This is a genomic window from uncultured Campylobacter sp. (genome assembly GCF_937996225.1).
Taxonomy (GTDB): Bacteria; Campylobacterota; Campylobacteria; order Campylobacterales; family Campylobacteraceae; genus Campylobacter_B.
On record NZ_CALKTC010000015.1, the window covers coordinates 1 to 43,181 of the forward strand.

Here is a 43,181-nt window from a genome sequence, read left to right on the forward strand (position 1 = left end):
TATAAATTTGAAAAAGAGTGGCTAAAGAGGGTGCAAAATCAGCGCGATGAGGAATAAAATGCTAAATTACAAAAATATCGGTTCTATTTATGAGCTTAACTCTTTGTCCAAAAGCGGCTCGGACATATATTTGCTTATCGGATCGCACTTTATGGATAAGGTAGATATCTTTAGTAATATCACAACGGATTTTCTTATAGGCGTAAAGTGGATATTCTTCTACGCAGAGAAAGCGTCGCGATTAGAAGATATCTTTGATAGTTTTATAGAACGGCACAATTTATTGGATATAGTTACATTGTCATACGGAATCGATGAAAAAACAGAGCTTGTAAATCTATTTTTATCTAAGATAACTCCAGCAACTATGGGCATATCAATATTAGATGAGAAAAATGCCGCCGAAAACGAGCTATTGCATGAAATTCTAAAAAGTATAAATAATAAAAATAGCGATGAAATTTAAAATAAGGTGAAATATGCAGCAAAATGAGCAATTGTATTATTTAATAGCTGGATTTCTATCCGATTGGTGCGATATAGAGCTGTTTTGCGATGAATTTTATAAGATGTATGATTTGGAATCTCTATATTTTGTAGCCAATAAAGCAGAAGAGCAGGCATTAAAAGAATTGGATATGATGGCGGGTAGATTTTCTGAGTTTGATGAAGATTTTAAAAAGGCTCCTAACGTATTTTTTAAAGAAGGCGAGATAAGGCAAAAGGCAGAAGAAATTTTTAGATTATTTTCTAATATCAAAATTTCGAAAGAGGAATTTTTTAGATTTTTGAAAGAGCAGAGAGGGCTAAATTTTCCGATTGGCGTTGATTTGGGCGAAGGCTATGTAATGTGCCCGAATTGTTCCAACGCAATGAAAGTAGATAAGCGTCAAAGCGTGATTACATGCGATAATAAATATTGTATCGCTAAGTTTATCAATCCTTTAGCGAAATTAACGCTTGCAAATATCGAGAGTGCGAAATACAATAGCCAAGAAGCCGATTAAAAGGCTCAAGCGGACAAATTCTTTGTTAAACTGCAAAAAGGAGTGCGATGCTAAGCGGAAGAGAAATTTACGAGAATTTTTTGTTAAGATTTTCGGACAACGAACGCGATATTATGAAAAATTTGGCGAGAAATATATATGAACTAAACAAAAGAGAGTTTATCATTGAGCTTGATGAAAACAATATATACAAAGTCAGATTTTATGATGATTTTGAAGGATGCTGCGATCCAGGTCTCGAAGAAGGAGAAGAGGGGTGGGATGAGCTATTTTTTGGATTTGAATTTGTAGTTTTAGAGGTTTTATCAACGCAAGCTGCAAAATTTAAAAAAGGCGACTATATCGAAATAAACTATAAAAACTATCCCAAAATATTTGATATGGATAGAAATTTGATTTAGATGCGATAAGCTTAATAGAAAAATTTATGGAGAAAAATAGATGCTTAATTTAAAAGGGCAGGAATTCCGCATAAAAAGTATAGCTCAAGATGTCATAAAAGAATGGGGTAAATATGATTTAGGCTCGAATGATAGAACATTCAAATTAAATTAGGTAGTAAAAAACAAAAAATAGGATTTTAATATGATAAAAAATGAATTTGAATTTTTAATTGCCTCCGTGCCGGATAGAGAAAAAGTAGTAGCCGAGATTTGGCATATGGACAGAGAGCCTTTAATACAGATCAACCATGAAACAAATAAGCTTTTAGTCGCTGCTACCGAGACTCGGCATAATATCAATTTTTACGAGCTTATATGGGCGCTATATGCCGGGGGATTATGGCTAAAAGATGGGAATCAAAGACCGAATTTTGCGGAGCAATTTGAGAAATTTTCAAAAAGAAACGGAAGATGTTCGAAAAATATCTTTAAATTTACAAGATATGAGAATAAAGTGAGTATAGAACATAAAGGCAATCTAATAGCGCATGTCATAAAAGAAGGTGGCGCCCTATTGGTAGGTTTGTTAAATTTTGGATTTGAATTAAAAGACTGCGTAGAGCTCGAAAATTTCGTATGGGCTTTGCAAAATTCTAGGAAACTGCTAGATGGCGCAGTTGTCTAAGTATCGCGGCAAAAACATATATAAAGGATAATAAAATGACCGATTATTTCGCAAGAAAAGAAAGTGCGATAAAATTAAATAAGCTTTTGGGGTTAGATTCGACGGGAGATGAGCAGGATTGGGAGCTAGAATTAGCAGACATCGGCAAAATTACGTCAATGCTAAATTTACTAGAAGACAAGACATTAAATTTCCAAGACAAGATTGCTCTGTCGCATTTAATTGTCGCTTCGTTTAAGAAAGAGGATGAAGAGCTAGACACAGTAGACAAAGATAGGATTAAAATATTTGCAGACTTTCTGGACGATAACTTACAAATCAAAAATATCATACAAGAATATTGGATAGTTGCGTATGGGAATTTGAGTAAAAATTTAGCCTATTTGATATTTGGGGATAAATAAAGATATTAAATTTGTGAAATTCTAAATATAAAATTAAGTATAAAGAAAAGATGGCTAAAATTTTGTCGAGATCGTCGATATAGGTAGAAATAAAGGATAAAATAATGCAGCCCAAAATTAGGAATTTGTGTTTATCGTTAGAAAATAGAATTTTAAATCTACATCCTTTTAATCCCGAGCAAGTATGCTGCTGCATAGCGACATAGTTTATTGAAAATAAAATTTTGTTTCTTATGAAAGAATACGACGGTTGCGGTTTGGACGAGCTGTTAAAGTTAAATTTTAAAGATTATCCTACCGAGCTATCAATTTACGGCGACGGAAAAGCGAAGGATCTCTTTGGCGCAAAGATCATCAAATCGGACAGATACCGCTTGATAAATAAAATTAAAGCGCTGAAAGATCAAAAGAGCTTAAGACTGGTCTACGAGGAATTAAACTCGATTGTATTTGATAGCTTGGTAGTTAGCGTGGATTTGGACTTGGCGTGCGAATGCCCGCAATGGTCGCCTAGCGATTATAGAGTTATGTTAAACGAAGCGACGGACAAAATCGTTTTTGCCTGTATAAACTGCGAGAAGAAATTTTATCCGTATACTCTTACCGAGTGCCAAATAGATTGTAATCTTACTATTCCTAAACGCGGATATTTTATCAATTAACTATTTCAATCATTTCTTTTATAGCCAACTTTGGTATCCAAGAAAGAAGCGGACGACAAGGGTTTAAATTATTTAACCCAGTCTAAATTTAACTCGCCTCGGCGCATTAAATTTCACGATCAATTTGTTCCGGGCGCTTGGGGTAGGACATTGCCTAGCTAGGGCGCCCATGCATCGCTAAGCCCGAGCGCCGTTAAATTTCAAATTTAAAACTGTCCGAAAAGATCGTTCAGCGCCTCGCTAATGCTAGGATGCGTAAAAATTTGGTTTTTGAAAAAGTCTGCCTTCGCGCCCAGCGCCATGGCGATCGCCAGCTCATTAACGATCTCGTGCGCGTTTACGCAGTGAAGCGCCGCGCCTAAAATTTCGCCGCTAGCTGCGCCCACGACCGCTTTCATCATTCCCTCGTCGTGCGCTACGACTTTGGCGCCGGGCACCGCCGCCATCGAAAGCTTCAGTACCTTGATCTCGCGTCCGCTTGCTCTTGCCTGCCGCTCGCTAAGGCCGATGCGAGCTAGCGGCGTACGGGTAAACAGCACGCTTGCATGCGGCGTGCGGTTTTTCGTAGTGCGCGCGCCGTCTCCGAAAAGCGCGCTAAAAATGATCCTAAAATCGTCTAAGCTCGTGTAGGTAAACATCTCGCCGCCGCGCACGTCGCCTGCTGCGTAGATGCTCGCAACTGAGCTTTGCAGATGCTCATTCGTGATGATATTGCCGTGCGCGTCCGTCTGCACTCCCGCAGCGGCTAAATTTAGCTCGCTCGTATTCGCGCGACGCCCAAGGGCGTATAAAAACGCATCCGCCGCGACTACCCTGCTCTCGCCCGCGAGGTTAAATTTTAGCTCTCTATCGTTTAAACTCAAAAACTCGCAGCCCTCGATAATCTCCACGCCTTGGGCCTGCAGAGCGGATTTGACGCTGGCAGCCACGTCCTCATCTTCGTTTTTCATAAATTTCGATCGCATCAGCACGCTTACTTTCGAGCCAAATCCCGCAAACATCGAGGCAAACTCAAGCCCGATAAATCCGCCGCCGACGATTACTAGATGCTTCGGTAGGATCTTTAAATTTAAAATTTCTTCGCTACTATAAGCGATCTGCGAGCTTACCTCAAAGCTAGGCTCGACCTCCCTCGAGCCCGTATTTACGACGATCGTTCCTGCTGAAATTTCACGCGTTTGTCCGTCAGGACTTAGCACGCGCACGGAATTTGCGCTCGTAAATGAGCCTTCGCCGTCGATTACGTCGATATTCGGGTTACCTTTTAGCATGGCTAAATTTTTCGCCCTCAGCGCCTCTACGAGCTCGTCCTTTTTCTGCATGCTCAGCACGAAATACTCTCCGAGCACGCTGAAATTTACGAAGCCTGCTTCCTTGCTCGCCGTAACTAGCCGCTTGGTCGGGATGCAGCCTACGTTGATGCAGGTGCCGCCGTACATCTGCGGCGAGCGCTCGATGAGAGCGACCTTTTTGCCCAGCGCGGCGGATTTTGCGGCAAGGGTTTTGCCCGCCTTGCCAAAGCCTATTACGATGATATCATAATCCATTTTTTATCCTTTTGATCTAAAATTTCGCGGGATTATAAGAGGTTTTATTAAATTTAAAATCTGCGTGGCGCAAATTTAAAGGCGCAGGCAAGAGGCGCGAAATTTAACGGCAAAATTCTAACTTCGGCACAGAATTTAATACAGAAAATAAAAATTTCAGCTCTAATCGTTTCAAAAATTTTGCATCGATAGAATTAAAATTTTAAGCGCGGGATACGTGGCATTTTATAGCGCTTGGTAACGGATAGAATCCAAGCTACAAAATCCAAGTCCCAAACCGCTCATAAAATTTAAAGGTGCAAAAAGCGCGGAATTTACGCCGTAAAATTCCGCCACTAGCGCTTTTTTACGCCTAGCAAAAACATATCGATGCGGTCCTTGATTAGCTCGCTCGCTTTAAAATTTAGCTTTTCGTCGAAAAACAGCAACCTACTAAAATGCGGCTCTCTAAGCAAAAAGCAAAAATATAGCGCTAGGCTTTTTGCCGTGCGTCCGGGCGCAAACTCGTCCGCATGCGCCGCCAAATACTCATCTAGCGCATTCGGTGAACCTAGCACGCCGCTTTTTAAAAAGATTTTTGGGCTCTCGCTGAGCGCGCCGTTAAAGCCGCTGAAAAGTATCAATCGATAGAATTTTATTGCCTCCGGAGCGAAAAGAAACTCCAGATAAATCCCTGCAAACTCCTGCAGATACTCACGCAATTTTAGGTCTTTGTTGATTCGCATGCGCTCGTTCATTCGCTCGTCGAGCTTTTTACTTTGCAGTTCGATGATGCGCAAAAATAGGCTTTCTTTGTTATCAAAATACTTATAAACCGACGATAGCGAGCCGCCGCTAAGCTCGATAATATCGCTTAAGCTCGTAGCCTCGTAACCTTTGGCTAAAAACAGCTCCAGCGCCGCATCTAAAATGAGCTTACAGCGAATTTCGGATTTTTTATATTTAGGCGATTCGGGCATTTCGCCTCCTTTGAAATACTAAAATTTTTTGTAAGTGTATAAAAAATATACTTAATTAAGCAACATTATTGGGCTAAAATTTTAAAACCTCAGCAAAAAAATAATTTTACGCGGCTTTTGCAAGCGAGCGGAATTTATCGCGCACCAGCTGCGGTAAAGCGGAATCTATCTTCGTAAACGAAGCGTTTAATGCCTATTTTAGGCAAATTTAGCAATAATTACCTAAAACGCTAAAAGGCATCTTTGTATGAAAAAAGTCTCGATCGGCGAAGCAGCCGAAATTTTAGGTATTTCAAAAGAAGCCGTCTACAACCGCATCCGTAGAAATTCCTTGCGCGCCGAGGAAAGCGGAGGCGTACGCTACGTGCTTTTAGATGATGAAATGCAACAAAGCGAGCCCGCTTTGCAAAGCTCTGCGAAAAGCTCGCGCGCCAGCGGCGCAGCTGGTACCCAAAGCTTCATCGACTATCTCATCAAAGAAATCTCCGAGCTAAAAGGTAAAATCGAAGCACTGCAAAGCGATAAGGACAGGCTTCACAAAGAAAAAGAGGAAATTTTAATCGCCTCGAAAGATGAAATCAAGCTGATGTATAAGGAACGCGACGAGAAGCTCAGGTATTTTTTGTCGTTTTTCGACAAACCGTTGCTTTCGAGCAAAAGCCGCGAGGCCAAACCCTACGATGTCGAAATCAAAGAAAAAACCTTCGATCGTAGCGAATGGACGAGCCTTGCAAAATTCGTAAAATCGCTCAAACGCAAAAAGCGCCTCAAAGCGCAAAGCCTAATCATCGAAAACATCGGCAAGAGCGAGTTTATCCGCGTCGAGGGAAACGAGCTTTTGATAAATCAAAGCTTAGATATAAAATCATTGAAAGGAAAAAAATGAAACTACGCAAAATCGCGGCATACGCGCTAGCAGGAGGCTTCGGCCTCGTTACGGCGGGCTCGCTAGCGGGCTGCGACGATAAGGAGCAGGAGCAAAACGTCCGCTTGCAAGAGGGCGCGCTCGTCAGGCTCGAAGAGATCGCGCCGGGAAAATATAAAATTTTAGAGGAATTTCCGAGCGAAAAGACCCAGATCATCCTAAAATCGCTCGACGGCACGGAGAGAATTTTAAGCGATGAGGAAACCAAAGCCCTTCTAGCCGAAGAAAACGCAAAAATCGACGCCGGCACTTCAAATTTAACCAATCAAAACGCGCAGCTTAGCAGCGGCGGTATGAGCCTGGGCGAAGCGATCTTGGCAAGCGCCGCGGGCGCCATCATCGGCTCGTGGATCGGCGGCAAGCTGTTTAACAACCCCGCCTATCAAAGCCAGCGCCAAACCGCCTACAAAAGCCCGAGCGCCTACTCCAGAAGCGTCGATAGCTTCAATCAAGCAAAGCAGCAAAACGCCAAGGCGCGAAGCGGCAAGAGCGGGTTTTTCGGCGGAAGCAAGAGCGGCAAGAGCGGCGGATTTTTCGGCGGCTAAGCGCGCTTTGAAATATACGGCGACTCTGTGCGACGAGTTAAATTTAGCGCGTAGAATTTTAAAATTTGCGCCAAATTTAGCATTGATTTGACGCAGGTTTTTCAAAAACGCGCTGTAAAGCTCGGCTAAATTTTATCGCTTCTGCCGCGCATGATCCGCGTCGTCTGCGTGCCGTTTAAATTTAGCCTCGAGCATCTTTTCGTGCGGCTAAAATTTACGCGCGACCGCCGCATATGATCTACGCTGATTAAATTTTGCCGTGCGCCTTGCGCGCTTTAAATTTACGCGAAGGTATGCGTATCAAAACTAGCAAAAGCCGCAAAAATCGCGGCGCAGATGAGTTAAAATTTTAAAAAAAGGATAAAAATGCAACTAAAAAAGATAACGCCGTTAAGCAACGAATATCTCGAAAAGCTCGGCTTTTACTGGCACACGGACGCAGACGAGACGCCTTACGTCAGCGACGAGATCGTGCGCGTGAGCGCTGCGGAGGCGGATGCGTATTACGAAGCGGCGAACGAGCTATACGAGATGTTTGTCGCGGCCGCGCAGCACGTCATCGACAACAACCTTTTCCACGAGCTCGGCATCCCCTTCAACCTCGTAGATCTAATCAAACAAAGCTGGGAAAACGAGGTGCACTGGCATCTATACGGGCGCTTCGATTTCGCGGGCGGGCTGGACGGCAAGCCGATCAAGCTGATAGAATTTAACGCCGACACGCCCACGGCGGTGTTTGAGACGGCGATCATCCAGTGGGCGATGCTGAAAGAAAACGGCATGGACGAGGCGAGCCAGTTCAACGACCTTTACGACGCGCTGCGCGATAATTTTAAGCGGCTCGTGGTGCTTGACGGCGAGCTCGAGGACTTTTCTAAATTTTACGAAGGGTGGAAAATTCTATTTAGCAGCGTCGCGGGCAACGTCGAGGACGAAAAGACGACGAAGCTTTTGCAGCAGACCGCGGAGGATGCGGGCTTTAAGACGCGCTTTGCCTACGTGGATGAGGTGGAATTTAACGACGAAGAGGGCGTGTTTTTTGACGGCGAAAACTACGAGTATTGGTTCAAGCTGATCCCTTGGGAGGCGATCGCGATCGAGGAGGGCGAGCTCGCGCTCATCTTAAAAAACATCGTGCAAAATCAAAAGGCGATCATTCTAAACCCCGCATACACGCTGCTTTTCCAAAGCAAGGGGATTATGAAAATCCTGTGGGATCTGTATCCGAACCACCCGCTGCTGCTGCAAAGCTCCTTTTCGCCGATCATCGGCAAAAAGATGATCAAAAAGCCGTTTTTGGCGCGCGAGGGGGCGAACGTGGCGATCTTTGACGCGGACGGCAAAAAAATAGAGGAAAACGGCGGCGAGTATGAAAATCAGAAATTTTTATATCAGGAATTTTACGAGCTGAACAAAGACGAGCGCGCCCAGAGCTACCAAGCGGGGGTGTTTTTCGCATACGAAGGCTGTGCGCTGGGCTTCCGCAAGGGCGGCGAGATACTCAATAATCTCTCAAAATTTGTGGGGCACTACATCGAGGACGCGAAGTAGCGGCGTGGCAAATTTTATAAAATTTGAGAAATTTTAAGGCGGCGGCTCTTGGCGATAAATTTGGCGGTAAGGCTATCGCGGCGGTAAATTTTATCGCTCGGCGGCGGCGAAATTTAACGTAGCGGCGCGACCAAAATTCTGCGCGGATAAAATTTTGAGTAGATCAAATTCACGTGAACTAAAATTCCGCGTAGAGCAAGTTTTGCGCGAGCTAAATTTTAAAATTTAAACGCGAACGGCAGCAGCGATTAAATTTGTCTCTCGCTTCGGCGCAAATATTTAGACGCAGGTTTCAGCGGCGGTAAAATTTACCGCCTGCTTCGGCATGAAATTAGAATTTTAAAATTTAACGCCGCGCGCGCTGCGAGCATTAAATTTTGCGAGGGCAGGATTCACGATAGTTAAATTTTGCGAGAGTAAAATTTTGCAGGTTAAAATTTACCGTTTAAGCGCCGTGCTCCGAATCGCGCAATGGAATTTAGCGGCTAAATTTAGCCGCGCTGCTACGACTTAAAATTTTTAAACGCAAAGGGGAAAATATGAAAATCGTATGTTTGGATGCCGCGACGCTGGGAGGCGATGCCGATCTTAGCGAGATCGCGAGCTTAGGCGAGTTTGAAAGCTACGAGATGACCGAGCCTGCGCAAACCGCGCAGCGCCTAGCCGGTGCCGATGTCGTCATCACCAACAAAGTCCTAATCACGGACGAGATCATGGCGCAAACCGCGCTTAAGCTGATCTGCGTAAGCGCCACGGGCACGAATAATATCGACATGCAGGCAGCGCAGACTCGCGGCATCGCGGTGAAAAACGTGGCCGGCTATTCGACGAACAGCGTCGTGCAGCAGACATTCGCGTCGCTGTTTGCGCTAACCAACGCGCTCGGATACTACGCGGATTACGGTAGCAGCGGCAAATGGTGCGAGAGCGAAATTTTTACTCACATTGACGCGCCGATCAGCGAAATTTACGGCAAAGAATTCGGCGTCATCGGGCTTGGACAGATCGGCGCAAAGGTTGCCCGCATCGCCGCCGCGTTCGGCGCAAACGTGAGATACTACTCCACTAGCGGCGCGAATGATAGCGGCGAGTTTGCCAGAGTGGGCCTGGACACGCTTTTAAGAGCATGCGACATAGTCTCGATCCACGCCCCGCTAAATGAAAAAACGGCGGGATTGATCGGCGAGACGGAGCTTGCGAAGATGAAAGAGGGGGCGATCTTGATGAATTTCGGCCGCGGCGGCATCGTAGATGAGGAGGCGCTGGCTCGCGCCGTGGACGAACGAGGCTTGCGCACGGCGCTTGACGTGCTGCAAACAGAGCCGATGAGGGCAAATCATCCGCTTTTGCGTGTGAAAAATCGCCGCAATGTCGTCATCACGCCTCACATCGCATGGGCGAGCATCGAGGCTCGCAAACGGCTGATAAAAATGATCGCGCAAAATATCAGGGATTTTATGAGCGGTAAATGAATGCAGTTAAAACGCCGAAGCAAATTTAACAAAATCAAGATGCGGCACAAGGCCCACAAAGACTCTGCACGCAGTATTTCAAAGCGCTGTATATAAAATTTTATTAACTGAAAAGAAGCGATACCACTTCGGATAAAATTTTAAATTTACGCCGCGGATAAGCTATCTCTCCGCTTTGAATTCGTAGATTTATCTTTTCTTATAAATTCTTTTTATGCTCATCCAAAATCCCGTAACTATAAAAAATAACACTGAAATCGCCGCTACGCAAAATAAGAACTTACCCGCCTCGCCGAAGATATAGCCCGAATGCACGCTCAAAACGGCTTTATGTATAGCAAACGGGCGCGGCATGGTGCTTTTCGCATCATCATAGCGAGCATGCCGCAAGATGCCCTTTTTAACGTTTACACTCATCGTATTCATATGCTCTTCGCCCTCCTCGCCTTTATCGAAATAAAAGATCATAAAATTTTCTCCATCTTTTTGGGCGATAATATTGAAGAATTCGTAGTTTTCACCGCATTCACGCTTAAAAATATCAAATGCCGTCTGAAAATTTAAAATTTTATCTTCATCCTCGAGCGAAAATCCTCGCACTTCAGTAAAGCTCGTTTTTCTAAAAATTTCCTTTTCCCCTAGCGCTCTGTTGGTGATTTTGGCTATCCAATCATACGACCAATAAAGCCCACTAGCGCTTATCGTAAGCAAAACGGGCAGCAGCAAAACTCCGACCGCGCCGTGCAAGCTATATAAAAACGTGTAACCTCTCGCTTTAAAATTTATCCTAAATGCGCGTAAAATCTTTCCTCTAAAGCTAGGATAATAGATCACCACGCCTGAAATTAAGACTAAAATAAACATAACCGTGCTAAGCGCCACAATATTTTTGCCTATTAGCCGCAGAGCTTCGTTTTTGCTTAGCCCAAATCCCAGATTGGTATGTAGGTTTAGTATTACGCCGATAAACGTATCGCCTATGTTTTCCGAAGTAATTTCGCCGCTATAAGGATCTATAAAATATGATTTAAACTCGCCGCTAGAATCTGTGCCGGAAAGCCTAATCGCCTCATTTTTATTGTGAGGAATTCTATAATAACTGAGCGTAAAACCGGGCTTGGCTTTTCTGAAAATATTTAAAATTTTGGCGGGCTTAAGAGCGTCTTTTTCGCTTGGGCTCACGAAAGATTTGCTTTGATTTAACGCATCTATAATCTCGTCGTGATACGAGATAATAGCGCCGCTAAGGGCTACGATCAAGATCGGCACGCAGCATATAAGCGTCAAAACAAGATGGACGTTGAACCAAAATTTTTTCCTTTTTAGAATCGCCATTAATTTCCTTAAATTTTAAATCCGCGGACGAAATTTATGCGCCGCGAATTTAAAAGTTCACGTTAAATCCAACCTGCGCCTTCATCCCGTCTACGACCATCATTTGGTAATTTCCCGAGCGCGTTAGTACAAATTCGTTGAATATGTTATAAAGCGTAAAATTTAAACTTGCGTCTTTTGTAACTTTATAGCTCGCGCCCAGATCAAAAAGCGTGTATGAGCGGATATCCTCATCGTAGCTTAGGCTATCGCGCGTCCTACTATAATAATTTATTTGCGACCATAAGTTTAGCTTGGAGCTTACGTCGTAATCAAATCCTAGCTTTACCGAATGGATTGGAAAATTATTTAAGGTTTTGCCCTTCTCGCTACCCGTTTTTTGCTCGGATTTCGTATAGGCGTAGTTTGCATGCAGCTTCAAATTATCTAAAATTTGATAATCGCTACTTAGCTCTAGACCCCTAACCTCGGCTTCTCCAATGTTTATAGTATCCCAAATTCCGCGTCTGTAAGTTTTGCCGTTATGTACGCAAGGATTTCCCGGTCTTGGACGGCAAATTAATTTAGTAGAAATTCCATCTTTGATTTCGGTATAAAACGCAGTAGCGCTAAAGTTAAATTTATCGTTATCGTCATAAGAAAACCCGCCTTCGTAGCTTATGCTGCTTTCAGGCTTTAAAGAGCTTCTGCCGATCTGCGCTCCCTGGCCTCCTGCAAATGGCAGGGCAAGGCCCTCGCTACGCTGCTTAATATCCGGAGTTGAATATCCCGTCGAAACGCCGCCTTTAATAGAAAAACTTTCGTTTAAACGATAAACGGCATAAGCGCGCGGCGATATATGGCCGCCATAGTCCTTATCGCGGTTATATCTGATTCCGCCGGTTAGTGTTAAATCGTCAGTTAGATAAAAATCATCCTCGCCGTAGATCGAATAATCCCATCTTTTGACATTTGCCTCATCTGCGGTAGTGGCGGCTTCGTTTAATCTCTCGCTTCGGTATTGCACGCCCAAACTCAAAGCATTTGAATCGAAAAAATATGAGCCTTTAGAATTTAGCGTAGTCGTTCTAAGACGCAGATCCTGGGCGCCGCTTTCTTTCATGCTATCGTAGTTTGCATAGCTATCTATCATAAACTTATCGTATTTTCCCTGGTGAGACAGGCTTGCGGTGTAGCCTTTCATATCCTCTTTCGCAATATCGTTATTGCCTCCCGAGGTTGTTCGCGTACGCCCATATGTACGCCTAAATTTATTATTTACTTTACGATAATCAAGCGTTACCTCATCATTTTGCGTTACGTTATACATCAGTTTTGCGCCTATATTCGTCTCTTCATTATTTCTATTCGCATAAGGCTCTTTATCCTCTATCTTTTCAAAAAATCTGCCGTAAAGTGCGATACCTAGCACGTCCGGGACGATAGCTCCGTTTAGATAAAAACCCGTTTGATAATCACCTTTTATTTGCGATTTTTTAGCGAAAGTATAGTATCCGTTTACATTGCCGCTAGGCTCATTTGAAAAGCCCTTGGTGATGATATTTATTACTCCGCCCATAGCGTCGCTGCCGTAAAGCGAGCTCATAGGACCGCGGATGACCTCTATGCGCTCTATCGCATTTGCGGGAGGCAAGAAATTCTGGCTACTGCCAATACTTCTTAATCCTTTATAAGCACTATCGCTGGTCGCGGGCTTGCCGTCGATTAAAATTTTCGTATATTTTTGAGACAGACCTCTTAGGCTTATGCCTTTTCTCGATGCAGCGCCTAGCGTTGCGGTAAAGGCACTCGGCAAGTCCTCTACCATTGCGGAGATATCTTGGTAGTTGCGCTTTTGTATCTCTTTTTGCGTAAGAACGGAGATAGAAGCGGGTGCGTCTTGAATATTTTGCCGATAGCCCGTAGCACTGACTACGGTAATTTCACCCAAATTTACGCTTTTGTCCTGTTTTTCTATCTCACTCGATATCCCGGCTGTCGCTATAGCAGCAATCAGCGATAATTTATATATTACGTGCACAAACGCCCCTTTTCTTATTAAAATTTAAACTCATTTTACTATAATAAGATACGCATTATCAAGAAATACTAAACGGTAGAGGGATTTTTTTAAACGCTAAAGGGATAAGATGAGTAAAGAGATAAGTTTAGATGATTTTTTACAAAAAATATCTAACGACATTGAGCCGTCCAAGCAATGCAGGTATAACAAAACCGAGCTTGAAAGCGAAAGCATAAAATTTGGCTTTAGCTCTTTTTATACGGGCGGAGAGATAGGATATTATAGCAGCGATATAATTTGCAGAGATTTCCTTTTGCATCGCCACGAACGGGGCAGCCGCTATTCATTTTTATTTTTCAATACGGGCGAAAATCCTATCTGCTTCAGATCGGATAAAGATCAGTTCGTCTTGAATAAAGGTGAGTTTTGGCTCGGAACTATGCAAAGCAAATTGCGTGGCGTTCACGAGCTTGAAAATAAACACTATAAAAGCTCCTGCATAGCGCTTAGCACCGTTTTTGCAAATGAGCTGGGAATTTTAAAAAATTTGAATTTAGATCAGGCCGTTTGTATGAAGAAATTTAAAACGAGCGCCGTGCAAAATATCATCCTTAAAGAAATCGAAAATGCCGCGATATACGACGGCAAAATGCGCGAAATTTTTATGGAAAGTAAAATTTTAGAGATGCTTTATAGAAGTTTTCATAAATTTAATGAGCCCCAAAATGCGCTTAGCCTTGATGAAAATCGCATAAAAACAGTTCAAAAAGCAAAGAAAATATTACTTGAAAATATGCAAAACCCACCTAGCATTAAGGAGCTCGCTCGTCTTTGTGCCACGAATGAATTTGCACTAAAAAGGGATTTTAAAGCATATTTTGGCACGACCATTTATGCGATGCTGACAAATGAGCGGCTTGGAATTGCAAAAGAGCTATTAAGTCTAGATCAAATCAGCGTAAACGAAGCCGCTAAAATGGTCGGATACAATAATTTATCGCATTTTTCTAAAATTTTTAGGGCTAAATTTAATATACTGCCGACGCAACTGAAAAAGGATATAAAATTTTACTACTCGGATTAGAATTTCTTGCGACCGGCTATCTTTTATAAGCCGCGCCCTTTCACAACCGCATATCAAAACATCATAAAATTTTATATCGCAACCGGGATCCGTAAAAATACGGAATTTAAATTATAAATGCCGCCGAAATCTTGGCAGCAAAAGCGAGCTGCGATCAAATATCGCAGCTGCGGGTATGTTTAGACGCCAAGGGGCACCTTAAAATTTTAGATGCATCTAAATTAAAACAGGCTATAAACCTCATCGAGTGTGAAGTGCTTTTTATCGATCTTACCGCTGTAGTATGGCTTGATATCCTCGTCAAAAGCCTTATGGAAAAATTTCGCTTTATACATTTTTACCAGGCTGCTATTGACCGCATCAAGCAGCTCGGTATTGCCCTTAGATAGGGCGACGGCGATATAATCTACCTTGCCAAGGTTGATGATTTTTGCATCCAACGCGGCATCGTTTCTAGCGTATCCGAGTACGACCGTATTATCGTCGGCAAAGCCTATGCCCTCGCCAGCCTTTAACCTAGCGACGCACTCATTCGCGTCGGTACATGTCGCAATCTCATAGCCCGCGTTTTTGAAGTGCTCCTCGGCAGTTGTGCCTTTAACGCTTAGAATTTTTTTATGCGCGATCTGATCGATTCTTGAAATATTATCATCCTTACGGCTTAGCACGCCGATCTGCACTGAATAATACGGGTAGGAAAAATCAACTTTCTGAACGCGATCTTTTGTGACGGTGAGCTTGGATATGATGAGATCGACTTTATTTTGCTCCAGTGAGGGAACGCGATCTTTAGATGCTACGGCGATAAAGTCGATTTTGATCTTTTTATTGCCGAATAGATTTTTGACTAGCTCGTTTGCCAAATCAACTTCAAAGCCCTTCAGCGTGCCGTTATCATCGAAGCTAAACGGAGGCTGGGAATCTTGCAAGCCTATGCGAATTTCGCCTGCTTGCTTGATATCTGCTAGGGAATTAGCGCAAAGCGCACCAGCACCCAGCAAAATACTTAGTAGAATTTTTTTCATATTTCGTCCTTTGAATTAAAACATTTTATAAAGATCATCTAACAAGAAATATTTTTTCTCAGCCTTGCCCTTGTAAAAAGGATCAATGCTGTCGTTGAAAATTTTCTTGAAAAAGCCGTTTTTGCTGAGCTTGACAAGCCCGTCGTTTAAGGCGTTTAGCAAGTCATCGTTGCCTTTTTGCACCGCGATAGCTAAAAAGTCCGTCGTGCCTAAATTCTTGATATTTACCTCTACCTTGCGATCTACAACCGAATAACCCAAAACTACCATATTATCGTCTGCATAGCCGCTGCCGCGACCGGATTTTAGCGCTCGGAAACATTCACTAGAACTAGCGCATGAGATAACTTTAAAGCCTTCCTTATTAAAATAATCAAACGCCGTAGTGCCGGGCTCTGCTAAAATTTCTTTATCCTGCAGGTCGTTTATTGTCTTGATATTGTCATCGCTACGGGTTAGCACGCCGATATTTACGCTAAAGTAAGGATTTGAAAAATCCACTAGTTTCTCGCGCTCTTTCGTAACCGTGATGGCTGCGATATCCAAATCGACCTTGTTATCTTGCACGGCTGTGATACGATCATTGCCCAGAGTTACGACATATTCGATTTTACCACCCTTATCGCCGAAAATTTCTTTCACGAGCTCTTCGATAAGCGAAATTTCAAAACCGCTATATCTTCCATCTTCAGAGACGCTAAGCGGCGGCAGTGAGCCGTCCACTCCGATACGAATGAGCCCTTTTTCTTTGATCTGCGCTAAAGAGTGAGCAAATAACGAACACGAAGCGATTAACAACGCAAATATAATCTTTTTCATAAAATTCCTTTAAATTTTACTAAAATTTCGCAAGCGAATAGAATTTCCCATCCATCGCCACTTTAAATTAAAACAAGCTGTAAAGATCGTCCAGCAAGAAATACTTTTTATCAATGGTGCCTTTATAAAAAGGCTCAATACTCTCATCAAAAATTTTTGTAAAAAAACCCTTTTTACTTAGCTCGATTAGTCCCGCATTTACCGCGTTAAGCAGCTCGGTATTGCCCTTTTGCACTGCGATGGCCAGGAAGTCCGTCGAGCCTAAATTCTTGATATTTACTTCGACTTTGCGATCGACTACGGCGTAAGCGAACACAAGCAGATTATCGTCTGCGTATCCATCGCCCTTGCCCGATTTTAGAGCGTTAAAGCATTCGCTTGCACTATCGCACGGCGCTACGTTATAGCCCTGTTTCGTAAAGTAATCAAACACGGTGGTGCCGGGCTGCGCCAGTATAGTCTTTCCATTTAGATCGGAGACCTTTCTGATATTATCGTCGCTACGAGTTAGCACACCGATATTTACGCTAAAGTATGGATCGGAGAAATCTACCAGCTTCTCACGCTCTTTCGTAACCGAGATAAGCGCGATATCTAAATCGACTCTGTTGTCCTGCACCGCTTTTATACGATCATCGCCCAAAGTTACGACATATTCTATCTTGCCGCCTTTATCGCCAAAAATTTCTTTAACAAGCCCTTCGATTAAGAGTATCTCAAAGCCGCTATATCCGCCATCTTTAGCGACGCTAAACGGCGGAGACGAGCCATCTATGCCGATTCGAATAACCCCTTTTTCTTTGATTTGAGTCAAAGTATTGCTAAGAAGCGAACACGCAGCCAGCATCAATGCTAAGATTATCTTTTTCATAGCGTCCCCCTTTTTAAAAATTACAGCAAGCTATAAAGATCGTCTAGCAAGAAATACTTTTTCTCTGCAGTTCCTTTGTAGTAAGGCTCGATGAAATTATCGAACGAATTTTTGAAAAAGCCCTCTTTGCTTAGCTTGATTAGCTCGCCGTTTAGAAAATCTAAAAGCTCCGAATTGCCCTTTTTCACGCCGATGGCTAAGAAATCCGAAGTGCCTAAATTCTTGATATTTACTTCAACCTTTTTATCTAATACCGGATAAGCCAGCACGACTAAGTTATCATCGGCATACCCGTCGCCCTGTCCAGCTTTTAGCGCCTTGTAGCAAGCGTTTGCGTTATCGCATCTAGCGATATTATAGCCTTGCTTTTCAAAGTATGTTTCTGCGGTACCGCCGCTAAGAACCAAAATAGTTTTATCTTGCAATTCGTTTAAAGATTTAATCTTATCTTCGACGCGGGTTAAAATGCCTATATTGACGCTAAAATACGGGGTCGTAAAATCGATCTGCTTCTCGCGCTCCGGAGTTACGGTAAAAGTTGCGATAACTGCGTCCACCTTATCTTCTTGTAGGAATTTTATACGCTGATTTGCAAGCACGGAGGTAAACTCCACCTTCCCGCCTGATGGAAGCATATCTTTGGCGATGGCATTTGCCATATCGACCTCAAAGCCCTGATGCACGCCGTCTTCTATCTTGCTAAACGGCGGCTGCGCGTCATAAACGCCTATTCTAAGTACTCCGCTGTTTTTGATCTCGGAGAGCGATCTGGCGCAAAGCGCACTACTAGCTAAAGCTGCGACAAGCAGACTTAAGAGAAATTTCTTCATCCTTTTTCCTTTCTCATAAATAATTTCAAAACCATTGCCACGGCTACGGGAAACCTTAAAATCCCGCCCGAATGGCAAGCAGACATTAAATTCGCCCGCAGGCAAAAAGCAATTTTAGCTTTTTATATCTTTAATGATTATTAAATAGTAAGTAAAGTCGTCAAATAAATTCGCTTTTTCATTGTTTGCTTCGATTTTGCGCGAGCTTTTTTAGAATTTTCATCCGCATCCTAGCGGTAAAATTTAAAATTTTACAAAATTTTAAAGCCACAGAATTTTACAAAATTTTCAGCGTAGGATTGGGCGAGAAATTTTACGAGCACTTTAAAGCTTGCGATGAAATTTTAAAATTTTATGAGATTAAATTTTGCAGATTGCATTTGACAAAACAGCACAAGAAAGGAGTGAAATTTTAAAATTTCGCGCTTTAGTGCAGACATAGTGGAATTTAAAATTCTTAAATTTCTACTCCCGCCCAGCAAAGTGGAATTTTAAAATTTTTAGCAAGCGTCGTATTTTAAAAGCAAGCAAAATTAAATCTTTGCCGCGCTATAGAATTCCACGATAAAAGTGCGCGGCCAGCGCTAAATTTTGCGCCCTAAATCATACTACAAACATCAGCTTGGCGCAAAGCACGATGATGAAGCCGAATACAAAAGCGATCTTGTGGATGTTAGCTCGCAAAAACTGAGGCGCGGGTCTTCCCATCGCGCGGCAACTTAAATTTATCGCTACGCACACGGCGATGATGAGCGCGAGCGTGACTTTTAGTATAAAGATTTTTTGAAGCGGCGTGCCGAAATACCCGCCGTTAGCGCTTCCGACCCAGCGGCTCATCATCATTCCGCCGGTAATTATCAATGTAAAAAGGCAAACCGGCATAATCTTAATAGCGCGCGAGCCGATCGCCTTTTTAACGCGCTCAAAATCCGCGCCTAGCGTGCCTTTAAGCCGCGAAAAAATCACGACGTCGAAAAATATGTAGCCCAAAAAGATAATGGCGCAGATGAGGTGGACGATCTGCACGTAAGGATAAATTTGCTCCACCACCGCTCCTTGCTATGAAATTTCGCCCATTTTATGCGAAATTTCAAATTTTAGCAATGATTTTCATCAACACGCCGCGAGCGGTTAAATTTAAGTAGATTGCGCGAGCGACGCAAATAAATTTGGCAAAATCGCGCGGGTAAATTTAAAAGTAAAGCCGCACGGGCGAAATTCTAAAATTCCGCCCGCGAAACCCGCGTAAATTCTGCAATCTATAACATCATCGAAAAGATTATGCCGAATATGATTAGCGGGATATTAAAGAAAATAAAGGTCGGCACGCAGGTATCCCACATATGGCTATGTCCGCCGTCGATATTCAGCCCCACGGTAGGCCCAAGCGTGCTATCGCTCGCAGGCGAGCCCGCATCGCCGATACCCGCAGCCACGCCGATGATAAAGATCGTCGCCGCCGTACTAAAGCCCAACTGCGCGGCTAGCGGGCAGTATATCGTAGCGATGATAGGGATTGTGCCGAAGCTCGAGCCGATACCCATCGTCACGAGCAGTCCGATGCCGATCATCAGCAGCGCGCCGCCGAGCTTGCCGCCGCTTAAAGTGCTCGCTACGTGCACCAGCTCGTTCACGCCGCCGGTTTCTTTTAAGATCGTGCCGTATCCTGCAGCGATCAGCATCAAAAACGCGATATAGCCCATCATATGCACGCCCTCGTCAAATACATTATCGAGCTTCTTCCACTCGATGCCTTTGCTCGCAAGCATCACTAAAATTCCGCTAAGCGCGGCAAACGGAAGGGATTTGATCCAAATTTGCACCGCGAAGCACACCGCAATGCCCGCTAGAGCGCCCCATTCGCGCATGCCCATCTTAAGTTCGCTAAAATGCGCATCCAGGCTCTGTTTGGTTTCGGCGTAGTCTCTCGGCTTGCGGTAGTAGATCACGGCCAGCACTAGCCCCACGAGCATCGGCACGGCGCTTAGCCACATCACGCTCGATATGTCGCTTAGGCTTACTGCGATGCCGTTTGCGTTCATATTTTTTTCGATTAGCCCCATAAAGATAAGTCCGAATCCCAGCGGCAGCGCCATATACGGCGTCTGCAAGCCGAACGTCAGCGCGCACGCTACGGCGCGGCGATCGATCTTTAGCGAGTTCATGATCTTAACTAACGGCGGGATCAAAATCGGGATAAAGGCGATATGCACGGGGATTAAATTTTGTGAAAAGCACGCAAAAAAGGCAATCGAAAAGATAAAGATATATTTTTTATCGCTGATTAAATTTGCCACCGCGCGCACCAAGATCGCCGTTAGGTTAGTCTTTGAGATCGCGCTTGCGATGACGCCTAACAGCAGATATGAGAGCGCGGTTTCTAAATTTCCGCCCATACCGAGGCTGCCGGCGTTTTCGGGGTTGCCGTTTATGAATAAATTTATGGCATCGCCCAGCGGAATATTGCTTGAGAGCACGGCGCATATCGTGCCGATTAGGATCGCAAGCATTACGTTGCACCTCAGCAAACATAGCGCGCACATCACACAGATACTGATAAATACGGGATTGGTAAGCATCTTTTGCCTTTTTTGGAATTTTTGCAATTATATAGAATTTAGGGCTAAATTTTGCTAAAATAGCGCAAAAAATCGGCTAGGACAGCGATGAAATATTTTTACTCCTCTTTTGTAGTAAGCCTAATTGCGCTTGCTATCGCGTTTTATATCGGCGGCGCGGGTGCCGCTTATATCTGTGCGCTTTTGTGCGCACTCGAAATCAGCCTCAGCTTCGACAACGCCATAGTCAATGCCAAGGTGCTAAAAGATATGGCGCCGGTGTGGCAGAGCAGATTTATCCTCTGGGGCATTCCAATCGCGGTTTTTGGAATGAGGTTTTTATTTCCCGTACTCATCGTCGCCGCAAGCGCGCATCTGGGTCTTTGGGAAACCCTCGTGCTGGCGCTTAAGCAGCCGCAGCGCTACCATGAAATTTTAAGCAAAAACGAAGCGCAAATTTACGTTTTTGGGGGCGCGTTTTTGCTGATGGTCTTTTGCGATTTTTTCTTCGATGCGCAGCGCGAGCTACACTGGCTGGGCATAATCGAAAATAATGGGCTCGTGCGATTTTTAAAGCGCATTCCAAACGCGCCCACGCTGATCGCTCTAGCCGCGGGGCTTGTGCTACTTACTAAAACGGACTCGGCGACGCTCGGTGCGGCGTATTTCGGCGCGATCTTACTCTATCTACTCATCTCCTGCTTCGACCGCCTTTTCGGCACGAACGGCGTAAAAAACGGCCTTGCGGGCTTTTTATACTTAGAAACCCTGGACGCGAGCTTTAGCTTCGACGGCGTGATCGGCGCGTTTGCGCTAAGCGATAATATCTTCATCATTATGCTGGGGCTAGGTGCCGGCGCGATGTTCGTGCGCTCCATCACGCTATATCTCGTCGCGCACGGCACGCTGTCGCACTTCGCGTATCTGGAGCACGGCGCGCACTACGCCATCGCGTGTTTGGCGTTTATAATGTTTGCCAAGCTGAAATTTGAAGTAAGCGAGATCATAACCGGCACCGTGGGGATCTTATTCATCGCGCTATCGCTCCTTTCGTCGGTGCTTTACAACCGCCGCAACAAGCGCAAACTCATCGAAACGATCGCGGGAAACAACGAGTGAAATTTCATAGCGAGCTTTGCGCTGCGCAGGCTAAATTTTAAAATTTCAAGCTACCGCCACAAGCGATAAAATTTACCCGCTTGCGCCGCGTTAAATTTCAAGAGGCGCCGAATTTCAAGAAACGCCAAATTCCAAAAAGTGCTAAATTTAAAGACGCGAACGGCGCGATTAAAATTTCATCCGTTAAGCGGGTTTAAGATTTTTTATGCTATTTTTGCGACCTTATTTCGATCAAAAGGCGAGAGATGATAAATTTACCGAAAAATTGTGTAGTTTTTACCTACCCAAAAATGGGCAGCAGCGGCAAATTTTTGCCGGAAGAGTTGCACGGCGTGGCGGGGCTTACGGGCTGCACGCTTCAATGCAAGGCCTACGAGAGCGCGCTTGCGCAGATAAAAGCCCTAGGCTTCGAGCTTATCGCCGTAGGCAGTATGGGCGAGGCGGGCACGAGCGAGTTTAAGCGCGCTACGGGCGCCTCGTTTGAGTTCATAAACGACGAAAAATTCGAGCTTGAAGTGCCGCTTGGGCTCGAAACCTTCACTACCGGCGACGGGAAGAAATTTTACCACCGCCAAACCCTGATTTTTAAAGACGGCAAGGAGATAAAGCGCTTTAGCCGCATCGCTGAACCCGAGCAGGACGCGCAAAATGTACTCGCGGCACTAAAAAGCCTGTGATCGATCGCTTTGGCGCCGCGCTTTAAATTTCGCGCTTTAAACACATTGCGACACAAAGCTGAAATTTAGGGCAGAGGCGCATTTTCATTAAATTCAGCATTTTTAATTAAAATGGCGCTAAATTTAACGGAGGCGGGTATGAAAAAAATTCTATTTTTGGCGCTATTTTGCGCTATTGCGGCAAACTGCGACGAGAGCGGGCGGACAGATAAAATTTCTGCGGCGGACAAAACAGACAAAATAACGAGTATCGGCGAGACTGCCACGCAAAACGCGCGCTTTATAAAGAGCGACGAAGCAAGCGCCGACTCGCAAAGCAGCGCCGATGCGGTCATCCAAACGGACGGAATTTCGCGGGCGGATCTGCAAAGCTGCATCGTAAAAAGCGACGAAGGCTCCTGCGAGCGCGTCGCGCACGGTCTGAAAAGCGGCTGCGAGCGCAAAGATCAGCTATCGTGCTTTTTCTACGCAGATGCACTAGGGCGGGGCTTGGGCGTGGAGAAGGACGTCGTGGCGTCGTTTGAGCTTTTTCGCGAGCAGTGCGAGACCGGCAGCAGCGAGGCGTGCTACGAGCTGTCGGTCAAATATCTCCAAGGAATCGGCACCCCTCAAAGCTTTGAGCTCTCGGGGCAAGCGCTAGATAGGGCATGCAAAATGCACAACAAGCGCGCCTGCGCAGTGCTCGATCTGCTGCCGAAAAATTAGCACGACAAAAGCAGCAAAATTTCTGGCTTCGAGCGCAAACAGAGCGCGCGAGCCTTTAAAATTTTAGCGGGCTGTGCGAGTGCAGTGTGCGATGAGGCGGTAAATCGAAGCGTGCGAGCGGATAAACAAAAAAGGGGCAAAGATGAAAGCTTTAAAGCTTGCGCTGGCGGCGGCGCTGGCGCTTAGTTTGGCAAACGCAGACGGCAAAGCCAAAGAGTTTAAATTTAGCGGCGCAAAAACTGGCGCGCTTTTAGCAAAATGCAGCAAAAAGGACGCCGCCGCATGCTACGAAATGGCGATGAGATACGAGCTGGGCAGTCGCGGCGTCGTGCGAAACCGCTTCAAAGCACAGGGCTTTTTCGCAGACGCATGCGAGCTCGCCGCCCTCGCCGAGCGGAAGCAGGGAGGCAAAACGGGTAGCGCAGGCGGGCGCGCGATGAGCGATCTGCGCGAGCGAGCCTGCTTAGGCAACGCCGCGACACTGGAGAGCTTCGCGAGCGGGCAGTGCCGCAGCCTCGTGATATACGACGAGCTTTGCGAGGGCGGCTCGCAGGAGGCGTGCGACAATCTGGCGCGGATGAAGCGCGAAGGCTGGGCGCCTAAGGAAAGCTGCAGCGAGGAGATAGTCGCAAAATTCGGCGACGGCAAGCCGCAGAAATAAAATTTTACTGGCTTTTACGGCGATAAAATTTTAAAATTCCACGAGTATAAAATTTGCCGAAATTTTATAGAGTTCGACCGAAAATGGTAACAAGGCGGGCTAAATTTTGAATTCTAAAACGCGTTTAAATTCATGTATTAAGCGGCGTCAATTTTTGGGCTCAGAGAGATTAGAATTTACGCGGCAAGGCTCTTTGAATTGCAAATCGTGCGTGACGGTCAGGCTAAAATTTTAAGAACTAGAATTTAAACAAAATCTGCAATCTATCCGTGACGATGATATAATTTTTAGAATTTTGCAAGCGTAAAATATCAAAATTTTGCGTATCTACGTCGAGCCGCTCCAAAAAAAGCGCGAAATTGGAATTTTAAACTGCCGTCTTGTGCGTGGTGGCAAGAATTTCAGGCAGCTAGAATTTCAATTAATGCGGATTAAAATATAGGTGCGGCGGGCAAATGCGTGCACCGCAAGCGATGGAATTTCAAATATGAGTTCAAGGCTCGCTAGACGCAGAATTTAAACGCCACGAGCGATAAATTTCAAAACACCCATTTTAAAATTGCGAAGCGGAGATTTAAATTTAAGTGTGGCGAGCGATTAAATTGTAAGGGGTGCTTAAATTCAAATATCGCAGCTCACAAATTATGCGATGAAATTTTGCGCCTAAATTCCGCAAGATTTGGTGCGAGATAAGCGTTTAATGATATCGTAGCTAGATCATTAAACCAAGCTTCAATCACGCTAAAACCCTATTTACCGAGCGCTTGTGCAAGCGCGTATTTCAAACCGCCGAAGCAAAAAAAGCCTGATCGGAAGCGTTTGGCGGCGTATATCTCAACCGACCGCGCCTCATATTTTGCTCTATAGCCTAGCTCGCGCACGAAATTTTAGATTTTGAAATTTAGCGCAAAAATATTATAATTTCTCCCAAATCACGGCTAGGACGGAAAATGAACTCACGCGTGCAAAACGAATATCTAAAATCAAAAATTATGAGCGCCGAGAAAGCCTGCGAACTGATCCCAAATGGCGCATCGGTGGGCTTTAGCGGCTTTGTTGGGGCGGGCTGCGCGCTAGCTCTGCCGCAAGCTCTGGCGCAACGAGCGACGGCGCTGCACGAAAAAGGCGAGCCCTATCAAATCGAAATTTTTACGGGCGCATCGACCGATCCGCTTTTAGACGGAGTTTTGGCAAAAGCAGGTGCTGTGAGCTTTCGTGCGCCGTTTTTTACGGATGCCGATATGCGCCGTGCGATAAATAGCGGCGCCGTGCGATACACGGACGTGCATCTATCAAGCCTTGCCGCGCAGCTTAAGGCGGGTTTTTTTCCGCATCTAAACTTTGCCGTGATCGAAGTAGTGGCGATTAAAGAAAGCGGCGAGCTCGTGCCGTCCACATCGCTAGGCAACAACCAAGCCTGGCTCGATATCGCCGATCGCGTGATTTTAGAAGTGAATTACTATCAGCCGCTTGAGCTGGAGGGCATTCACGACGTTACGGATCTGCGCCTGCCGCCGCATGCTGAGGATCTGCCGATCAAGCACGTAGGCGATCGCGTAGGCAGCCCCTATATGCATGTAGATCCTGCCAAAGTAGTCGCTGTCATAGAGACTAGGACGCATGATCGCGTCAATAATTTCACCGCCGTGGATGAAATTTCAAGTGCGATCGGCTGCAATGTCGTAAAATTCTTAAAAAACGAGGAGGCTTGTGGCAGACTTCCCGCAAAGAAGTTACTGCCGCTGCAATCGGGCATCGGCAATGTCGCTAACGCCGTGCTTAGCTCGCTACAAAATGCTGGCTACCAAGGGCTGCAATGCTACTCCGAGGTGATCCAAGACGGCATGCTAGATCTCATCAAAAGAGGCGTCGTAGGCACTGCAAGTGCCACAGCGCTATCGCTTAGCCCCGCAGGTGTCAAGGAATTTCAAAAAAACATCGATTTCTACCGCAAGCACATCATACTACGTTCACAAGATGTCTCCAACTCGCCAGCGCTTATCAGAAAGCTCGGCGTCGTGTCGATGAATGGCATGCTCGAGGCAGATATCTACGGCAACGTAAACTCCACCAACGTCATGGGTTCGCAGATGAAAAATGGTATTGGCGGTAGTGGCGACTTCGCTCGCAACGGATATTTGTCGCTATTTTTGAGCCCATCGCTCGCTAAAGGCGGCGCGATCAGCGCTATCGTGCCGTTCGTGAGCCACGTCGATCATACCGAGCACGACACTCAAGTCATCATAACCGAATACGGCATCGCCGATCTGCGCGGTAAATGTCCTCGTGAGCGTGCTCGCGCGATGATAAGCATCGCACATCCCACTTACCAAGACGCGCTGAGAGATTATTTCGAGCGGGCATGTGCGCAGCCCTGTGCGGGGCATACTCCACACATCCTAAGCGAGGCGCTGTCGTGGCATCAAAGATTTAAGGATACGGGGAGTATGAAGGCTTAGAGCGAATTTGCTTGAGCTAATGCGCTAAAACCTAAAATTTAAGCTCATTCTCGCTGAAAGCAAGAAAGTTTGCACTTAAAAATTCCGCCTGCATTTGAAAGCGCTATCGCTACTTAGAGCAAAGCTCGTTAAAATTTTTATTTTTGAAAAGCTCGCGCGAAATGTTTACTATATGAATGAATTGAAAATTTGCGCCATAAAATTTTAAAATTTGCAGGCGGGTTTGGGATTCGGAATTTTAAAATTTAGCCCTAAATTTGCAGCTAGCACATTTCAAATTTTAAAATTTTACGGCTTGAAATTTTAAAATTTTGAACTTCGCAAAATTTTATCTATAAATACGCTATTAAATTTTAAATTTAGCTTCCACTTCATTTGCCATGCGTAAGCTTTTACGGCAATCTTAGCTACAAGGCGCACCATAAGTTCGTAATAAATTTCGCGCAGTATTTGTCAAGATAAATTCCGTATTAAAGCAGCGGCTTGCTAAATCAGAATTTATCGCCTTACGAAGGCGATCTTTGGGCTATAAATTTAAAGAGGCGGGCTATAAAGTCGCGGCGAGATGAGATTAGAATTTTATCCTCGAGGGCTCCATCGGTTTGCTGTAGAAGTAGCCCTGCATATATTTAATCCCCATCTCTTCTAAGATGATTGAAATTTCATGGTTTTCTACGTATTCGGCGATGAGCTCGTAGCCCTGCTTGCGCGCGAAGTTAGCGATGGTTTCGACGATAGCGCGCGAGTTTTTATCGTTTGCGATGTTTTTGATGAGCGCTCCGTCGATTTTTATGTAATCCACGTCGAGCGTTAAAATTCTATAGTAGTTGGAGTATCCGCTGCCAAAATCGTCTATCGCGACCTTGCAGCCGTAGTTTTTGGCTATGGCGATGAAGCTGCGTAGGCTCTCGTAATCGTCGAATTCCTCGCTTTCTAAAATTTCAATAAATAAATTTGAAGCGTTTGGGCTGGATGCGAGCTTGCGCTCTAAAAGTTCCTTGATACCTTCGTTTGCGATGTCAAAATATGAAAGATTTATGCTAAAGCAAGTCCCTGCGAAGCGGTCTAGCAAGCGAAAGGCTTCGTTTATTACGACCTGAGTTAGCGGGATGTAGAGCGAGGTTTGCTTTGCGATGTCGATAAACTCACCCGGGCAGCGCGTCTTGCCTGAGCGGTCGATTAGGCGGATTAGAATTTCATATACTAAGGGAACATAGTCGCCACCCTCGGTGCCGTATGTGTTACCACTAGGATCGCGGTGGGTGATATCAAATATCGGCTGAACGAGCACAAAGACTTGATTTTTCTTGATCGCGTTTTGAATGGTGTTGATCATAATCTGGTTTTGAAGATATTTTTCCTCAATAGCATTTGGGCGCGAATAAAAGCCCACGTGCTCGTTTTTGCTCTGCGCCTCATACATCGCCATGACCGCCTGAAAGACCCTATTTGCGCCGCCCGCTACGTCTGCACGCTCGCTCACGCCCATCGTGATATTTAAAGGCGCGGAGGCAAAGCCCTCGGTCGTATGGAGATTAAAAACCTTGTCGGTGAAGTATTTATTTATGATCTCCACGTCGCGCGCGACATTTAGTCCCTCGTAAAATAGGCAAAACTCATCCGATTGGATGCGAAAGATACTGGCTTTGATCTCGTGCGATTCGATACACATCGCAAGCGTACGCGCAAAGGAGCGCAGAATTTCATTCGTCGTCTCCGCCTTGTAAAAAAGCCGTAAATTTGCAAAATTTACGATAGTGATGTAGATCGCTACGCCCGTTTTTTCGGCGTTTATTAGCTCATATAGCGCTGCTTCGTTGCCCTGGCCCGTAAGATGATCGATATAGACTTGATTGTTTAAGCTCTCCTTCGCGCTCGCAAGAGCTAGCTTCATAACCTCGCGCTCGCCGATGTCATGAGCGTAAAGCGCATATAGCGGCGGCTTGGATGCGGTGGCGATATTTGCTAGCCTTAGGCTCACATCGGCTAGTTCGCCGTTTTTACGAAGCAGGCGCGTATCTTTGGCGCTTTTATTTACCATCGCAGGAAGTTCGATCCCTTTATCTTTGGGCATCAAAACTCCAAGATCGCTTCCTTCCAGCTCGCTTTGTTCGTAGCCGCTTAAGTTAAGCACGCTTTTATTAGCGTATAAAATTTTAAAGTTTTGATCTGCTAAAACTATCGCTTCGCCTGCTTGTTCGCATAGTGCGTGATAGGGCGCGAGGGCGCGTTTACTACGCAAAGCATCGGAATTTATGATGTAAGTAAGCAGTAAAAACGACAAAAACACCGCCGTGTAAAGCATCGTCATTTGCATAAACGAGCCGTAAAATTCCTCGCTAGCGTAAGAAAATCGCTCGCGCAGGCTTGCGAAGCGCTCGTTGAGCAACGAGAGATTATCGCTTACAATGATATTTTGCCGCTCGAAATTCCTTAAAATTTGCCGTGCGATTCCCATAAACGCAGCTTCGTCGGGGCTTGACGCATCTGCGCTTTCTAACGCGCTTTTTAAAGCAGAGATCTCGGAGCGATTTTTATAGTTAAGTCCTAAAATTTGAGAGTAGAGATTTGCTCTTTGCGCATTTGCGCCACTGGATAAAAATTTTTGCTGCAGACTTTGAAAAAGGATTAAATTCTGCGAATTTAAAGCCCCAAGCTCGTCCAAAAGTGAAATTTTATCGCTAAAAGCGCTTCCGATCGCGCGCACATCGCTGCTAAGTCCGATTTTATCGATGATTTTGTCTTTTTGTAGAGCTTGCAGTACCTGATAGATGCCGCGCATATCGGCATTTGCAATCGAAAAGTCCCTTCTTGCGATCTTTGCATCAAATAATATATTTAAGCGGTTATCGGCGTTATCGATCAAAGCTAGCTCGCGCGAAATCGTGCTAAATCTCGCTACATCTCTTAGCGACGAGAAATAATTCCCGGCGATGATTATGCCTAATATCATAATCCCCACCATCAAAGTCCACATTATCTTATCTTTCATCCTGCGCCTCCGTCATCTCACCCTTAAGTGTAGCTAAAAAGCTCATCAAAGCATCAAGTTCCCCATCGCTAAGATCGTATTTTAACAGATCCTTTGCGATCTGCCGCACCGCAAGACGCAAATCCGTCTGCCCGTTTACGTAAGGTGCGGTTTGCGTGATATTGCGCAAGCTAGGCACGCGGCGCAACTCAAATCCGTCGGAGGTAAACCTATGCCTAGGCGCATCCTCCTCTTCCGCGCTTGGGCGAATTTTAGTAAAGCTGCCGGTGCCAAGGCTAACGCCGTTATGACATGCCGAGCACAGCCGCACAAAAAGCACATATCCGTTATATTCGGCATCATTTAGCTTAACCTCGCCGCGCAAAAATCGGTCAAATTTGGAATTTATCGCCGTTTTGGATTTTAAAAATTCCTTTAGCGCATCAATGAAGTTTGCCGTATTCGCCTCGCCGTAAGCACTTTTAAAAGCCTGCTTGTAGGCTAAATTCTTCCTAATAAGCTTTAAAATTCTATCTTCGCTCGCATCAAGCTCGTTCGTGCCAAAGACCGACGCTGCGATCCGCGCTTCAAAGCCCGCGAAATTATAATCGCCCAAATAGCGGTCAAAATAATAAGAATTTATGAGCGTAGGCACGCGTCCATCGCGCACTGAAGCGCCTGAGTCGTTTAGATAGAAGTTATGGCAGCTCTCGCAGGAGCGGCCTTTGCCGCTAAATCTTACATCGGTAAAAATTTTTGCGCCCAGCCGCGCCTTTTGCGGATCGTATTTAGGCATCTCAAGCGGCGAGAAAAGATTGCCGCAAAGCCCCAAAACCGGCGCCAGACTAAATATAAAACAGCTTAAAGCTCGCTTCGATCTCATCGCTTATCACCCCGCCTTTAGCTCGCTTTTTCAAAATCTCCTCGATCTCGCGCTCGCTAGCCTCCGCGCCGTCCATATGCAGGTGCCACGCGGCGTTTTGCACAGCTTCTTGTAGGCTGCGTTTTTGCTCGCGCTTTTCAGTTAAAATTTCGCTTTTAAATTTGATGTCGCGCGCGCCAAGCAGCGCCTCAAATTTTTCGGCGGCGGTAGCAAGTCTTTTAGCTCCTGCGCCGAAGCGCTCAAACAGCGGCGCTAGCATCGATGAATTGCGCTCGCTCGCCCAGTTTAGATAAATTTTTCGCTCGCCCAAAGCCAAAAACGCCCCAAAATCCTCCGTGCTTTTTAGCGCGGGGCTCATAGTAAGAAACGCGATGTCAAAAACTGCGGGAATTTTAAAATTTTCGCTCTCGCGGCTTTTGCTCACAGCGTCTTTTAAATTTAAAGCCTGCGCTTCTTGATCTTGCGCGTTTGAAATTTCGTCTTGCGAGTGCGGATAAATTTTAAAATTTTTACTCGCCCCGTCCGCAAAGCCGCCCGAGCCAAGCAGCTCGCAAAACTCCGCAAAGCTTAAATTTAATACGTTTTGCAAGCTGATGCCAAACTCCCCCGCGCTGCGCCTTAGCTCGCGCAGCATCCCCTCCGAGCTATCGATCGCCGTGACCTTGGCGCCCAGCGACGCGAGATACAGCGAGTAAACCCCCGTACCGGCGCCCACGTCAAGCACGCTTTTACCCGCAAAGCTCACCCCCCAGCCGCGCAGTATCTCAAACACCCGCTTGCCGAAATCTCCTAACTCGCCGCTAAATTTAGCGTAACTTTCGGACTTTTTATCCCAGCTATTTTCATGTGTTTTTTCGCCGATTTTCTCCACCGCTTGCCTTTAAATTTTTTGTAATAATAGCAAAATTTGGCAATTTTTCCGAATTTGGGCTATAATAAATGCTTTCAAAATCTAGGCGAAAGGGCGTTCATGGCGGACGTGACGATAAAAAATTTAAACTTTGCTTACGAAAAACGCGAAATTTTAAAAGATATAAACTTAAGCTACGAGCTGCGCGATTTTTTGGCGATTTTCGGGCCCAACGGCGGCGGCAAAAGCACCCTTTTGAAGCTGCTTTTGGGGCTGCTGCGACCAAGCTCGGGCACGATCGAAATTTTAGGCAGATCGCCCGCGCTTGCCAGAGCGCAAATGGGCTACGTGCCGCAGTTCATCGCGATAAACAAAAGCTTTCCCATAAGCGTGCTCGAAGTCGTTTTAATGGGGCTGATAGATAAGAAAATTTTCGGCTTTTACTCTAAATCCGAGCGCGAGCAAGCCATGCAAGCCCTGGGGCGCGTAGGCATGCAAGACCTTGCAGGGTGCCGTATCAGCGAACTTAGCGGCGGGCAGAGACAGCGCGTTTACATCGCGCGGGCGCTGTGCGCGAAGGCTAAAATTTTACTTCTTGACGAGCCGCTAGCGAGCATAGATACGATGGGGCAGGTTCAAATTTACGAGCTTTTAAAATCCCTAAACGAGGGCGGCTGCGGCATAATTTTAATCAGCCACGACGTGCAACTCGCGCTAAACTACGCAAACCGCGCGCTTTACGTCGCAAACGGCTCGGCGCACACCCACGAGATCGATCCGGGGGGCAGAGCGGAATTTTTAGATCACCTGCGACGCGAGCACGGGCACTTTTGCGCCGTCGATCTCGCGCTTAACGAATGCTGCTGCAAGGAGTGCAAAAATGGCTGAAATTCTATCCTATGATTTCATGCAAAACGCCCTACTCGGCGGGCTTTTGGTCAGTATAGTCTGCGGCGTCGTGGGCTCTTTAGTCGTGATAAATCGCATGAGCTTCATAGCAGGCGGCATCGCGCACGGCGCATACGGCGGCATCGGCATCGCGCTATTTTTAGGCATCTCGCCCGTACTGGGAGCTAGCGTATTTGCGCTGTTTTTGGGGCTGCTCATCGCCTACGTCACGCTGCGAAATACCGAGCGCTTCGATGCCGTAATCGGCGCGATATGGGCGTTTGGAATGGCGCTGGGGATAATATTCGCCGATCTCACGCCTGGGTACAAATCCGATCTGATGAGCTTTTTATTCGGCTCGATCTTAGCGATAAATCACGAAAATTTAATCTTCATCGGCATTTGCGACGCGACGTTTGCGGCGCTTACGGCGTGCTTTTACAGGCAGTTTTTAGCGATCAGCTTCGATAAGGAATTTGCCCTGCTGCGCGGAGTAAATACGAGTGTTTTTTACTACGTCCTCGTAGTGATGGCGAGCCTTGCGGTGGTCGCGTCGATTCAGATCGTGGGGCTAATCTTGGTGATCTCGCTGATGACGATCCCGCCCTTCATCGCCGAAAAAATCTCAAAAAGCCTAGGCTCGATGATGGCGATAAGCTGCGCGCTATCGGCGCTTTTCTGCGCGACGGGACTTGTTTTGAGCTTTAAGCTCAATCTAACCAGCGGCGCTTCGATAATCCTAGTCGCCTCGGTCTGCTTTTTCGCAAGCTCGATCTTTAGCAAACTTCGCGCCTAAAAGCCCGCCCAGCTCGCTAAGCAGGATACCTGCTAGTATCAGCGCCGCGCCTAAAATTTGAAGCGCACTTAGCTTCTCGCCGAAAGCATACCCCATCACGCCCGCGCTTACGGGCTCCAGCGCGAAAATAAGCACCGTTTTTATCTCGCTTATGCCGCGATTTTGCGCCATCGTTTGGATCACAAACGCCGCGACGGTGGCAAAGATCGAGGTTAAAACCAGCGCGAAAACAAAATCAAAGTTCGGCGAAAAGATCAAATTCCCAAGCACCTTTATCTCGCCTTCAAATTCGGCGTGCGGGACAAAAACTGCCGCGATCAGCGCGCAGACGCAGACGCAGATAAACTGCACGATCACAAAGCCGTAGAGATTACTTTTGCGCGCGCAGACGCCCGTAAATACGATATGAAGCGCGTATGAAAACGCCGAAACTAGCGTCAACCGCTCGCCTATGCCAAATCCCACCGCGCCGCTTGCTCCGCTTAAAAAATACAGCCCCAAAAGCGCCACAACCGCGCCGCCAAAGGCACTCGCACCGACCTTTTTGCCGAAAAACACAAGCATTAAAAAGGGCACGATGACGACGTTGAGCCCCAAAATGAACGCCACTGTTGATGATAGCGCATAATCAAGCGCTATGGTCTGGCACGAAAAATCGCAAAATAGCATCAGCCCGCAAAATACGCCCCGCCCTATCGTGCCGCGGTCAAATTTGACGCCGAAGCGCAGGCAGGCGAGGTAGGTAAAAATGCTCGCCGCCAAAAAGCGCCAAAACAAAAAGCTGAAAACATCGCCGCTATGCAGCGCGCGCTGCACCGGCACGAAGGTACAACCCCAAACGATCGCTACGAAAAGCAGCCCTAAATCCCACAGCCTGCTAGGCGGAGCGGGGTTTTGCGCGCGACTTTGCGCGGAATTGGAATTTTGCCCGAAACTCTGCGAGGAATTCGAGCTTTGCGTAGAATTTAAATTTTTTGCGGAGTTAAAATTCTGTGTAGCATTATAATTTTGCGGAGCGCCGAGGCTTCGCGCGGCGCCATAGTTAAAGCTCTGCGGCGTGCTAGCTGAGCATAGATCATTCGCAAAGTTCTCGGTAAAATTTTTCTCGGAGCGTCGCGTATGAGCATCGGCGAGGCTTTTTGCGGGGCTAAAATTTGGATCGTTTGCGACACTTATGCGGCTCGACAAACCCGCGCTATTTACGCCGCTATGAGTGGAATTTTTCGTAAAATTTATTATAAAATTTCGCTTGAAATTTCTTGCGGAATTTTCGCAAGGATCTGTTTTGGAGGATTTCGCGGAATTTAAAGCTTCGGTTTCGGTGCGGCTCATATCCTGCGCGGGTTTTAAATTTAACGCAAGAGCTGCGGAATTTAAAGCGGATTTTCTCCCTGGATTTTTGACGCGCGGAGCGGAATAGGGCGCTACGAGACTATGCACGGCAAAACTGACCGAGGCACGATTGCGTGCGGCGAAACCGGCCGAAGCGGGATAAAATTTTAAATTTCTTTCGCGGATAAAATTTAACTCGGCGGCCGCGTCTTGAAATTTGAAATTTCTTTTGAAGTGGCAAGCGAAAGCGAAATTTACCGCACCGCCGTGGGCTATGTTTTTTACGCACGCAAACGCCGCATTTGAAGCAGAATTTAAAGCTGTATTTTTCGCGCGCTCGTGCACCGGATCTAAGATAAAATTTAAAGCGGGTTCTGAATTAAAATTTTCCGCGGGCTCCAAGATAGAATTTTTCATAAATTTAAAGTAAAATTTCGCTGAGATCTTATCGTGGTTGCGCGCCTATCTGATCGTCTTTATGGCGTTTAAAATCGCGCCAGAGTTTTTGCGAAACTCCTTTTCGTTTTTGCTTAAAAAATCGAAGCTTTCGTTGATGAAGGCGCTACTGAATTCGCTACTAAAATCGTCTCCAGGCTCGCGTCCGACGGCACTTTTAAAGCTTTTAGCAAAGCTCGCGTCGGCTCCTAGTTCACGTGCCAAAGGGCGAATGATTTCGTAAATTTCATCAAAGGCGTTTGTGCGCAGATAGTGGCTAAATAGCATCTCGCCGCTCATTACTGCCTTGGTATCGGCTTTGGACATATCTTTTATTTTAGCGAGTAGGAGCTTTTTGATCGGCTCTACGGCAAGACTTAGCTTCTTGCTCGCCAGCCTTTGCATATTCTGCACGGCGATGCTTTTTTTGCCCGCGCGCTCGGTAATGTAGCTAGGCAGATCGAGCTCGTAATCCTGCACGCCAGTGCGTTCGTATTCATTTGCGGCACGCTCTATCAAAGTGCTTAGTGAGTTTTTAAAATTTTCACTATCGCCTGCGCCCGCACTAAGCATCACGTCTAGTCCCTTTACGGCGACCTCTTCCCAGCTAGCAGTTGCAAATAGCGGCAATAAACAAAGGATTAATTTTTTAAGCAAAGTTTTTCCCTAATTAAAGATTGATTATTTTATTTCGAAAATTTTAATGTATAATCAACGCTTTTATAATACCAAAAGGGCTAAATATGGAGCTTTTACTCATCGCTTTTGCGCTTGCGATGGACAGCGTCGCGCTTAGTATCTCAAACGGCGCGAAATATCCGAATTTTAAATTTGCACAGATCGCGCGCGTCGCGTTTTTCTACGCGGCGGCTCAATTTATAATGCCGCTTGCGGGCTATGCTTTGGGGATAAATTTTGTAAAATTTATCGCGCAGATCGATCACTTCGTCGCGTTTGGAATTTTATCGTTTTTAGGCGTTAAGATGATCGCGGAATCCCGCCGCGAGCAGGACGAGCCAGCTCTACGTCTAAGCACAAAGGAGCTGGTGCTGGGCGCGATCGCAACCAGCATCGATGCTATGGCCGTGGGCGTGACCTTTGCGTTTGGCGAGATAAACATCCTCTACGCCTGTTGCATAATCGGGCTCATCTGCTTCGCGCTGTGCGTCGCGGCGTGCTACGCAGGCAAGCTAACGGGCGAATATCTGCACTCAAAGGCGCTCGTTTTAGGCGGCGCGATTTTGATCCTAATCGGGGTTAAAATTTTACTCTCGCACCTCGGCGTTATCGATATTTAGCGGCTTTTAAGCGCCGCTTTGCGATAATTTTTAAAACTAATTCGCAGGAGCGAAAATGAAAAATTTAATAAATTTAAGCGGCGGTGACCGTCTAAATTTGCGCGTAGAGGGTCAAATTTTGCTAAGCGAGAGCATCAAAAACGGCAAAACTAGGCAGACGCAAAAGGAGTTTGAAAGCGCTGGCGAGGCGCAAAAAGCCTGCGCGAAAAAGGAGTGGGAGAGCCTAAAGAAGGGCTATGTCCTGCAAAATGCAAACGCGAAAGCGGGCGAAGCGAGTTTGCACGTCTATATCGGCGGCGGATACACGGGCGCGCTAGCCTTTGCGGGCGCGGAAGGTGAGCTTTTCGTCTATAAATGCGGCGGCTACAAAGATGGCGGCGCGCTGGATGACTTTCTCATCAGGCTGGACGCAAGCGGCGCCGTAAAGCAGCAGATAGTCCTGCCAAAGCCGCTTGCGTGGCAGGCGGAGCGTGCGGGCGAAATTTTGCTTTTGGATCTGGATCATTTTATCTTTAAATTTGACCCGGCAAGAGGCGAATTTAGCGATCTCTCTCAAGGGTTAAGCTTTAAAAACAGCAAAGAATTTACGAGTTTCGTTTGCGCTGCGAAAGATACGGCGGCGTTTGCGATGTTCGGTCAAATTTTTACTCTGCGCGGCGGCGAGATTTCGCCTCTGGCCGAATACAAATCCGAAATGAAAAGCTATACGCCGATCTTGTGCGCCGCGATTAGCGATGACGGCACGCGACTTGCGCTTCATTGCAAGCAAAACGAGATCAAAATTTTAAGCACGCTAAGCGGAGAAGTTTTAAACGAGATAAAAGGCGATTTCGGGGTTTTTGATAAAATTTGCTTTTTGGCTGACGGCTCGATGCTGGGCAAGGAGCGCTACACTAGCAAGCTAGTTTGCCTTGACGCTGCAAGCGGCGAGCGGTTAAAGCCCGCGTGGCTAAGAGGCGAATGCGCCGAGGCGGACGAGCTTTGCGTTAGCGCGGACGGTTTGCGGCTGGTGCTAATAAACTACGACAAGGCTCGCATCGTCGATCTAAAAAGCGGAAATTTGCGGCTTAGCTTTGAGCTCTCGCATGTCGTGAAGCGCTGCGAAGCGAAATTTGAGCGTATAAACGGCGAGGAATTTTTGGCCGTACGCACCGACTACGGCTGCTTTAGCTTATATCGCGTTTAAATTTAAAATAGCACGGGGCCATTAAATTTACAATGCGGATTTACGAATAAAACCGCAAAATTAAAATTTATCGGCGGGTTTTCCCCGCGCAAATTTACCCGCCGATCAGAAATACAAAAATTTAAGCCGCCTTAATCTCTCGTAGCCTATACCAAGCGATGATTTGTAAGATAAACGCCGCCAGAAGTATAAAATATCCGATAGCTATAGCGACCGTTAGCGCACCGATGACCGTGCAAATGAAGTAATAGAGGAAAAATTTATCGCCCGATATTCTTGAAAGCTCATTATAAACTTGGAATTCTTTAAAAAACGCATAGATCATACTGATTATGCCGGCGATGAAGAAAATGACGCCGATGGCTATGCCGATACCGCTGGCACCGCCATATTTAGCGCTAGCGCCTATCAGTGCGAATACCCCCATAGTCACACCTATAAAGATAAGTATGGTCGCTACGACGGTGGCTACTAGATAAATGATGTAGTTTTTCTTAAGCGTAGGGCTGGCGGCTTTATTTGAAAGCTTGATGATAGCGAGCAATATACATATAAAACCTGCGATGACGAAAACTAAACCGATAAACGGAATAACGCCTAAAATCGGTAGCGCCGATCCCGCTAGTCCAAGCGTTCTGATGGTTGATAAATTATCATCCCCAAGAGAAAAATTAGAGAAATCTACGTTAATGAGCTTTGTTTTTGTAAGGTATATCTCCTTTGCAGTTTGCCCCTCTGCGATAAAATCAACTTCATCGCCTTTACTCAAAACGACTGGTTTGCCTTCCTCGTTTGCCGATTTCACATCCTCTTGCTGGTATGAGTAGCGGCTCTCATCTGCGGCAAGGATAATGCCCTTAGCCAAAATAGTTCCTTTCACAGTCTCTCCTTTGAAATTAAATAAAATGTGGATTATATATTTTTTAAACAAAAGCTTATCTTAAAGATAGTAGTTCAGCATCAAATCCGCTTTATCCGCGGTCAAATTTACCCGAAGGATCATCTTACTCACCACTCTTTCGCAGCGTGAAATTTTAATCTTATCATAGCGCAGCTCTACGCCCGAACTCACGCCCTGCCGCACGCTCAAAACATAAAATTTCAAAATTTAAAAGCGGTCGGGGGCCTCAATTTAAATCCGTCGCCTAGGAATTCTAAATTAACTCAAATTTTAAAATTTAAAAAGGCTTTTATTTTTTACCCGCCAGAAGCTTTGAGCTACCTAGCATCAGCCATTTGGCTTCGCGCGGGCCCATAAAAAGCCCCTGCGTCGTATCTATAAGCTCGACCCGCTCATAGCCCTGCTCCTTAAGCCGCGCGATGAAAGCGTCCATGTCGCCGTAGTTTCCGCGCGAAAAAAGATCATGGATTGCGAAGCTGCCGCCCTTTTTAAGCACGCGGAGCGTCTCTAAAAGCAGCGCCTGGCGGTCCTTGCGCATGATGTTGTGATAGACGTAGTTGCTTGTAACCGCATCGAAGCTGCCGTCCTCAAAGGGCAGCTGCGTGGCGTCGGCCTGCTCAAAGCTAGTGTTTTGCACCCCTTCGGCGCGCGCGTTGGATTCGCACAGCTGTTTATTAAAAGACGCGTACTCAAAGCCCCAGCGATCGACGCCTAGCACCGATGCGTGCGGGTTGCGCTTGGCGACGGCGATCGTTAGCGCGCCGCTGCCGCAGCCTACGTCCAGCCCGCGCCCGCCCTCGGGTAGATCCACGTATTTCGCCGTGCCCTCTACGATCGCGCGAGAGAGCTGACGTTTGCCGCCGTAATCAAACGCGCGGTACCACACGACGCAGTAGATCGCAAAGCAGCCCAAAACCAGCGCCGCGGCACCAAAAAGCCCAGCAAGGAACCACCTTAGCACGCCGCCAACAAAAGCGCCGCAAACGCCGAAAACCAAAAACAAAACTAGCGCTACGCCCGCACCTGCGGCAAAGCCCACGATCATGCCCTTAGGCACCCAGTTTTTATAGTCCGGTTTCATCTTCGCTCCTTTTATTAAATTTAATCTCGCGGCGGCAAAGCACGCTGCGGCGAAATTTTAAATTCCGCCCGTAAATTTTAAATTTCGCAGCTCAAACCTCGCTTAAATTTAAACGCACGCTAATAGGTGTATTTAAACTCCGCGTAATAGTTGCGCCCTGGAGCCGGAGTATAGTCGTCTGCGCGTAAATTTTGGTTGTAATTGTACTCCTCGTCAAAGACGTTTTTGACTCCGGCGCTTATCAAAAACCCACTTGCGAAGCGGTACGCAGCGCCCAGATCTACGATCGTGTGCGAGTCGATCCTATCGTGGTTGGTGTCGTGCGATGATGAGAAATATTTAAAATCGCTCATCAGCGTTAAATTTCTAATCGGCTCGTAATCGACGCCCAAAACGAACTTCGAGCGCTCCACTAGCGGAACCTGCTTGCCTTTATCCGCACCGGATTGGATCTTGGCGTCCACGTATGAAAAGGTCTCGCTGAGCTTTAAATTTGAAAGCAGGCTTTGCTCTGCATACAGCTCCACGCCCTTGCGGCGCGTCTCGTCGATATTGATAAAATGCCAACCGTCGGTGATCGAGCTGCCCAAGGTTTCGTTTACGATCTCGTTTTTCGTATCGGTCCAAAAGATCGTAGCGCTTACGTATTGCCCGTATATCAGATCTTTAAGACCGATCTCGTAGGTTTTAAAGGTTTCGGATTTGAGGTTATTAAGCACGTAAGGACCGTTGCGACCGAGCTTATCGATGAGTTGATTAGGACCTGGGGAGATATAGCCGCGCTCAAATTTAAAATATAGATTGCCGTCTTTGGAATAATTAAAATTCGGCGTGATCTCAAAAGCGTAGTTGTTTTTATGATCGCTTACTCGGGTACTATTTTGCGTCTGCGAGATTATGTTTCCCATCATTTTCCTAGTCGTTAAAACCCTGCGATCTACTTTGTATTCGGCGCGCTCAAACCGCCCGCCCGCACTAAGCGAAAACAGATCGGTGAAATTGTGCTTTTCTAGAGCATAGACCGAGTGGGTAAGCTTTTGCATATCAAAGATCGTAAGCTGTGAACGGCTCATCATAGGATTCATCGGAATGATATAGTCAATCTTGCGAAAGCCCTTGTTTTTGAGATAATCATATCCCGCTATGAACTCGCCGCTGTCGTAGTCGAGCTTGCCCTTTAAATTTGCCCCTTCTTTGCGATCTTTCATCACAAATCCCTTTTGCAAAATTCTAATATCTTGGTAATAAGGCTGTAAATTTGCTTCAAATCTATCGCCGAATTTCACCGCATAATCCAAGTCAAAATTTAGTCGCGTGCTTTTAGTAAAGGTTCTCTCACCTCCTTGTTGGCGGCGATCCGCTTTAAGCTTGGCAAGACCCAGAGTAGGCACGGAATAGGTTCTGGCGCGATAAAAACTCGGATCGAAAGAGATGCTTTGATCGTCCGAAATTTTATAATGCATCCCGAGCGAGCCGTAGTAGCCGGTATTTTTCTCGCCCTTGCGGTATCCGCGCTGCTTAAAGCCCTTAACGGCGGTTTTTAGAAACAGATTATCGCTCACGCCTCCGCCGAGCCCTAAATTTAGATCTTTATAATTATACGACGCGATCTTGGTGGAGACATTGGCGTATGGGTATCTGGCGCCCTTTTTTGTGATGATATTTATCACGCCGCCGCTGGTGCCGCTGCCGTAAAGCACACTACCGCCGCCGGGGATGATCTCCACGCGCTCTATATCCTCAATAGGAACGAGATCTATCGGGATACTCGTCGGCGTCGTGTCGATCATATTGAGCGCGACTCCGTTAAGAAGGACCTTGACGGAGGTATTTGCCTTCTGGCCCTGTCCGCGCAGATCGACCGTATCGCCGTGAAAGCTAACCCCCGGCGCCTTTTCTAAAATTTCGCGCAGATCGCGGTAGCCGCGGTTTTCCATATCCTCCGCGGTGATGACCGAGACGTTGCGAACCTCGTTTTTAAGCATATCCTCAAAGCCCGTCGCGGTAACTACGATGGTGCCCAGCCTCGTGGCGTTCGCACCGGAAGCGTTTTTAGGGGCTGCGGAATTTACGGCTCCCGCGCCGGGCGCGCTGATATTTTCGGACGTGGCGTTGTTTTCGGCTCCGTTTAATTGTAATGCGGCGCACAAACTTAGCGCGATCGCGGCATTTGAAAGATAAAATTTCTTAAACATCACTCTCCCCTATTCAAAATTAGAATTTTGCGAATGATTTGCAAATGCTATATTATAATTTCTCTTGATTAAATAATAATAAATTTCAAAGATTAAAGATAGATTTTTTAAAATTTTGGCTTAGATTGGATGAAATTTTGATCTTGAACGTTTTACGTAGCGCGGTAAAATTTCGGTTTTAAATTTAGACTCCTTAGCGATTTTTATTTCTTAAAGCGGCAAATTTGCGAAGCGAATCTAGCTGAAATTTTAAAATTTAGCCAAATCCCTAAAATCATACCCGTCTAAAATGCGCCTAAAAGTATTAAACCTATCCTGGCGCTCATTTTTTATTCCTAAGACTTTTTGATTTTGCTTGCGCATCAATTATTTTTTATCATGGCTCACCCTCTTTAGCCACTCTTTTTCAAATTTATAATATCTTTCAAGCTTTTTATTCTTTTCCGCTTGATTCCACTTTTCTATCTCAGCATAATCTTGCAGCTCGCCTCCGCATTTAGGGCAAACACTCCTATCTTTAACGTCCGAGAAATTATAAAATTTAAAACACCCTTTGCAGCGCATAAATTTAGGATAATATTTTATGCTTTTTTCGGAGCGAAAGGCGAGATACGCAAAGAAAGCGCACGCCGCAAAGCATAAAATTCCAATTATTATACGCAGATACGCGCTTTCAAGCTTTACCGATGCCATAAAGCCAGGCTTTATATCGACTTTTCCCAATAAAGCGGCCGCTAGCCCCCATGCGAAAAAAGCAAAAAAGCCGATTAATGCAAAAATTCTATTTAGCATTTTTATATATTCCTCTATAACAAATCAAAATTTCATCGCTTTTTAAATTTACGCTTTTTGATCTTCGGAGTTTTAACACCTTGATGAGGAGCGTTTCTTCGCCAATAGTCGCCGTCATTATACTCCGTAAGCTTTTTGCCGCAGTATGAGCAAATTTGATCCGTATCTTTGACGTCCTCGTATCGGTAAAATTTAAAGCAGTCTTTGCACCACATATATTGCGGATATCTTTTTATGCTCTTTTCGGAGCGGAAGGCGAGGTAAAAAAACGAGATACTAATAAGTAAAACCAAAAATCCAGAGATAAGAAAAGGATATCCGATTTTGCTTTGTATTCCTGCTGGATCTTGCGTTGTAAAAATTTCTATAGATATTATTAAAAGGTTTAAGCCTATCAAGGCATTAATCACTCCACCTATTTTTTTGTTTATGAAAATTCCTGCAGAAACAAACAATATGCCGATGATAAAAATCTTGATAATATAGACCGGCTCAACTGCGCTCCAGCCCCCGTATTTAAAATACATCTTTCCGCTGAAGCAGCCAAGAATGCTTTCAAATACAAAAAATGCGCCCAAAAGTATTAAACCTATCCTAGTGCTCATTTTTTATTCCTATGCTTTTTTGAGATAGTTGTCATCAGTAGAATAACAGTTCATTAGTATGGTAATTATTCGACCATAACTTGTCGTCGGAGGCATACTTTCATTAAGCATATCGTTAGCAAAATTTATCAAATTTAATAAAATATCTATTTTAGCCATCAATGTTGTATTCACCCTCACACCTCTATAACCACATCCTTATATTTTTCATAAAGCTTTGGCTTGAAAATTTTAAATTTCATAGTATCTCCTTTCTAAATTTAATCGGTTGGCGATATTTTATTTACATAATCTAAAGCTTTACCCAATCCTCTTTCTTTACGCCGAATTCAAATTCGGCCTGCTTAAACGCACCCTCTATGCTTTCATGATAGGTATCGGTTTGCTCTTTCCCCGATTCGTCGAGATAGAACAGATAAAATCCGCTATCGCCGTCGTATTGAGCGATACTTAAAGCAAACGGCTGCGGTAAAATTTTATTGCCGTCGTAATGAGTAGTATTTCCAGTGGCTACGAAGCTCTTTTTACTATCTTTCAGATAAATTTTATATAGCTCTTTCATAATGCTTTCGCTAAATTTTAATCCGTTAGCCATTTTACTACATGCTCCAATAATTCCTCTAAATTTTCGGCTCCGCAACTTCCTTTGAGTTCGTTTTCCGTGGCATTGATGAAAAACCAAT

42 protein-coding genes are annotated in these 43,181 nt (G+C 45.6%); 20 read left to right on the forward strand and 22 right to left on the reverse strand.

Annotated elements, in window-relative coordinates:
* Positions 1 to 151: 151 nt before the first annotated feature.
* The 6 genes from Q0174_RS01715 to Q0174_RS01740 all read left to right on the forward strand — a co-directional run bounded on the left by Q0174_RS01715 (position 152) and on the right by Q0174_RS01740 (position 3,141).
* On the forward strand, positions 152 to 466 hold the full coding sequence (locus tag Q0174_RS01715; RefSeq protein ID WP_298041272.1) for a hypothetical protein: 315 nt from the start codon (positions 152 to 154) through the stop codon (positions 464 to 466).
* A gap of 13 nt (positions 467 to 479) precedes the next feature.
* Positions 480 to 1,007: a hypothetical protein gene (locus tag Q0174_RS01720; protein ID WP_298041274.1), complete on the forward strand. Its 528-nt coding sequence runs from the start codon at positions 480 to 482 to the stop codon at positions 1,005 to 1,007.
* 47 nt (positions 1,008 to 1,054) lie between these two features.
* Positions 1,055 to 1,408 (forward strand): hypothetical protein, encoded by a 354-nt coding sequence (locus tag Q0174_RS01725; protein WP_298041275.1) that lies wholly within the window; start codon positions 1,055 to 1,057, stop codon positions 1,406 to 1,408.
* A 184-nt stretch (positions 1,409 to 1,592) separates the two neighbouring features.
* Entirely contained in the window at positions 1,593 to 2,075 is a 483-nt protein-coding gene (locus tag Q0174_RS01730; protein ID WP_298041277.1) for a hypothetical protein, read from the forward strand.
* Between the two features lie 35 nt (positions 2,076 to 2,110).
* Positions 2,111 to 2,479, forward strand: a complete 369-nt coding sequence (locus Q0174_RS01735) for a hypothetical protein (RefSeq protein ID WP_298041278.1) — start codon at positions 2,111 to 2,113, stop codon at positions 2,477 to 2,479.
* 257 nt (positions 2,480 to 2,736) lie between these two features.
* Positions 2,737 to 3,141 carry a hypothetical protein gene (locus Q0174_RS01740; RefSeq protein WP_298041280.1) on the forward strand — a complete coding sequence of 135 codons (405 nt, stop codon included), beginning with the start codon at positions 2,737 to 2,739 and terminating at the stop codon, positions 3,139 to 3,141.
* A 206-nt stretch (positions 3,142 to 3,347) separates the two neighbouring features.
* Here the strand turns inward: Q0174_RS01740 and Q0174_RS01745 are convergent, their stop codons facing one another.
* Both Q0174_RS01745 and Q0174_RS01750 read right to left on the reverse strand, forming a co-directional pair.
* Positions 3,348 to 4,688 (reverse strand): FAD-dependent oxidoreductase, encoded by a 1,341-nt coding sequence (locus tag Q0174_RS01745; RefSeq protein WP_298041282.1) that lies wholly within the window; start codon positions 4,686 to 4,688, stop codon positions 3,348 to 3,350.
* A gap of 335 nt (positions 4,689 to 5,023) precedes the next feature.
* Complete coding sequence (locus Q0174_RS01750) at positions 5,024 to 5,647, reverse strand: TetR/AcrR family transcriptional regulator (protein ID WP_297897019.1); 624 nt, start codon at positions 5,645 to 5,647, stop codon at positions 5,024 to 5,026.
* 247 nt (positions 5,648 to 5,894) lie between these two features.
* Here Q0174_RS01750 and Q0174_RS01755 point away from each other — a divergent pair, with 247 nt between their 5' ends.
* The 4 genes from Q0174_RS01755 (at position 5,895) to Q0174_RS01770 (ending at position 10,140) form a co-directional block, all read left to right on the forward strand.
* Positions 5,895 to 6,533 carry a helix-turn-helix domain-containing protein gene (locus Q0174_RS01755; RefSeq protein WP_297988189.1) on the forward strand — a complete coding sequence of 213 codons (639 nt, stop codon included), beginning with the start codon at positions 5,895 to 5,897 and terminating at the stop codon, positions 6,531 to 6,533.
* A complete protein-coding gene (locus tag Q0174_RS01760) occupies positions 6,530 to 7,117 on the forward strand; it encodes a UPF0323 family lipoprotein (RefSeq protein ID WP_297988187.1) in 588 nt (195 codons plus the stop codon). Before Q0174_RS01755 ends, Q0174_RS01760 begins: the two co-directional genes overlap by 4 nt.
* A gap of 366 nt (positions 7,118 to 7,483) precedes the next feature.
* Positions 7,484 to 8,668 (forward strand): glutathionylspermidine synthase family protein, encoded by a 1,185-nt coding sequence (locus Q0174_RS01765; RefSeq protein WP_297900766.1) that lies wholly within the window; start codon positions 7,484 to 7,486, stop codon positions 8,666 to 8,668.
* Between the two features lie 539 nt (positions 8,669 to 9,207).
* Complete coding sequence (locus Q0174_RS01770; protein WP_298041284.1) at positions 9,208 to 10,140, forward strand: D-2-hydroxyacid dehydrogenase; 933 nt, start codon at positions 9,208 to 9,210, stop codon at positions 10,138 to 10,140.
* Positions 10,141 to 10,329: 189 nt separating this feature from the next.
* Here Q0174_RS01770 and Q0174_RS01775 read toward each other — a convergent pair whose 3' ends face one another.
* Both Q0174_RS01775 and Q0174_RS01780 read right to left on the reverse strand, forming a co-directional pair.
* The gene (locus Q0174_RS01775; RefSeq protein ID WP_297988183.1) at positions 10,330 to 11,475 is read right to left on the reverse strand and encodes a PepSY-associated TM helix domain-containing protein; all 1,146 of its coding nucleotides are present in this window, start codon (positions 11,473 to 11,475) and stop codon (positions 10,330 to 10,332) included.
* 49 nt (positions 11,476 to 11,524) lie between these two features.
* A complete protein-coding gene (locus tag Q0174_RS01780; RefSeq protein ID WP_298041286.1) occupies positions 11,525 to 13,405 on the reverse strand; it encodes a TonB-dependent receptor in 1,881 nt (626 codons plus the stop codon).
* 199 nt (positions 13,406 to 13,604) lie between these two features.
* Between Q0174_RS01780 and Q0174_RS01785 the strand changes: the two genes are divergently transcribed.
* Complete coding sequence (locus Q0174_RS01785) at positions 13,605 to 14,561, forward strand: AraC family transcriptional regulator (protein ID WP_298041287.1); 957 nt, start codon at positions 13,605 to 13,607, stop codon at positions 14,559 to 14,561.
* Positions 14,562 to 14,782: 221 nt separating this feature from the next.
* On the opposite strand, the gene Q0174_RS01790 is transcribed toward Q0174_RS01785, so the two are convergent.
* From Q0174_RS01790 to Q0174_RS01815, 6 genes are all read right to left on the reverse strand, one after another.
* Positions 14,783 to 15,586, reverse strand: a complete 804-nt coding sequence (locus Q0174_RS01790; RefSeq protein ID WP_298041288.1) for a transporter substrate-binding domain-containing protein — start codon at positions 15,584 to 15,586, stop codon at positions 14,783 to 14,785.
* Positions 15,587 to 15,601: 15 nt separating this feature from the next.
* Positions 15,602 to 16,405 (reverse strand): transporter substrate-binding domain-containing protein, encoded by an 804-nt coding sequence (locus Q0174_RS01795; protein ID WP_298041289.1) that lies wholly within the window; start codon positions 16,403 to 16,405, stop codon positions 15,602 to 15,604.
* A 67-nt stretch (positions 16,406 to 16,472) separates the two neighbouring features.
* Positions 16,473 to 17,276, reverse strand: a complete 804-nt coding sequence (locus Q0174_RS01800; protein WP_298041291.1) for a transporter substrate-binding domain-containing protein — start codon at positions 17,274 to 17,276, stop codon at positions 16,473 to 16,475.
* A gap of 20 nt (positions 17,277 to 17,296) precedes the next feature.
* Complete coding sequence (locus Q0174_RS01805; RefSeq protein WP_298041293.1) at positions 17,297 to 18,106, reverse strand: transporter substrate-binding domain-containing protein; 810 nt, start codon at positions 18,104 to 18,106, stop codon at positions 17,297 to 17,299.
* Between the two features lie 603 nt (positions 18,107 to 18,709).
* Positions 18,710 to 19,153, reverse strand: coding sequence for a copper resistance protein CopD (locus tag Q0174_RS01810; protein ID WP_298041294.1), 444 nt, complete (start codon positions 19,151 to 19,153; stop codon positions 18,710 to 18,712).
* Positions 19,154 to 19,365: 212 nt separating this feature from the next.
* Complete coding sequence (locus Q0174_RS01815) at positions 19,366 to 20,685, reverse strand: Na+/H+ antiporter NhaC family protein (RefSeq protein WP_298041296.1); 1,320 nt, start codon at positions 20,683 to 20,685, stop codon at positions 19,366 to 19,368.
* Positions 20,686 to 20,772: 87 nt separating this feature from the next.
* Here Q0174_RS01815 and Q0174_RS01820 point away from each other — a divergent pair, with 87 nt between their 5' ends.
* The 5 genes from Q0174_RS01820 (at position 20,773) to Q0174_RS01840 (ending at position 26,285) form a co-directional block, all read left to right on the forward strand.
* Positions 20,773 to 21,783: a DUF475 domain-containing protein gene (locus Q0174_RS01820; RefSeq protein ID WP_298041298.1), complete on the forward strand. Its 1,011-nt coding sequence runs from the start codon at positions 20,773 to 20,775 to the stop codon at positions 21,781 to 21,783.
* Between the two features lie 245 nt (positions 21,784 to 22,028).
* Positions 22,029 to 22,460 carry a redoxin gene (locus tag Q0174_RS01825; protein ID WP_298041300.1) on the forward strand — a complete coding sequence of 144 codons (432 nt, stop codon included), beginning with the start codon at positions 22,029 to 22,031 and terminating at the stop codon, positions 22,458 to 22,460.
* A 138-nt stretch (positions 22,461 to 22,598) separates the two neighbouring features.
* On the forward strand, positions 22,599 to 23,165 hold the full coding sequence (locus tag Q0174_RS01830; RefSeq protein ID WP_298041302.1) for a hypothetical protein: 567 nt from the start codon (positions 22,599 to 22,601) through the stop codon (positions 23,163 to 23,165).
* Between the two features lie 142 nt (positions 23,166 to 23,307).
* Positions 23,308 to 23,826, forward strand: coding sequence for a hypothetical protein (locus tag Q0174_RS01835; protein WP_298041304.1), 519 nt, complete (start codon positions 23,308 to 23,310; stop codon positions 23,824 to 23,826).
* 950 nt (positions 23,827 to 24,776) lie between these two features.
* On the forward strand, positions 24,777 to 26,285 hold the full coding sequence (locus Q0174_RS01840) for a succinate CoA transferase (protein WP_298041306.1): 1,509 nt from the start codon (positions 24,777 to 24,779) through the stop codon (positions 26,283 to 26,285).
* 571 nt (positions 26,286 to 26,856) lie between these two features.
* On the opposite strand, the gene Q0174_RS01845 is transcribed toward Q0174_RS01840, so the two are convergent.
* The 3 genes from Q0174_RS01845 to Q0174_RS01855 are packed head-to-tail and all read right to left on the reverse strand — an operon-like array spanning position 26,857 to position 31,010.
* The gene (locus Q0174_RS01845; protein ID WP_298041308.1) at positions 26,857 to 29,277 is read right to left on the reverse strand and encodes a GGDEF domain-containing phosphodiesterase; all 2,421 of its coding nucleotides are present in this window, start codon (positions 29,275 to 29,277) and stop codon (positions 26,857 to 26,859) included.
* Positions 29,267 to 30,139, reverse strand: a complete 873-nt coding sequence (locus tag Q0174_RS01850) for a cytochrome c peroxidase (protein WP_298041310.1) — start codon at positions 30,137 to 30,139, stop codon at positions 29,267 to 29,269. Before Q0174_RS01850 ends, Q0174_RS01845 begins: the two co-directional genes overlap by 11 nt.
* Positions 30,102 to 31,010 carry a class I SAM-dependent methyltransferase gene (locus tag Q0174_RS01855; RefSeq protein ID WP_298041312.1) on the reverse strand — a complete coding sequence of 303 codons (909 nt, stop codon included), beginning with the start codon at positions 31,008 to 31,010 and terminating at the stop codon, positions 30,102 to 30,104. Before Q0174_RS01855 ends, Q0174_RS01850 begins: the two co-directional genes overlap by 38 nt.
* A gap of 99 nt (positions 31,011 to 31,109) precedes the next feature.
* On the opposite strand from Q0174_RS01855, the gene Q0174_RS01860 reads away from it, so the two are divergent.
* Both Q0174_RS01860 and Q0174_RS01865 read left to right on the forward strand, forming a co-directional pair.
* Positions 31,110 to 31,877: an ABC transporter ATP-binding protein gene (locus Q0174_RS01860; RefSeq protein ID WP_298041314.1), complete on the forward strand. Its 768-nt coding sequence runs from the start codon at positions 31,110 to 31,112 to the stop codon at positions 31,875 to 31,877.
* Positions 31,870 to 32,673 (forward strand): metal ABC transporter permease, encoded by an 804-nt coding sequence (locus Q0174_RS01865; protein WP_298041316.1) that lies wholly within the window; start codon positions 31,870 to 31,872, stop codon positions 32,671 to 32,673. The genes Q0174_RS01860 and Q0174_RS01865 overlap by 8 nt, the downstream gene beginning before the upstream one ends.
* On the opposite strand, the gene Q0174_RS01870 is transcribed toward Q0174_RS01865, so the two are convergent.
* Positions 32,617 to 34,422 (reverse strand): DMT family transporter, encoded by a 1,806-nt coding sequence (locus tag Q0174_RS01870; protein ID WP_298041317.1) that lies wholly within the window; start codon positions 34,420 to 34,422, stop codon positions 32,617 to 32,619. The genes Q0174_RS01865 and Q0174_RS01870 overlap by 57 nt on opposite strands.
* A gap of 45 nt (positions 34,423 to 34,467) precedes the next feature.
* Positions 34,468 to 35,097 carry a hypothetical protein gene (locus tag Q0174_RS01875; RefSeq protein ID WP_298041318.1) on the reverse strand — a complete coding sequence of 210 codons (630 nt, stop codon included), beginning with the start codon at positions 35,095 to 35,097 and terminating at the stop codon, positions 34,468 to 34,470.
* Positions 35,098 to 35,183: 86 nt separating this feature from the next.
* Here Q0174_RS01875 and Q0174_RS01880 point away from each other — a divergent pair, with 86 nt between their 5' ends.
* Together Q0174_RS01880 and Q0174_RS01885 are read left to right on the forward strand one after the other, a co-directional pair.
* Positions 35,184 to 35,738: a manganese efflux pump MntP family protein gene (locus Q0174_RS01880; protein WP_298041320.1), complete on the forward strand. Its 555-nt coding sequence runs from the start codon at positions 35,184 to 35,186 to the stop codon at positions 35,736 to 35,738.
* Positions 35,739 to 35,793: 55 nt separating this feature from the next.
* On the forward strand, positions 35,794 to 36,924 hold the full coding sequence (locus Q0174_RS01885; protein WP_298041322.1) for a hypothetical protein: 1,131 nt from the start codon (positions 35,794 to 35,796) through the stop codon (positions 36,922 to 36,924).
* A 121-nt stretch (positions 36,925 to 37,045) separates the two neighbouring features.
* On the opposite strand, the gene Q0174_RS01890 is transcribed toward Q0174_RS01885, so the two are convergent.
* The 7 genes from Q0174_RS01890 to Q0174_RS01920 form a co-directional block, all read right to left on the reverse strand.
* On the reverse strand, positions 37,046 to 37,804 hold the full coding sequence (locus Q0174_RS01890) for a DUF996 domain-containing protein (protein ID WP_298041324.1): 759 nt from the start codon (positions 37,802 to 37,804) through the stop codon (positions 37,046 to 37,048).
* Between the two features lie 60 nt (positions 37,805 to 37,864).
* Positions 37,865 to 37,996, reverse strand: a complete 132-nt coding sequence (locus tag Q0174_RS01895) for a hypothetical protein (protein WP_298041326.1) — start codon at positions 37,994 to 37,996, stop codon at positions 37,865 to 37,867.
* A 118-nt stretch (positions 37,997 to 38,114) separates the two neighbouring features.
* On the reverse strand, positions 38,115 to 38,906 hold the full coding sequence (locus Q0174_RS01900; RefSeq protein ID WP_298041328.1) for a class I SAM-dependent methyltransferase: 792 nt from the start codon (positions 38,904 to 38,906) through the stop codon (positions 38,115 to 38,117).
* Positions 38,907 to 39,025: 119 nt separating this feature from the next.
* A complete protein-coding gene (locus Q0174_RS01905; protein ID WP_298041330.1) occupies positions 39,026 to 41,101 on the reverse strand; it encodes a TonB-dependent receptor in 2,076 nt (691 codons plus the stop codon).
* Between the two features lie 366 nt (positions 41,102 to 41,467).
* A complete protein-coding gene (locus Q0174_RS01910) occupies positions 41,468 to 41,794 on the reverse strand; it encodes a hypothetical protein (protein ID WP_298041331.1) in 327 nt (108 codons plus the stop codon).
* Between the two features lie 131 nt (positions 41,795 to 41,925).
* The gene (locus Q0174_RS01915; RefSeq protein ID WP_298041333.1) at positions 41,926 to 42,498 is read right to left on the reverse strand and encodes a hypothetical protein; all 573 of its coding nucleotides are present in this window, start codon (positions 42,496 to 42,498) and stop codon (positions 41,926 to 41,928) included.
* 292 nt (positions 42,499 to 42,790) lie between these two features.
* Positions 42,791 to 43,093: a hypothetical protein gene (locus tag Q0174_RS01920; protein WP_298041335.1), complete on the reverse strand. Its 303-nt coding sequence runs from the start codon at positions 43,091 to 43,093 to the stop codon at positions 42,791 to 42,793.
* Between the last annotated feature and the right edge of the window lie 88 nt (positions 43,094 to 43,181).

Bases quoted from the DNA above. Each gene is read 5' to 3' on its own strand.
- Q0174_RS01915 (WP_298041333.1), bottom strand. From the start codon at position 42,498: ATGAGCACTAGGATAGGTTTAATACTTTTGGGCGCATTTTTTGTATTT.
- Q0174_RS01745 (WP_298041282.1), bottom strand. From the start codon at position 4,688: ATGGATTATGATATCATCGTAATAGGCTTTGGCAAGGCGGGCAAAACC.
- Q0174_RS01830 (WP_298041302.1), top strand. From the start codon at position 22,599: ATGAAAAAAATTCTATTTTTGGCGCTATTTTGCGCTATTGCGGCAAAC.
- Q0174_RS01730 (WP_298041277.1), top strand. From the start codon at position 1,593: ATGATAAAAAATGAATTTGAATTTTTAATTGCCTCCGTGCCGGATAGA.
- Q0174_RS01795 (WP_298041289.1), bottom strand. From the start codon at position 16,405: ATGAAAAAGATTATATTTGCGTTGTTAATCGCTTCGTGTTCGTTATTT.
- Q0174_RS01820 (WP_298041298.1), top strand. From the start codon at position 20,773: ATGAAATATTTTTACTCCTCTTTTGTAGTAAGCCTAATTGCGCTTGCT.
- Q0174_RS01805 (WP_298041293.1), bottom strand. From the start codon at position 18,106: ATGAAGAAATTTCTCTTAAGTCTGCTTGTCGCAGCTTTAGCTAGTAGT.
- Q0174_RS01760 (WP_297988187.1), top strand. From the start codon at position 6,530: ATGAAACTACGCAAAATCGCGGCATACGCGCTAGCAGGAGGCTTCGGC.
- Q0174_RS01860 (WP_298041314.1), top strand. From the start codon at position 31,110: ATGGCGGACGTGACGATAAAAAATTTAAACTTTGCTTACGAAAAACGC.
- Q0174_RS01800 (WP_298041291.1), bottom strand. From the start codon at position 17,276: ATGAAAAAGATAATCTTAGCATTGATGCTGGCTGCGTGTTCGCTTCTT.
- Q0174_RS01865 (WP_298041316.1), top strand. From the start codon at position 31,870: ATGGCTGAAATTCTATCCTATGATTTCATGCAAAACGCCCTACTCGGC.
- Q0174_RS01775 (WP_297988183.1), bottom strand. From the start codon at position 11,475: ATGGCGATTCTAAAAAGGAAAAAATTTTGGTTCAACGTCCATCTTGTT.
- Q0174_RS01850 (WP_298041310.1), bottom strand. From the start codon at position 30,139: ATGAGATCGAAGCGAGCTTTAAGCTGTTTTATATTTAGTCTGGCGCCG.
- Q0174_RS01720 (WP_298041274.1), top strand. From the start codon at position 480: ATGCAGCAAAATGAGCAATTGTATTATTTAATAGCTGGATTTCTATCC.
- Q0174_RS01770 (WP_298041284.1), top strand. From the start codon at position 9,208: ATGAAAATCGTATGTTTGGATGCCGCGACGCTGGGAGGCGATGCCGAT.
- Q0174_RS01825 (WP_298041300.1), top strand. From the start codon at position 22,029: ATGATAAATTTACCGAAAAATTGTGTAGTTTTTACCTACCCAAAAATG.
- Q0174_RS01870 (WP_298041317.1), bottom strand. From the start codon at position 34,422: ATGAAAAATTCTATCTTGGAGCCCGCGGAAAATTTTAATTCAGAACCC.
- Q0174_RS01835 (WP_298041304.1), top strand. From the start codon at position 23,308: ATGAAAGCTTTAAAGCTTGCGCTGGCGGCGGCGCTGGCGCTTAGTTTG.
- Q0174_RS01900 (WP_298041328.1), bottom strand. From the start codon at position 38,906: ATGAAACCGGACTATAAAAACTGGGTGCCTAAGGGCATGATCGTGGGC.
- Q0174_RS01755 (WP_297988189.1), top strand. From the start codon at position 5,895: ATGAAAAAAGTCTCGATCGGCGAAGCAGCCGAAATTTTAGGTATTTCA.
- Q0174_RS01790 (WP_298041288.1), bottom strand. From the start codon at position 15,586: ATGAAAAAAATTCTACTAAGTATTTTGCTGGGTGCTGGTGCGCTTTGC.
- Q0174_RS01910 (WP_298041331.1), bottom strand. From the start codon at position 41,794: ATGGCATCGGTAAAGCTTGAAAGCGCGTATCTGCGTATAATAATTGGA.
- Q0174_RS01840 (WP_298041306.1), top strand. From the start codon at position 24,777: ATGAACTCACGCGTGCAAAACGAATATCTAAAATCAAAAATTATGAGC.
- Q0174_RS01880 (WP_298041320.1), top strand. From the start codon at position 35,184: ATGGAGCTTTTACTCATCGCTTTTGCGCTTGCGATGGACAGCGTCGCG.
- Q0174_RS01735 (WP_298041278.1), top strand. From the start codon at position 2,111: ATGACCGATTATTTCGCAAGAAAAGAAAGTGCGATAAAATTAAATAAG.
- Q0174_RS01765 (WP_297900766.1), top strand. From the start codon at position 7,484: ATGCAACTAAAAAAGATAACGCCGTTAAGCAACGAATATCTCGAAAAG.
- Q0174_RS01845 (WP_298041308.1), bottom strand. From the start codon at position 29,277: ATGAAAGATAAGATAATGTGGACTTTGATGGTGGGGATTATGATATTA.
- Q0174_RS01725 (WP_298041275.1), top strand. From the start codon at position 1,055: ATGCTAAGCGGAAGAGAAATTTACGAGAATTTTTTGTTAAGATTTTCG.
- Q0174_RS01785 (WP_298041287.1), top strand. From the start codon at position 13,605: ATGAGTAAAGAGATAAGTTTAGATGATTTTTTACAAAAAATATCTAAC.
- Q0174_RS01905 (WP_298041330.1), bottom strand. From the start codon at position 41,101: ATGTTTAAGAAATTTTATCTTTCAAATGCCGCGATCGCGCTAAGTTTG.
- Q0174_RS01715 (WP_298041272.1), top strand. From the start codon at position 152: ATGGATAAGGTAGATATCTTTAGTAATATCACAACGGATTTTCTTATA.
- Q0174_RS01750 (WP_297897019.1), bottom strand. From the start codon at position 5,647: ATGCCCGAATCGCCTAAATATAAAAAATCCGAAATTCGCTGTAAGCTC.
- Q0174_RS01885 (WP_298041322.1), top strand. From the start codon at position 35,794: ATGAAAAATTTAATAAATTTAAGCGGCGGTGACCGTCTAAATTTGCGC.
- Q0174_RS01920 (WP_298041335.1), bottom strand. From the start codon at position 43,093: ATGGCTAACGGATTAAAATTTAGCGAAAGCATTATGAAAGAGCTATAT.
- Q0174_RS01815 (WP_298041296.1), bottom strand. From the start codon at position 20,685: ATGCTTACCAATCCCGTATTTATCAGTATCTGTGTGATGTGCGCGCTA.